Genomic DNA, 54,567 nt, shown 5'->3' with positions numbered 1-54,567 from the left:
TTTTTCAGGGCTTTTTAGCCCCGAACCGCTTGTTTCGGTTCTTTTTCAAGCTCGTTCACACCTTCCGGCGCGAACTCATTTAGTTTACCACGCACACTCGCGTTTGTCAAGCACTTTTTTCTGATCTCTTTCCGCAAGGCTGTCCAGGTTCCCCTCGGTTTCTTCCGGTTTTGGTCAGATTTTCATGCCCTCTCGCAAGGCGCTCAGTTAGAATACCACCCCTGCCCCCGTTTGTCAACACTTTTTTTCACTTTTCTTCTTTTTCTTTTCCCGTCCCGGATTTTTGGACAGCAGCCGCCAAGTCCTCATAGGAGAAGAGCGCATTAAGCACCTCCAGCATGGCATTGGGAGACAGATGTCCCGGCAGCTTCAGCTGCTTCATCAAGGTCTGTCTGCGCTCGGCTGATCCAGCCCCTCCAGACAGCCCCAGCAGCATCAGGTCCGCCTTGGTGATGACTCGTCCACACCGCACCGGCGGAGCATCTTCCTCCAAGAAGGTAGCCCCCGCCCGGCGGAGAGCCTGTTCCAGTACCTGGGGACGCATCCCTTCCACGCCCAGCTTGCCTTCCTTTCCCGGCGTACGCTTCCGTCGTTCCTTACCCAAGATATCAGGTACATAGGCGTGTTTCACCTGTTCCGGCGGAATGCTGCCCTTGAGAAAATTTCGGATGACAAAACCAGCCCCATCCGGATCGGTGAGGATGATAAGGCCCCGCTCCGCCGCCAAACGGCGGAACAGGGCCAGTTTCTCACTGTTTTTAAATACACCGAAGCCGGAGGTCTCCACAATAATGGTATCCACCATCTGAGAGAGGGTATTCTTATCATAACGCCCCTCTACCACAATAGCCTCTTTGATCCGCAGCATACTCAGCTCCAGTGCAGGCAGGCATATCCAACGTGCCAGCCGTCACCCAGGTTTTCCGTGTACAGAACACCGGGCCGGGCACTGCCCCGCCAAGGCTGCTGATGGACGTTCAGACGATCCAGCGGCTGATCAGACAGCCAGGCCCGTGCCGCACCGTTGCAGAGACATACAGTCAGCGCACCATCCTCCAGGCGAACCGCCTCCACCTCCAGGCCATCCAGCGGTTGGGTACTCAATCCCTCCGAGGGCAGTTCCCCCGCCTGGGCCGCCTTCCGCAGAACCTGCAGTTCGTCCCTCCGCACCGCCAGCAGCTTGCGGACCTGCTCACGGATGATCTCCATCTGATTCTTTCTGCGATTGGCGGTCAGGTACCACCCCGCCGCGCCGGCGGCGGCAAGCGCCACGCCAAAGATCGCACGCTTTTTCATGATCATCAGGCTCCTTTCTTTACGGCCAGCTCCATCAGCAGGCCAGTCAACAGTTCTTCTCCATCCGCGCCGGTGGATTTCATGGCCAGATCAACCTCACCACAGCGGATCACCGCCCGGCGGCACCAACCCAGAGAAAACCGCCGGGCTGACTGCATCATCCGTTCCGCCGGATAAGCCGAGCGCAGTCCCCACAGCTCCATCAAATAGCGGCTTCCCTTCCTGTGTTCCAGGGCCAGCCGGGCTGTATAGAGCTGCCGCAGCTGCTTGCCCAGGGCCGCCAGCAGCTTAATGGGAGGCTCCTGCATATGATAGAGGTCCCCCAGCACTGAGGCCGCCTTGTCAAAGTCTCCGGCGGAGATGGCATCGGTCATCTGGAACACCACCGCGTCAAGCTGGGGCGTGGCCACAGCGTCGATATCCTGTCGGGTAACCCGCCGGTGAGAGGCATAAGCGCCGATCTTGCCGATCTCCGAAATTAGAGTGTGCATCAGATCTCCACACAGGAAGATAAGATACTTGGCGTCCTCAGTACCGATATCATGGTCCATGGCCCGGAAACGCCGGGCGATCCAGTCCACCAGGTCCCCCTGCTCCTGCCGGTTGAAGGGCACTACACTGCCCTTCTCCTTGATAACACCGGCCAGCTTGGTACGGGCGTCTGATTTATATTCGATCAGGTCATACACAAAGACCAGGCACACATAGTCGGGCAGATCCTTCAAAATGGCAGTGAGCCCCTCCTTGTCCCCCTTAAAGAGATCGTAATCATTGACTACGATCATGGTACGGGGACTCATCATAGGCAGGCAGTCCACCGTCTGGGCCAGAGCCTTCAAATCAAACTCCTTACCCTGGATCACATGGTAGTTGAAGGCCTCCATTCCCGGAGGCAGCAATTTCTGCTTCATTTGTCCCAGATAGTAGTCACGCAGATAGGCCTCCTCGCCATGAAACACATAGAGGCTACCCAGTGTGCCACTTTTCAGATCCTGTTTCAGCTTCTGATAGGCAGCAGTATCTGGTTTTCCCTTTGGCGGCATGGTATCTTCTCCTTATTCCGCAGTAATGGTAACGGTCCCCGACCAGTCAGTGCGGTAAATCTGGCATCCGTGCTGGGACAGCCGGGCCAGAGTCTCCGCCGCCGGGTGACCGTAAGTATTGTATCCAACTGATATAACAGCCCATTCCGGCTGTATGGCCTGGAGCAATTCGTCCGACGAGGCGTATTTGGAGCCGTGATGGCCTGCCACCAGCAATTCCGTATCCGGCAGATCTCCGTATTTCACCAGCCGCCCCTCCACCGTGGTATCCATATCCCCGGTGACCAGGAAATCAAAGTCCCCCGCGCTGCCCAGCACCGACAGCCCCTCCTCGTTGCTGTCGCCGCTGCCCATGGGCGGATAGATTTTCAGGCTGGACTCGCCCAGCTCCGCGGTGGCCCCGTCGGTGACCAACAGAGTCTCCACTCCACGGGCTCGGGCGGCAGCCTCCACCTCTGCCCGCAGGGCACTGTCCGGCTCCACGTCAGGCAGAATCAGCAGTCCCACATCCATCCGCTCCAGCAGTTGAGGAATTCCGGATGCGTGGTCGTCGTGATAGTGGGTGAGGATCACCAGGTCGATGTGGCTCAGGCCCAGAGACTGAAAGTAATCCGCAGCGGTATTTCCCGCATCGTAGCCGCCGCAGTCAACCAGCGCGGTCTGCCCCCGGGAATAGAGGGCCACGCTGAGCCCCTGACCCACATCCAGCACCGACACAGTAAGCCTCCCGCCGGTGAGGGCGGCGGCCTGGAGGATCAGGGCGCCACACAGGGTGGACGTACTGAGACACAATGGCACCACCCCCCGCCCTCTTGGACCTCGCCAAAGCACCCACAGAAAAATAAGTCCATAAGTCAGAGCCATCCACAGAATCAGATAGATGGAATGGACGGCCACCGAGGCAAAGGGCAGTCCTGCCAGGGCTGCGGTAAGCCACTGGAGATACCACACCGGCAGAGAGACCACCCAGGCCATCACCGTGGCCACGGCAGGCAGCACAAGCCCCACCAGCGCCGTCACCAGCCCACCCAGGAAGGCATCGGACACCGCCCACAGGGAGAGCAGATTGGTAAGAGGTGAAATAAGCGTTACGCTGCCAAAATAGAAGGCCATCAGAGGCGTGGTGAACACAATGGCTCCCAACGTGGTGGCAACAGTGGCGATAATCACCCGGGCCACCCGGCAGCCCAGTTTGAGCCAAAAGTTCTGGGGCTTGCGGGGCAGTCTGCTCTCCCACTTCTCACACAAAGGCCCGGTAAACAGAAAGATACCGGCCACGGCGGCAAAGGACAGCTGGAGGGACACGCTGGCGGCGGCATAGGGATTGACCGCCAGCAGTATCATCAGCACGGTACTGAGGCTGGTAGGCGGATCATTCTCCCGGTCCACCAGCGGGGCAATCAGGAGCAAAGCCTGCATCAACGCCGCCCGCTGGACTGAGGGGGTGTTGCCTGCCACGGCGCTGAAAAAGAAGAGCAGGCAGATACCCACCACTGCCGACAGCCGCCTGCGGCGGCCCAACAATGTGGTAATCAGTCCGGCCAGGAAGGAGACATGGAGGCCGGAGACAGCGATCACATGGGCCAGTCCGGACCGGCGCAGGGCGCTGTACACCGCCTCAGGCAGTTCCGTTTTGTCTCCCGTCAGCAACGCGGTGACCAAAGGCGCGGTACTGTCCGGAAAAGCCCGGTCCACGCTGTCCTTCAGCGCCCCGCTGAACAGGGCGGGCCAACAGCCCACCGGAACCTGCTCCGGCCGTTCCGCCGTCCAGTCCTTCCCGCCACTGCCAATGAGGAGTACCCCTTTGGCATAATAGTAGCTGGTGCTCTCCCCCGCCATAGTGTCTGCCATACGGAAGGAGGCGGTCACTGTCAGCCGGTCACCGGGCCGCAAACCCATGGCCTCTTCCCCATTCAAATAGAGCAAGGTCTTGACCGGACTTCCATCGTCCCCATAGACCTCCGACATAACAGAAGTGCTGTAGCTGTTCTCCTGAGGCCAATCGGTAACCAGAGCCGTAACCGTCGTCTCTGTGCCGTTCAGCCGCAGCGCAGGTACCCGTACCAGAGCGCAGTATACTCCCGTCCAACACAGGCCCGCCGCCAAACCGAAGCAGATCAGCAGCGTCCGCAGACGGGCTTTGCCCCGAAGGAACAGTCCGGCCAGAGCTGCCAAACCACAGCACGCCCCCGCCGGCACCAGTATGGCTTCCGGCAGCAGATAAACCGCCAGAAACACCGCGCCGGAAAAGGCGGCGGCAAACCAGGCCAGCTTACGCATAGGGCATCCCAGCCATGCAGCGAATAGACTGAACATACATGGTCATCACCGTATCCATGATACCAAACTGAACCATACAGCGCAAGACATGACTCCATGCACAGTCACAAAAAATGCAGAACAGCCCCCGCCCTTCTAGGGCAGGGGCTGTCTTTCTATCTGGTTCTTATTTCTTCCGCAGGAAAGAGAACTTGGTCTCGGAGCAGATCACGCCCACAAAGATCAGGGCAAAGCCCACCAGCATCAGGGCGGTAGGCTGCTCGTTGGCAAAGATCATGGAGAAAATTACGCCGAAGGGAGCTTCCAAGGACAGGAGGACCGCCGCGGTGGAGGGGGCGGTGTATTTCTGGCCGATGTTCTGGAAAAGCAGTGCGCCGCAGGAAGCGAAAATCACCAGGTAGGCAAGGCCAAAGATCAGATCGCCGTTGAACACCTCGGGGCTCACCGAAGTTCTGGTAACCAGCACGCCGATCCAGGAAAACACGGCAAAGCTGGCAAACTGGAGGGTGGTCAGGATGAAGATATCCCGGCCCTCGGAGAACTTGGACACCGCCACGATATGGGCGGCAAAGAAGAAGCCGCCGATAAGGGTAAGTACATCACCCATATTGAAAGCGGAGGCGTTATCGCCGGTAACCGACACCAGACCAATGCCAATGATGCACAGCAAGGCGGCAATCACATTGAACTTGTCCGGCCGGCGCTTGGCCACGATCCAGTACAGGAAGGGGACAATGACGCAGTAGACCGCAGTAAGGAAGGCGTTTTTGCCGGGGGTGGTCTGTTCCAGGCCGTAGGTCTGGAAGGCGTAGGCCACAAACAAACAGAAGCCCATCACCGTGCCGCCGACCAGGTAATGGCGGTCCATCACCTTCCATCGTTTGATAAAGACCACCGCCAGCACAAGAGCGGCAAAACTGAATCGAATGGCCAGCAGCCAGAAGGTGGGCAGCACATCCACGCTGCTCTTCATCACTACAAAGGAACTACCCCAAATAATCGTAGCGAGGATAATCAGCGGGGTGGCGAACTTGGCCAGGACACTGCTTTCATTGGTTTGGCTCATGGTTGTACCTCTCCTTTACCTATGGTAAAATAAAATGTAATCCCAACAAAGGGGGGCATCCAAATGAAACCGCTGGATCGGACCTTTTTTGCCCGGGACACCTTGGATGTGGCCCGAGATCTGCTTGGAAAACACCTGGTCCGGATATGGAACGGGGAAACGCTGGTGGGTCGCATTACAGAAACCGAGGCCTATATTGGCCGGTGCGACAAGGCCTGCCACGCCTATGGCTACCGCCGAACCGCCCGGACCGAGACTCTCTTTGCCCCGCCTGGCACCGCATACATCTACCTGATCTACGGGATGTACCACTGTCTCAACTTTGTGACCGAGGCGGAAGGGGAGCCTGCTGCCGTCCTGCTGCGGGGTCTGGAACCGGTGGATGGGTTGGCTCGTATGAGCCTCAACCGCTTCGGCAAAATGCCCGGAGAGCTGACTTCCTATCAAAAGAAGCACTTTCTGGATGGACCGGGCAAGGTGTGCAAGGCCCTGGCTCTTACCCGTGCCCAAAACGGTCTGGACCTGTGCGGCCAGGAGTTGTTTCTCTGTGACGCAGGCGAAACACCCGCTGTCATCCATACCGGCCCCCGCATCGGCATCGATTACGCTGAGGAGGCCGTTCAATTCCCCTGGAGGTTTTATGTATGATCCTGTTTGACTTTGACGGCACCCTGGTGGACTCCAACGGCGTGTGGGAGGAGGTGGACAACACCTTCCTGACCCGCCGGGGGCTGACCCCCACCCAGGAGTACAGCGAGACGGTGGGCCACTCCATCTTCCCTCTGGCTGCCCAGTTCACCATCGATTACTACCACCTGGACACCACGCCTCAGGCCATCATGGACGAGTGGACCCAGCTGGGCCGGGAGGCCTACCTATCTCAGGTCCCCGCCAAACCGGGAGCTCTGGCCTTTCTGGACCAGTGCCGGCGGCAGGGGCAGACCATGGTATTGCTCACCGCCTGCGTGCCCGAATTCTGTCGGGCCGCCCTAAAGCGGCTCAATATGGAGGACTACTTCTCCCACCTTATCTTCGTCCAGGAGCTGGGTATGCTGAAGAAGGACCCGGCCACCTTCGTCCATGTACTGAAAGAGCTGGGAGCCACGCCGGAAGATAGTACCCTCTACGAGGACTCTCCCGGCGCCTGCGCTGCCGCCAAGGACGCGGGGCTGACCGTAGTAGGGGTGTACGACCCTTTTTACGCCCGGTACGAGGGCGAATTGAAGGAGCTGTGCCATCAATACATTTATAGCTTTACGGAATTGCTTCAGCCGTAGCATTTCTCCGGGCCGCCTTCCGGCGGCCCGGTTTTCTTATACCTTGGTCATATACTGGGAGGCAGATTTCAGCATCAGCTTTTTGGTACCCACGCTGTCGAAGGCGATCTCCACCAGGGCGTCGCCGCCCATGGGAGTCACCTTGGTGATCAGGCCCTGACCGAAAGCCTTGTGCCGCACCGTATCGCCCATGCGGAAGGCTCCGCCGGACGGGGCAGCCTGGTTTGCCGCAGGCGCCGCAGCGGGCTGAGCTGTCGGAGCCGTATGGCCCAGGGAGAAGCCGTGGTCGAAAGTGCGGCGCACTGGCGCGGTCTTGCGGGCAGGCCGCTCCCCCTCACCCCGTTCGCCGTAGGGCAGGCGGCCGGACTTCTCCACCAGTTCCGGTGGAATCTCCCCCAAAAAGCGGGAGGGACGGTTGGAATTGGTGCGGCCGAAGAGCATACGCTGGGAGGCACAGGTCATATACAACTTCTCCTTGGCCCGGGTCATAGCCACATAGCATAGCCGCCGCTCTTCCTCCATCTCCTCTGGCTCACCGATGGCACGGATGCCGGGGAAAATACCCTCTTCCACGCCTACCACAAAGACCACCGGGAACTCCAGGCCCTTGGCGGAGTGCATGGTCATCATGACCACGCAGTCCTCGCCGGAGTCGTGGCTGTCAATGTCGGTATAGAGGGCGATCTCATCCAGGAAGCCTGCCAGAGAGGGCTCCTCCACCGCATTGTCCAGGTAATTCTGGATGGAGGTGGCCAGCTCCCGCACGTTCTCCAGTCGGGTGCGATCCTCAATGGTCTTTTTCTGCTCCAGCATGACGGCATAACCGGTGCGTGCCACTACCTCTTCGTAGAAGGCAGGCAGCGGCAGCTCCCGGGACAGTTTCCGCAGATCGTCCATCAGTTCCACAAACTGGCCCAGCTTGGGAGCCGCCTTCTGCAGCTCCGGCCAATCCTTGGCGTGGCTGATGACCTCCCACAGGGACCTGCCCTCAGCCTGGGCAATGTTCTGCGCCCGGTCCACGGTGGTGGCGCCGATACCGCGGGGCGGATTGTTGATAATGCGGGAGAGCCGCAGATCGTCGCCGGGGTTGTTCACGGCGCTCAGGTAGGCCAGCATATCCTTAACCTCGGCACGGTCAAAGAACCGGATGCCGCCGATGATGCGGTAGGGAATACCGTTGCGCTTGAAGGCCTGCTCGATCTGGTTGGACTGGGCATTCATACGGTAGAGCACCGCGTGATCTTTCCAGCTGCGCCCGGCGGAAAAGCCTGCCAGGATCTGAGCCGCCACATACTGGGCCTCGTCGTGCTCATTCATGGCGGTATAGCACTGGATCTTCTCGCCCTCTTCGTGCTGAGTCCACAGTTCCTTGCCCTTGCGGCCCTCGTTGTTCTTGATAACTGCGTTGGAAGCCTCCAGAATGTTCTTGGTGGAGCGGTAGTTCTGCTCCAGCCGGATCACCCGGGCACCCTTATACTGGCTTTCAAAGGAGAGGATGTTCTCAATGGTGGCGCCCCGGAAGCGATAGATGGACTGGTCGTCGTCACCCACCACGCAGATGTTCTCATAACCTCCCGCCAGAGTGGAGGCCAACAGATACTGCAGATTGTTGGTATCCTGATACTCGTCAATGAGGACGTAGCGGAATTTCTTCTGGTAGTAGGTCCGTACCTCCTCAAACCGCTGGAGCAGGCGCACCGTATCCAGGATAATGTCGTCGAAGTCCAGGGCATTGGCTTCCTTCAGCCTCCGCTCATACTCCACATAGATCTTGGCCATCTTCACCAGGCGGAAGTCTCCCGCCTTCTCGCACTGGGCCAGATAGTCCGCCCCGGACAGCATGGCGTCCTTGGCACGGGACAGGTAGCCCAGCACCGTGCGGGCAGAGAAAGTCTTGTCGTCCAGGTTGAAGTCCTTCACAATATCCTTGATGACCCGCTCGGAGTCGGCGGTGTCGTAAATGGTGAAGGAGCTGGTAAAGCCCAGTCGGTCGATGTCCCGCCGCAGGATACGCACGCAGGCGGAGTGGAAGGTGGAGGCCCACACGTCGTTGGCGGCGGGGCCCAGCATCCGCTCCAGCCGCTCTTTCAACTCTCCGGCAGCCTTGTTGGTGAAGGTGATGGCCAGGATGGACCAAGGCACCGCCGGGTCCAGGCGGCACAGCCGCTCCTGCTCTCCTTTCTTCTCCGGATCGGGGCGGGCCACATACTCCTCCAGGAAGGCCAGATCCTCCGGCGTCACCCAGGCAGGCACTTCGTTGGAATCGGAGCCCCGACCGTACTTCATCAGGTTGGCGATGCGGTGGATGAGCACCGTAGTCTTTCCGCTGCCCGCTCCTGCCAGCAGCAGCAGAGGCCCTTCAGTGGCCAGAGCCGCTTTCCGCTGTTCCGGATTCAGATTTCCAAACTCCAGTTCGATGGCCGCCCGCCGGGCCTTGCAAAAGCGCAGTTCCTCTTGGGTATTCAACATATCGTTTTCCTGTCTCCTTGGCAATGGGAGAGCCGCCCACAGGTGGACGGCTCCCTTTTTTGGTATCTCTATTGTATCGAAAAGCGGCGGCCAGGTCAACCACCCCCAGGGGATTCTTTTTACCGTGATGGACTCTTTAAAGTGCTATAACTTTATAGTGCAAAAGTCTTAAGGATGTGATATAATGTGCCTCGCGTGCAATGCATCGGAAGGGAGAGGGTTGGGATGCGCCGTTTTGTTTTTCGTTCCCTCCGGCTGGGGTTTCTGGCCTGTGATCCGGCGCTGGCAGGTCCGGCGGCAGCATTCTACCGACGCAATCGGGCAGCTTTTGCCCCCTTTGATCCGGTCCAGCCCGAGGAATTCTTTACAGCAGAGGGCCAGGCAGAGCGTCTTGCCTTCGACCTGGAGCAGGCGGAGGCGGGCCGCTGTTTCCGCTTCCTGTTGGTCCAGCCCCGGCATCCCGGTAAAATCATCGGGCTGGCTGGTCTCAACGAGATCGTGCGCGGGGCCTTCCAGTCCTGCTTCATCTCCTACAAGCTGGACCACACCCTCTGGGGACAGGGCTACGGCTCGGAAGCCATCGCCGCTCTGACGGAGTGGGGCTTCCGCAATCTGGGGCTCCACCGGGTGGAGGCCAACATCATGCCCCGCAATCTTCCCTCCCGCCGAGCGGCGGCCAGAGCCGGTTTTGAGGAGGAGGGACTGGCCAAACGCTATCTCAAGATCAACGGGGTATGGGAGGACCATATCCACATGGTACGCAGAAACGAAGAGGAGGATCTCTGAATGGAACACAACAAATCCGGCGGTAAGTTTACCAGCTCACTGGGATTTGTCCTGGCAGCGGTAGGCTCCGCCGTTGGCATGGGCAACATCTGGCTTTTCCCCTATCGCATGGGACAGTATGGCGGCGGCGCCTTTCTGATCCCCTATTTCATCTTTGTGGCCCTGTTCAGCTATGTAGGCCTGTCCGGCGAGTTTGCTTTGGGCCGGCTCACCGGCACCGGCGCCATGGGCTCTCTGGATTACGTCATGAAATCCCGGGGCAAGAAGGGCGGCAAGATCCTGGGCATCATTCCCCTTCTGGGGGTGCTGGGCATCGCCATCGGCTACTCGGTGGTGGTGGGCTGGGTCCTGCGGTACACCGCCGGGTCCGTTACCGGCTCCATCCTGGCCGGGGATTCCCAGCGCTTCTTTGACGCCCTGGCGGTCAACTTCGGTTCCGTGCCCTGGCACCTGATCGCGGTGGTCTTTACGGTGGTCATTCTGATTTTCGGCGTGGCCGCCGGCATTGAGAAGCTGAGCAAGTTCATGATGCCCGCTTTCTTCATCCTGTTTCTCATCATTGCCGTCCGGGTGGCCTTTCTCCCCGGTGCGGCGGAGGGCTACCTCTACCTGCTCCGGCCCGACTGGAGCTACCTGCTTAAGCCGGAGACCTGGGTCATGGCTATGGGACAGGCCTTCTTCTCCCTGTCCATCAACGGTGCCGGTATGCTGATCTACGGCAGCTACATGAAGAAGGATGAGAGCATTCTGCGCCACGCGGGCATGACCGCCCTGCTGGATACCCTGGCCGCCCTGCTGGCAGGCTTTGCCATCATCCCCGCCGTCTTTGCCTTCGGCATTGATCCCACCAGCGGCCCCTCCCTTATGTTTGTCACCCTGCCTCAGGTCTTTGGGCAAATGCCCGGCGGCCAGATCTTCGCCCTGCTCTTCTTCGTGTCGGTGTTCTTCGCAGGTATCACCTCTCTGATGAATATGCTGGAGGCCTGCGGCGAGGCTCTCAGCTCCACCGTCAAGCTCTCCCGCCGGGCCGCCGCGCTCATTGTTGGCGTGGTTACCTTCGTGCCCGGCCTGTTCCTGGAGTCCCTGGCCGGCATGGGCGGCTGGATGGACCTGATCACCATCTACGTCTCCCCCTTCGGCGCCCTGCTGGTGGCGGTGTTCATCTACTTCGTACTGCGGGTAGACACCATTAAGGACGAGCTGGCTCTGGGCGGAAAGGGCCGCCCCGGCACGTTCTTCACCGTTACCGCCCGCTTCTATGTGCTGGTGGCGGCAGCTGTGTGGGTGCTGGGCATCTACTACGGCGGCATTGGCTGATCTCATATAAAAAGACAGGCTCGGCTTACAGCCGAGCCTGTCTTTTTATCCGCCTGTGATCCAGTGCTGGAAGCCCTCCCACAGCTCAATGGCCTTGAACTTCACCACATACCCCTCGTCCTCTCCGGTGATGAGGGACACCTGGTCCTGGGTAAAGCCGTCGCTGAGGGCGGTCTGGGCCGCCGTCTCACTGACCGAACCCAGGCACAAGGGGGGAAAGACCACGCACCACCAGTTCTGACCGGCGCCTTCGCCGATCACCACCCGCAGGGCGGTATACTCTCCGGCGGGCAGGGCAAAGTCTGTGTACTGTTTGGTGGGAAACCAGTAGTTGTCCTCCAGGGAGACCGTCACCGGATACTGATACCCCTCCTCCGCCACCTGATCTGCTCCGGCAGCTGCTATGTCGGCCAAATGCTCTGTCAGAACCTCTCTGGTCTCTTCCAAGGTGGCCCCAGGCACAAAATAATCCGACGCCGCGCCCAGCACCCGGTCCCTCACCTTCAGCTTCAGGGCCTGGTCAGCCTCCGAGTCGGAGTTAGCCAGCACATGGAGCCGGATCACCTGATCGGACAGGGCCGCCTGACTCCGGTCCAGCCAGACCCCTGCCAGAGCCGCAATGGCCACACCCAGCAAAAGAGCCAGTTCCCATCGCCGCAGGGTCTTGCTCTGTTTCATAAAAAATCACCGTCCACGTTGGTTTGTCTCCATTGTGGACGGTGATTTTCGATTTTATACCTGTTCCAGCAGATTTTCCACGGTCTGAGCCAGAAATGTCTCTTGGTACTGCTCCTGCAGTGCATCAAAAGCACTTTGTGCCCGTTCCTCGTTGTCAAAAAGTCCAAATACAGTGGGACCGGTGCCGCTCATGGAGGAGCCAAGGGCTCCATGCTGGATCATCACATTTTTAATGGCGTCAATTTCCTGGGCACGGCGGCTGGGCAGAGCGTCCTCAAAGACGTTATACATCCGCCGGGACACCCCGGGCAGGTCGCCGCTCTTCAGCGCCGCGATCAATCCGGCGGTATCAGGCCGCCGGCGAATCCGGCAGCCGTCCAGCGTACGGAACAGCTCCGGCGTGGACACTGAGAAAGCGGGCTTGCACAGCACCACCAGACAGGACGGCAGCGGTGGCAGATCGGTGAGGACCTCTCCCCTGCCCTCGGCCAGGGCGGTGGTTCCCCGGACGCAGTAGGGCACATCAGAGCCCACCAGGGCGCCGATCTCCTCCAGCCGCTCCCAGGACAGGCCCAGGCCCAACAGCTTGTTCAGCCCCCGGAGCACAGCAGCGGCGTCAGCACTGCCCCCCGCCATTCCGGCACACACCGGGATGGTCTTGTCCAACTTGATGGATAGTCCGCCGTGGTCCACCCCTGCCGCTTCGCACAGCCGTAGGGCGGCAGCGGCGGCCAGATTACTCTCGTCCGCCGGCAAAAAGCCCAGGTTACTCTCCATGCGCAGGGGCTGCCCGGTGCCGGTCTCCAGCCGGAGGGTATCGGTAAGGCCCACCATCTGCATCACCATCCGCATATCGTGGTAGCCGTCAGGCCGCTTTCCCAGCACATCCAGGGACAGATTCAGTTTGGCGTAGGCCTTGACCTCCAGGACTGCCATGAGACTCCTCCTTATCGGATCTTGCGCGCCTCCAGATAAAAGCGCTTGTCATGGGCCTCGCCCATAGAGAAGGTCTTGCGGGGCAGGGCCCCGTCGTGGATCACAGTGGGGAACAGCTGGTCCTTCCCCATGGCAGGCAGCAGGAAGGCCAGGTTGCCCGGCCGGGCCGCCAGGGTACGGGCCACATCAGCCCCGTGGATGTAGTCGATACGCCCGCCCTGTTCCTTCACATAGGTATCCAGGAAGGGCTGAAGGGTGCCCACCTCCATCTGCGCAGTGGGGTTGGGCACGGTGACCGCGCCCTGCCCGCCTGCGTGGACATAGCGGAGGACGTGGCCCTCCCCCTCACCCCGGAAAGCGCCGGGGAAGTTCTTTACCAGTGCATCCACCACCTGCTCCGGCTTTACGCCGAAGAGCACCCGGTGGATGGCCTCAAATTCCAGGGCCGGGTCGTGGAGGTTCACCAGTTCGCACAGGGCGAAGCGGGCAGGCAGACGGCTCCACTGCTCTTTGGGAGTCAGTCGCTTCTGACGCTCATAGCACTCCTTGGCTGTGGCCAGGGAGTGGTTGCCGTCACCCACGGCAAAGGCCATGACCTCCTCCGTGCCGTATTTGGCCCGGAAGGCGGCTGGGTCAGCCAGGGTGGATAGTGCGTCGGCCACCAGGGCCATACTCTCTTCATCCAGCAGCCAGCCGGTGATGTGTCCCCCACGCTCCATCAGGTCAAAGTCATACACCTTCTGCATTCTGTCTTTCCGCTGGGCCAGAGGCTCAATGACCGTTTTCTGGGGATCGTCGGTCAGCAGCATAACGTGAGGCAGCTCCAGGGGGGCGTTCTTCCGCACCGCCACCCGGGGCGGAATGCGGGCCATGACGGTACCCTCGGTGGCCCGCACGGCGGCGCCGGAGCCGGGCTCATAGTCGTACTGCTCCAGATCCACCATGCCCACCAGGCCCCGGCGCACCTTCAGGTTGTCCAGCCGCCGCTCCACATAGATGAGGGCGTTGGGGAACTCCTGAAAGCGCTCCTCCCGCAGGTAGCGGGTCATGGTATTGTTGACTTCCATAATATCGGTCTCTACATTGGGACCGTCCAGGCAGCTCTCCGGCAGGATGAGCCGCAGGGCGGAGGGGGCGGAGCCCACATACTCCTCCACCCGCTGCCAGTAGTCCGGCTGGGAGGTATACTGATCGCAGGCCACCACCGACCACTTGCAGTATTCGCAGTCTCGGGGCAGCAGGATATCGGCCGGCCGGAAGGCCAGTCCCTCAAATTGCCGCAGCATATTGCTCACTCACTTCCAGACATGAAGTTTGGGTGGTACTCAGTCCATCGCGTTCCGGATGGCGGCCAGCAGATCGGGGAATTCCTCGTAGGCGGGCAGCTCCGGATGATCGGCCTTGATCTGGTCGGTGCTCTTGAAGAGGAAGCCCGCCTTGCTGGCCTGGATCATGCCCAGGTCGTTGAAACTATCCCCAGCGGCGATGGTGTCGTAGCCGATGGACTGGAGGGCCTTCACCGTGGTCAGCTTGGACTGGGGGCAGCGCATCTGGAAGCCGGTGATGGTACCGTCGTCGGCCACCTCCAGGGTGTTGCACATCAGAGTGGGCCAGCCCAGCTTTTTCATCAGGGGCTGTGCAAACTGCTCAAAGGTATCGCTGAGGATGATCACCTGGCTGAAGGAGCGCAGCTCATCCAGAAATTCCTTGGCCCCGGGCAAGGGATCGATAGTAGCGATGGTATTCTGGATCTCCTTCAGGCCCAGTCCATGCTCTTTCAGAATATTCAGACGGAACTGCATCAGCTTGTTGTAGTCAGGCTCGTCCCGGGTGGTGCGGCGCAGCTCCGGGATACCAGTGGCCTCGGAAAAGGCGATCCAGATCTCAGGGACCAGAACGCCCTCCATATCCAGACAGGTGATGTACATATCCTCTCCTCCTTTTCTTATTCCTGCTCTCTGGCCTGCTTTTTCTTCAGGTTGGTCAGGAAGTTGTCCATACGCGTCAGGGCCTCGGCAATATCCTTCATGGAGGTGGCGTAGCAGCAGCGGACGAAGCCCTCGCCGCCGGGGCCGAAGGCGGAACCGGCGATAACAGCCACCTTCTCCTCCATCAGGAAGCGCTCACAGAACTCGTCAGAGGTCAGACCGGTGCCCCGGATGTCGGGGAACACATAGAAGGCCCCTCTGGGCTCAAAGCAGGGCAGGCCAATGCGGCGCAGACCCTCCACCAGATAGCGGCGGCGGCCGTCGTACTCGTCCCGCATATGCTCGATGTCGCCGTCGCCGTTGCGCATGGCCTCAATGGCGGCGTACTGGCTGACAGTGGGGGCGGACATGATGCCGAACTGGTGGAGTTTCAGCATCTGCTTGATGACCGGGGCGGGCCCGCAAACGTAACCCATCCGCCAGCCGGTCATGGCATGGCTCTTGGAGAAGCCGTTGACCACGATGGTGCGGTCGTACATATCAGGCAGGTTGGCCATGGAGACGTGGTGCTGGCCGTAGGTCAGCTCGGCGTAGATCTCGTCGGAGAGCACCATGATGTTGGTGCCCCGCAGCACCTCGGCAATGGCCTCCAGATCCTCCCGGCCCATGATGCCGCCGGTGGGGTTGGAGGGGAAGGGCAGCACCAGCACCTTGGTGCGGGGGGTGATAGCGGCCTTCAGCTGCTCAGGGGTGAGGCGGAACTCATTCTCCGCCTTCAGCTCCACATAAACCGGGGTACCCCCCGCCATAGAGGCCAGGGGGCCGTAGCAGACAAAGGAGGGAACCGGCACGATGACCTCGTCGCCGGGGTTGAGCAGGCAGCGCAGGGACAGATCAATGGCCTCGCTGCCGCCCACAGTGACGATGATCTGATGGGCAAAGTCATAGTGCAGATCAAACCGGCGGGACAGATAGGCGGCAATCTCCCGCCGCAGCTCCGCCATACCGGCGTTGCCGGTATACTTGGTAAAGCCCTTCTCCAGGGAGTAGATGCCGGCATCCCGGATATGCCAGGGGGTGACGAAGTCGGGCTCGCCGATGCCCAGGGAGATGGCGTCCTTCATCTCCTCCAGAATGTCAAAAAAGCGCCGGATGCCGGAGGGCTTGATATCCTGAATGCGCTTGCTCAGTATCTCGTCGTAGTTCATGAGAAAATCCACTCCTTCGGCTGCTTCTCCTGCTTTTCAAAGATCAGATGCTTTTCCTTATATTTATGCAGGATAAAATGAGTGGCGGTACCGGTCACATCCTCCAGGGTGGACAGACGCTCCCCCACAAACTGGGCCACTTCCTTCAGGGTGCGGCCGGAGATGATGACGGTCAGGTCAAAGGCGCCGCTCATCAGGTAGACGCTCTCCACCTCATCGTACTGGTAGATCCGTTCGGCCACCCGGTCAAAACCCTCGCCCCGCTGAGGGGTCACCTTGACCTCGATGAGGGCTGTGACTGCCTCCCGGTTGGTACGGTCCCAGTCCACGATGGCCTTGTAGCCCAAAATGATTTTTTCCTCCTCGTACCGCTTGATCTCCGCCTTTACGTCCTCCACGGACATATTGGCCATAGATGCCAGCTGCTCGGGGGTCAGAGTGCAGTCTTGTTCCAAAAGCTGGAGCAATTTCATGGCTGTGCTCCCTCCTTCTTAAAATCAGCAATTCATACAGGTCTGTAAAAGGCCTATTATATGATATTATATACGGACGGTTCTGGAAATACAAGAGCACAGATGGAAACTTCGCGGGCCGTCTGTCTTCCATTTCCATGCAAAAAGACAGCCCCGGGGCAAAAAGCCCCGGGGCCTTATGCGCTTGTTACAGCACGCCCTTGCGGACGTTGACCACAAAGTCCTGCACGTTGGTGACGATGGTACGGACCGACAGACTGCCTCTATCCCGCAGCTTGTTCACCGCAAACTCGGAAATATCCACGGAATAGAAATAGACCGGGCGCACCACCCCGTCCACCACCCGGTAGGAGGGAGTCATGTTGCCGGTGGCCACTGTATGGAGGGTGGAGGCCATACAGATCACGGTGGTGGCGTTCCTCACCAGCGCCCGCATGGCATCCTGGCCCTCATACACATTGCCGTACACCTCGGGCAGGGGGCCGTCGTCCCGGACGGAGCCCACCAGTACGAAGGGCACGTTGTGGTTGACGCACTCGTAGATGATGCCGTCTTTCACCTTGCCGGAATGGACGAAGGCGGCGGTGGACCCCGCCAGCCGGACAGCGTTGATGGTGTCAATGTGGTTGTAGTGGCCGTTGGGCATACTCTTCTGGGTGTAAATGTCCTGGCCCAGGGCAGTGCGGAGATAGCCCGCCTCCAGATCGTGGGTAGCCAGGGCGTTGCCCGCCAGCAGGCCGTGGACATAGCCACCCCGCACCAGAGCGGCAAAGGCGTCCCGGGCATCGTGGTCAAAGGCGCAGGCGGGGCCCATGACCCACAAAATGCGCCCGTGGTCCTTCTCATGGCGGAGCAGTTCATAGATGGAGTCGTAATCCATGGAGTAGGCGGTCTCCCTGGAGCGGCCCTGACGGAAGGAGAAGGTCTCCTGCTCCCCTTTTTCCGTCTCAAAGCCATCGGCGTAGATATAGATGCCCTCCGAGGCATCCTCCGTCCGGCCTACTACCACCGGCTCGCCCTCTTTCAGGTTGCGGAACTCTACCACGGCAATCTTGCCATCCCGCAGGACGGCCACGCAGTCCATGCGGCTCTCCTCGGCCAGCAGCCACTCTCCGTTGACCTTGAAGTATTCCGGGAAAATACTGGTGGCGTGGTAGCCTTCGGGCGCCACACCGTCCCGGGGGGCGGGGTGGAAGGTTACGCTGGGGGCGTTCTGGAACATGGGCTGGGTAAAATCAGGGGCATGATACTCAGGCAGTACAAAGCTCATGGGAATCAGAACTCCTTTCCGTCGTTTTGTCACCTCCATTGTATCATGACGGCCCCAAATCCGCAATCTGTTCTTCAGAGATCCTTTTTCATCCGGTTTATTGCACTTTTTTCCAGTCTGGAGACCTGAGCCTGAGAGATGCCCACCTCGGCGGACACCTCCATCTGGGTCTTGCCCTCAAAAAAGCGCATCCGCAGAATCCGCTTCTCCCGATCGGTGAGCCGCTCCATGGCCTCCTTCAGGGCGATGTGCTCCAGCCAGCTCTCATCGGTGTTTTTGGAGTCCTTGACCTGATCCATGACGCAGATGGTATCTCCCCCGTGCTCGTACACCGGCTCGTAGAGGGACACCGGGTCCACGATGGCATCCAGAGCAAATACCACGTCCTCCCGCTTCAGCTCCAGCATCTTGGCGATCTCCTCCATGCTGGGCTCCCGCTGGTGCTCGTTCATGAACTTCTCTTTGGCCTGGAGTACCCGGTAGGCGGTGTCCCGCATGGACCGGGACACCCGAAGGGAGGAATTGTCCCGGAGATAGCGGCGGATTTCCCCAACAATCATCGGCACGATACTACCGTTAGGGAAAATCGTCTATGACTCCGCTCCGTACTGCAAAAAGGTGTAGTAGATCTCCACTTTGGGCCCCTCCACCACGATGCGCTCCACGCAGTCCCGGATCACCGCCTGCCGCTCCTCCGGGGTGAGGTTGGGCCAGCTGTCTTTGATGCCCGCCGCCTGCTCCCGCAGGTCCTCCAGCCGGGCGGCCCGGCGGCAGGTGGCCTGCTCGGTCTCATAGTCCTGCCGCAGAATCTCCAGCTGCCGGCGCACCTCCCGCACCTCGTCCAGCAGCACCGGGTCCTCCCCCTCGGCAAAGAGCTGGTAGAGCCGCCGCAGCTTGCTCTCCAGCTTGTTCATCTCCCCCTCCAGTTGGGTCAGGGGATCGGGGACGGGGTCAATCTCCTCCCCCAGCCGGGCGGACACCTGGAACAGATCGTGAAGCACCTGCTCCTCCAGTTCCTCCGCCCACACCGCCTCAGCCTGGCAGTTGTCGCCCTTCTTCATATGGGGCTTGGAGGGGTCCCGGCCATAGCAGCGCAGCTTATAGCCATTCTTGCCCCAGCGAATGTATCGCATCCGGGCGCCGCAAGCGCCGCAGTACACCAGTCCGGTGAGCAGGTGACCCCCTCCGGCAGCTCGGTGCTTGGTAGCCCGCTCCTTCATCCGGTCCTGAACCAGATAAAACAGCTCCTCGGGCACGATGGGCTGGTGAAGACCCTGGTACTCCTCCCCCTTGTAGGAGATGAGGCCGATGTTGCTCTTGCGGGTGAGGATCTGGGTCACCAGCTTGTCGTATTTCAGCCCCATTCTGTGGGCGATCCGCTGGGCGGACCACCCCTTCAGATAGAGCTCGTACATCTGCCGCACCCGGGGGGCGTCAGCGTTGGGTACCAGGATGCCGGTGCTCCGGTCGTAATCATAGCCGAAGGGCACCCCACCGCCCCCCATCCAGTAGCCCTGCCGCACCCGCTCCACCATGCCCATCCGGGTACGCAGGTAGATGTTTTCCCGCTCCAGCTGGGCAAAGGCGGACAGAATACCGATCATGGCCCGGCCATAGGGGGTGGAGGTGTCAATGCTCTCATTGAGGGAGATAAAATCCACCCCGTGAGGCAGAAACACATCCTCAATGAGGTAGAGGGTATCCTTCTGGCTCCTGGACAGCCGGTCCAGCTTGAACACCACCACCGTGGCCACCTGCCCGCCTCGGGCATCGGCGATGAGCCTGGTCATCTCCGGCCGGTCCAGATTGCTGCCGCTGTAGCCGCCATCGGTGTAACAGCGGTAGTTGTCCCACCCCATGGCCTTACAGTAGGCCTCCAGCCGCTCGGTCTGGGCCTGGATGGAGTAGCCCTCCTCCGCCTGGGCCTCGGTGGACACCCGGATATAGAGGGCCCGCAGGGGCTGGTTTTCCACAAGTTCCGTCATATTTCTCTCCTGATGCTGTGTCATGGGGTCCATTGTACCGGATTGTCCCTATTCGCTGCAATTCCTTTTTCTTCTATCACCGTTTCCGTCCTCTGGCCCTGGCCTGCCGCAGCAGACGGACCAGCACCGGATTTTCCACCTGCTGGGGCGGCAAATCCTTGCCGGACACCGGCTTGCCGTTCACATAGCGTCGCACTTCCATGGTATCGCCTCCGCTCTCAGTGTGCCCGCTTTTGTCCGAAGGCAGACAAAAGGACCTGCCGTTTTCACAGCAGGTCCTTCCATCAACATATTCCGCAGACGGGGCAGCCCGTGCCCCGCTCCACCGGCACACGATCCAGCTCCAGCCGCTTGCCGTCGTAGAGCAACATTTCTCCCGGGATGGGATTGTGCCCCAGCAGCATCTGGAGGGCAACGGTAGCCATCAGGGAGGCCACCGCTCCGGTAACTGCCCCCAGGGCCTGACCACCCTCCTCCGGCGCGGTCCCGGCATAGCAGCATGACAGGCAGGGAGTTTTCCCAAACTCCACCGCCATCACCGAGCCGTACCAGCCCTCCACCCCACCATTGACCAGAGGAATATTATTCTGAGCGCAGGCGGCATTGAGGGCAAGCCGGCCAGGCAGATTGTCCACCGCCGCCACCGCCAGCTGGCAGTCTGCCAGCAGCTCCATTCCAGTTTTCTCGTCCAGCCAGGCCTCCACCCCCTCCACCCGCAGGTCCGGGTTGAAGGCGGACAGCCGCCGGGCGGCCGCCTCCGCCTTGGGGCGGCCCAGGTCGGCCTGGTCAAAGAGGAACTGCCGGTTCAGGTTGCTGAGGGAGACGGTATCCCCGTCCACCACCACCAGCCGCCCCACCCCAGCACCGGCCAGGGCGTAAAGCAGCGGGCCTCCCAGGCCCCCGGCTCCCACCACCAGCACCGAGGAGGCGGCCAGCTTGTGCTGGCCCTCTTCCCCGATCTCCGGGATGGCCAGCTGCCGTCGGTATCGCTCCAGTTCCACAGTACCCTCCTAACCGCCGCCGCACACGGGGATAAACTCCACCACGCTGTCCGGTCCCGTGGGGGTACGGAAGCCCTTCTCCGCCCCAGCGGAGCGTTTGTCCACAATGATGTGGCTCCGCTTGGCCAGCCGGTAGGCCTCAACCCCGCGGCGCTTCTTGATCTGATCCAGCAGCCGGGACACATTGTTCCCGTCCATTGTTTCCTCCCGGCAGCCGGTGAGGTCGGCCAACCGGCCGTGATAGCGCACCAACGCCATATTATCCCCCCTCCGGCAGGGGGATGCCCAGGTGTTTCAGCCGCTTGGCGGTGGGCACGCCGTGGGAATCCCAGCCCCGGACCCTGTAGTACACCGGCAGCATCTTATCCAGAGGCACCACCGTGTCCGGCCGGTCCGGGTCCTGGGGCGTTTTAGTGAGCCGTCCGGGCAGGGCGTCGTCCGCCGCCGTCAGACCCTCCCGCAGGTTGTACAACCGCTCCACATTGTAGCTGCGCTCCCCTACAGTAAAGAATTTTCCGATGGTCATGGGCAGGCCGGTGACCAGAGAGATGGACTTGCTGTGGGGCACCAGCATACAGTTGATGGGCATGATCCAGGGCATGAACTTCCAGATTTGCCCCAGCAGGGGCCGGGCGGACAGCATCACCTTGCCCGCCGCCCGGCAGACAAAGCTGGCAGGTCCAAATTTGAACAGGATACCGGGGATCATGGCCTGCATGGTAAACAGGCAGAACCCGGCGGCGGAGGCCGCCTCCATGCCGTTCTGGAAGAACACCGTCAGCTCCGGCTTGCCCTTTGGGGTCTGGGCGTCCATGCTGATGACCCCCACCGACTCCAACAGAGCCAGATAACCGCCATTCAGGTGGCAGCCGCCCCGGTTAGCGGTGGCGTAGCCCAGGCCCATGCCCACGCTCTTCCGGGGCTCATAGGCGGCCAGCTCCAGCCCCTTGGCGTGGATGGCAAAGTCGGCGCCGCCGTACTTCTCGCTCAAGGCCTTGCTGCCGATGGACAGCTCCCCGGCGGGACCCCGGCGGTAGGCCACGTCCTCCACCACCCGGGGCAGGTCCTCGGGCTGGCCCGGCTTCAGGCCGAAATCTCCCATCCCCTTCTCCTGGAGCTCCATGGCAAAGGCGATGGTGCCCGCCAGGGAGATGGTGTCCATGCCCAGCAGGTCGCACTTGTAGTTGAGTTCATTGATAAGGTCCAGGTCCCGGTTCTCCAGGTTGGGTCCAAAGAGGCCCAGGGTCTCGTACTCCGGCCCCTTGACCTCCTTGCCTTTTACCTTCACCCGCCGCTCGCAGCGGATGGGGCAGCTGACGCAGCTGCTGTTGCGGGTGAGCTTGGTATCCGCCAGGGTCTCACCGCTGACCTCCTCGTAGTGCTCGTACCGGCCCCGGGTAAAGTTGTGGGTGGGCAGCACGCCGGAGGCGTTGGCCTTGCTCACCAGACCCGCCGAGCCGTATCGAGGCAGACTGTCCCCGGTCATGGGGTGCTTTTTCAGCAGCTTGACCCACTTGCGGGTGTGGGCCTCGAAGCCCTCGGGATTGGCCTTCACCACCTCACGGGTGCCGTAGGCAATGACCGCTTTCAGATTCTTGCTGCCCATGACCGCCCCGGCCCCGCAGCGCCCGGCCACTCGCTCGCCGCTGGCGGCGCAGGCAAAGCGCACCCCGTTCTCTCCGGCTGGGCCGATGACCAGCTTGCCGTACCGCTCCGGCAACTCCTCCTGGGTACGCTCGGTGTCCAGGCCCTGGAGTTGGGGGCAGGTCTCAATGCGGATCTTGCCGTCCTCCACCACCACCATGCTCAGCTCCGGGGCCTTCCCGCACAGAATGAGTCCGTCAAAGCCCGCCTTCTTCAGCAGCATCCCGAAGGGCCCGCCGCAGTTGGAGGAGGCGATACCGCCGGTGAGGACGTTTTTAAAGGTCATGTTGAACCGGCTGGAGCTGGGGGCGCCGGTATCGTTTATGGGTCCGGTGTTGACGATAAGCACCGCCTCCGGGCTGAGGGGGTCCAGCCCCGCGGTCGTCAGATCGGTGAGCAGCCGGGCCCCCAGGGCCTTGCCACCCAGATATTGCTCAAACAGCCTGGCAGAGATGGTACACTTCCGCCACCGGCCATTGGTCAGGTCCACTTGGGCATAGACCGGCAGGATCATGCTCCCACCCCTTCCTTCATGGTGATGGCCCCGATGCCGCAGGCCCGGGCGCACAGGCCGCAGCCCACGCATCTGTCCGGAGCGCTCAGCTGGGCAAATACCTCCAGATCCCCCTTCTGCCGGGGCAGGCTGATGGACAGGCAGGAGAAGCCGCAGGCAAGCACGCACATGGAGCAGGCGGTACACAGCTTGGTGTCAATGACCGGTCTGGTCCACTTTTCTTTGGGTACTTTATGGCTGTAGAGGCCGGGCAGGGGCCCCTCGATGGCCCCTCTCGGGCACACCCGGCCGCACACCCCGCACTGGGTACAGCGGACGGGATCAATGGTATGTACCTGCTTGACCGTGCCGGTGATGGCCTCCACCGGACAGTTTTTGGCGCACAGAGTACAGCCCACGCAGTTTTCTGTGATCTGGTACGGCATCCAGACCCCTCCTTCACGCATCATAGAAAAGCCCGCCCCGCAGCCGGGGCGGGCTTGACTGCCTGAACTCAGGCCTCTTCCTTGGCGCACACCGCCTCCATCAGCTTGCGGGCGTGCTCCCGGGTGAAGTACCGGGGCACCGGATAGGTGCCGTGGCACTCCTGGAAGGCCATGTCGATAACCTCCTCGATGGCGGAGGCGGGGAACTTTTCAAACCGGGTGGGAATGCCCATCTGCCGGTTGAGCTTGTAGAGCAGCTTTACGAAGCGGGTGGCTTTGATCTGGTCGCTGTCTCCCGGCATCCCCAGCTTGAGCATCCGGCCCAGCTCGGCAAAGCGCTTATAGCTCACCGGCAGGTAGTAGCGCATGATATGGGGCAGCAGCACCGCATTGGCCAGGCCGTGGGGCACGCCGAACTTGCCGCCGATGGTGTGGGCAAAGGCATGGACGTAGCCCACATAGGTACGGGTAAAGGCCATACCTGCGAAGAAGGAGGCGGTGAGCAGGGCCTCCCGGCCCTCCAGATCGGTCGGGTCCTCCTGGACCTTGGGCAGGTACTGGAAGATAAGCCGGACGGCAATGCGGGCCTGGCGGTCGGTCTCCTCGTCAGCGTAGCCCGCCACATAGGCCTCCAGGGCGTGGGTCAGGGCGTCCAGAGCGGTGTGGGCGGTGGTGTGCTTGGGCAGGCCCACCGTCAGCTCCGGGTCCAGAATGGCAAACATGGGCACCAGCTTGGGGTCCAGCAGCTGCTTTTTGCTGTGGGTGGCGGAGTCCGAGATGATGGCGGCCACGGTGGTCTCGCTGCCGGTACCGGCAGTGGTGGGCACCGCGATAAGGGGCAGGGGCCGGCGGCGCACCTTCAGCATTCCGGCCAGGGCCTCGGCGCTGGTGTGGTTGGCCACGGCGGCAGCCACCGCCTTAGCGGTGTCCATCACCGATCCACCGCCTACTGCCACCACGGCGTCGCAGCCGGAGCAGGCCTTTTTGGCCTCGGCCACAATGGCAAAGGTGGGATCGGGCTGAACCCCGTCATACACAACATGGTCCACGCCCGCACTCCGGATGCTCTCTTCCACCCCATCCAGCAGGCCGGACTGGTGGAGGAAGGAATCAGTGATCACCAGGGTCTTTTTGGCGCCCAGCATTTTCAGCAGGCGGCCTGCCTCTTTGGCACGGCCCGGCCCAATATAGGTCACAGGGGTAGGTTTGCTGACGATTTTGATGACCGGTTTACGCACGGCCACGCTCAGCTTTGACATGGTGGTATTCATAAGATCCTCTCCTCCTGACCGCCCGCGGTCCGCGGTTTGTTTTCTTTATTTTACCACCAACCTACTCAAGAATCAAGATTCTGAAACCTGGAGTTTGAATTCAAGTATTTCTATTTCCCCAAAATGCCTATCATCGGCACGCCATAGGTGGAAAAACGCACGTCCAGATCGGTGTTGAAATTATCAATGGCTTTAATGAGGCCAATGCACCCTACCTGAAACAGATCGTCGGCGTTCTCACCCCGGCCGGAAAACTTCTGAATCACCGACAGCACCAGCCGCAGGTTGCCTGCGATCAGCTGTTCCCGGGCCTCCATGTCCCCCTGCTTCACCCGCCGGAGCAGTTCCATGGTCTCCTCGTTTTTCAGTACCTTCAGCTTTGCCGTGTTGACGCCGCAGATCTCAACCTTTCCCTGCATGGCCCCTGCCTCCTTCTCTGTGTCTGTGTTCAGTATGTCCCCGACGGTTCCTTTCATACGGCGGCCCCGGCGGCAATCTTTTTTATCGTGGGACCGCTTTCGATGGACTTCGGTATCTCTTGTGTTCTGACCTCATTTCCGCTATACTGAACAAAAAGAAGAATCAGGTCAGACAGGAGGATCTCTATGCTCACGCCTATTTTGGAAAGCAGTGCTTCCATGCCCTTATATGAACAGCTCTACCGCCACATCCGAGGGGAGATCGAGGCCGGGCGGTTGGCCGCCGGGGAGCGGCTGCCCTCCAAGCGGGCCCTGGCCGCTCACCTGAAAATCAGCGTGGTAACGGTGGAGGGAGCCTATAATCAGCTGCTGGCGGAGGGTTACCTCCGCTCCCAGCCCAAGCGTGGCTTCTTTGTGCAGGCAGCGGAGGCCACCCCTGCCAGAACCTCCACCGTTCCCCTGCCCCCAACCGAGGAACCCACCCGGCCCACCTTCCGCTACAACTTCTCCACCAGCGCCGTAGACACCGCCCTGTTTCCCTTTGCCACCTGGGCCAAGCTGATGCGGGAGGTGCTGTCTCAGCAGGAGGACACCCTGCTCAACACTCCCCATCCCCAGGGGGTGCCCGAGCTGCGGGAGGCCATTGCCGCCCACCTCTATCGTTTCCGGGGCATCCGGGCGGACCCGGCCCAGATCGTGGTGGGCGCCGGGTCGGAGGTGCTCACCAGCCTGCTGGTCCAGCTGCTGGGCCGGGAGGGCCGCTACGGGGTGGAGAACCCCGGCTACACCAAGACCCACCGCATTCTGGGCAGCTGCGGGGCCCAGGTGGAACCCATCCCCCTGGACGACCAGGGCCTGGTGCTGGAGGAGCTGGACCGGCACAAGGTACAGGTGGTCCACGTCACCCCCTCCCACCATTTTCCTCTGGGCATCATCATGCCGGTGACCCGGCGTCAAGCCCTGCTGCGCTGGGCCGCCCAGCAGCCGGGGCGCTATATCCTGGAGGATGACTACGACAGCGAGTTCCGCTTCTCCGGCCGGCCCATTCCGGCGCTGCAAAGTCTGGACAACGGGGAGCGGGTCATCTACCTCAATACCTTTGCCAAGAGTCTGGCTCCCTCCCTGCGCATCAGTTATATGGTGCTGCCCCCCCACCTGCTGGAGCGGTGGCGGCGGGAGTTCTGGTTCTACTCCTCCACCGTCCCCTCCTTTGAGCAGTACGCCCTGGCCCGGTTCATGGACCGGGGCCACTTTGAGCGTCACCTGAACCGCACCCGCACCCGATACAAAGCCCGGCGGGAGGCCCTGCTGGCCGCCGCCCGGGACACCGGTCTGACCCAGGTGGGTTCCTTTGACGGAGGCGACGCCGGCCTCCACCTGCTGCTGTGGATGGACCGGCGATGGAATGAACAGGAGCTGGCCGCCCGGGCGGCGGAGGTGGGTGTTGGAGTGTCTCCCCTGTCCATCTGCGACCTGACTCCGCCCCCCATAGACCGGCCGCCAGCCCTCATCATGGGCTATACCCGGGTGGCTGCTGAGGACATGGCCCCCGCCCTGTCCCTGCTGAAATCCGCTTGGGGCTTTTGAACAAAAAAGGACGCATTGCCTGTGCAATGCGTCCTTTTTTCGTTAAAATCCGGTGAGTGGAGCGGAACCGTCGTCCTCTCCCTTCTCAATGGCCAATACCTTAGCATCATAGCCGTAGTTGTCGTTGACCTGGATGTGGAAAGTCTCCCCCACCTTGCGGCCCAGCAGGGCCTTGCCCATGGGCGACTCCTTGCTGATGAGCCCGTGGAGGGCGTCCTGCCGCATGGTGGTGACGATCTGGTAGGTCTCAGTGTCCCCCTCGTCCTCCAGAAATACCGTCACCTTATCATAGAGTCCCACCCCGTCGGTCACCGGCTCGTCCGGCAGCACCTTGGCGGTGCGGATCATATTCTCCAGGTAGCGGATGCGGCCCTCGTTCCGGTTTTTCTCCTGCTTGGCGGCCTTGTACTCAAAGTTCTCGCTGAGGTCACCGAAGGCCCGGGCCTCCTTCACCGCCTCCAGCAGCTGGGGGCGCAGCTGGATACGGCGGTAATCCAGCTCCTCCCGCATCATCTGAATGTCCTTTTTAGTCAGTTCGTTGTGCACGTCAGTTCCCCTCTTCCCCAGATGTCTGCCCGGCGTGGGCTCCCTGGCCCTGGGCAATGGCCTGCCTTTCCTTGACCAGCTCACCGTGGAGGGCCACCGAATTCCAGATCCGGTTGGTGGGAGTCAGCACTGCCTTGAGATAGACTGCCGGGATCTTGTTCCGCCGGAAGCCCTGGAGGAACCGGTCCAGCAGGGGGCCGGTGCAGTTGACCAGCACCAGCATCTCGTCCCCAAAGGTCTCTCCGGTCCAGGGCGTCTCCGGTGCGGCGCCGTCCACCAGATCACCCAGAGGCAGGCCATACTCCTCCGGTGTCACAAGCCGGGTCCGCAGACCCAGAGGCAGGCACATCCGCCGGATCTTGGCCCCCTTGGGGGTATCCAAATTATAAAGCAGAATGAGAGGCATATTCATACGCTTCTTCCCCTTTCGTTCTTCTCATTGTACCCACATCCGCCGCCGCCGTCAACCCGCATCTCCCGCCGCCATACATTGGAGAGAAGGGAGATGAGGCCTGTGTACACACCGCCTTCCGGAGAAACCCTGCTTGCTGCCGCCGCGCTGGCCGCCGCCCGGCTGGCTCACAATTGCTCCGCCGAGGAACTTGCTGTTCTGTCCGCTTTTTCTGTACCCTGGGGGACGGCCTGGCTCTGGTGGCCGCCCGCCGGACCATGGATGAGGCTTGTAAATCTTCTGTAAATCCCATTGATAATGCTACGGAAATCGCGTAAACTAGACTTCTAAAGAGAGGTGTATCATCACATGAAATGCGGGATCGTGGATGTGGGTTCCAACACCATCCGCCTGTCCATCTATCATTGGGAGGGGCAGAAGTTCAAGCTCCTCATGAACAAGAAGGAGATGGCCGGCCTGGCCGGCTACATCAAGAACGGCTTGCTCTCCGACAGCGGCATCCTGGTGGCCTGCCGGGTACTGGCGGGCTTCAAGGCTCTGCTGCGCAATTTCGACATTGCCGACCTCTATGTGTTCGGCACTGCCTCCCTGCGCAACATCGTCAACACCGAGGAGGCCCTGGAGACCATCGAGGCGGTGACCGGGATCAAGGTTGAGGTGCTGTCAGGGGCCGACGAGGCCGCCTTTTCCTTCCTGGGGGCCACCGTGGGCGGCGGCGCGCCGGGCTCCGGGATGCTGGCCGACGTGGGGGGCGGCTCCACCGAACTGGTGGCCTACCGGGACGGGGCCATCACGTCGGGCTGCTCTCTGCCCATGGGCTCCCTGTCCCTCTTTACCAAACACGTCTCCGGCCTCTTCCCCACCAGGGAGGAGCGGAAAGCCATCCGCTCCGACGTAAAGGAGGAGCTGCAAAAGGCCAAAACCGCCGGCCTGCAGTGCAGCCACCTGACCGGCGTGGGCGGCACATTCCGGGCCGCCGCCAAGCTGTGCAACGACCTGTCCGGGGCAGATCCGGACAACCGGATCATCCCCGCTGGGGAGATCCATGCCCTGTACAAGGGGCTGAAAAAGGGCGATCAGGATACCCTGCGGCAGATCCTGCGCTCGGTACCCGACCGGGTCCACACCATTCTGCCCGGTTTGGCCATCCTCACCGCCATTCTGGACGCCTACGAGGTATCCACCGTATCGGTCAGCACCTGCGGCGTCCGGGAGGGCTATCTGCTCCGCCGCGTGATGGAGGGAACAAGCCATGACCAATAAAGAGATCGATACACGCTATACCCAGGAACGGGAGCTGTCCTGGCTGCGCTTCAACGAGCGGGTGCTGGAGGAGGCCAAGGACGAGAGCGTCCCTCTCTTCGAGCGGCTGAAATTCGCCGCTATCTTCACCAGCAACCTGGACGAGTTCTTCATGATCCGGGTGGGCTCCATTTACGACATGACCCTGTCCAAGCAGACCCATGTGGACAGCAAGAGCGGCCTCACCCCCACTGAACAGCTTCAGGCCATCTTCAAGACGGTCCCCGGCCTGTACAAGCAGAAGGACAAGATCGTCTCCCAGCTGGAGAAGCGGCTGCGGACCTGCAACATCTGCAACCTGACCCCCGGGGAGCTGGATGGCAAGGAGCGCAAGCAGGTGGAGCGGTGGTTCCGGGACTATGTGCAGCCCATCCTGTCCCCCATGGTGGTGGACAGCCACCACCCCTTCCCTCACCTGCCCTCCAACAGTCTGACCATCGCCCTCACCCTGCGGCTGGGCAACACCCGCTGCTTCGGTCTGGTGCCCATTCCCAAGGCCCTTCCTCCCTACTTCCAGCTGGAGGAACAGGGCTTACGCTACCTGCTCACCGAACAGGTGGTCCTTCACTTTGCCGATCAGCTCTTTGAAACCTATCAGGTGGAGGAGAAGTGCGTCATCTCGGTCACCCGCAACGCCGACATCAGCCCCGAGGATGAGGACTACGATGTGGGTGAGGACTTCCGGGCCCATATGCAGAAGGTGCTGAAGAAGCGGGCCCGGCTGGCTCCCGTACGGCTGGAGATCCAGGGGGAGGCCTCCGCCGAACTGCAGCAGTTTCTCTGCCAGCGGCTCAATCTGACCGCCGGGCAGGTTTTCCGGTCCAAAAGCCCCCTCATTATGGGCTATGTCTACTCCCTGGAAGGCAAGCTGCCCGAGGAGAGCGCCGCCGCCCTGTGTTATCCTCCCTATACCCCCCAGTGGCCCGCCGGTCTGGTCAAGGGCGAAAAGCTGATCCCCCAGATCTTACGGCGGGATATGCTGCTCTTCTATCCCTTCCACTCCATGGAGCCCTTCCTCCAGCTGGTACGGGAGGCCGCCAATGATCCGTCTGTGCTGTCCATCAAGATCACCATCTATCGGCTGGCCTCCACCGCCAAGCTGGTGGAGTATCTGGCGGCAGCGGCGGAAAATGGCAAGGATGTGACGGTACTCATGGAGTTGCGGGCCCGGTTCGACGAGCAGAACAACATTGCCTGGGCCCAGCGGCTGGAGGAGGCGGGCTGTACCATCCTCTACGGCTTTGAGCATTACAAGGTCCACTCCAAGATCTGCCTCATCACCCGCCGGGAGAAGGGCCGCATCCAGTACATCACCCAGATCGGCACCGGCAACTACAATGAAAAGACGGCCAAGCTGTACACCGACTTCTGTCTCATGACCGCCAGCCCCGCCATCGGCGGTGACGGCGCGGCGTTCTTTCAGAATATGGCCACCTCCAACCTCCACGGTGAGTATCACCAGCTGCTGGTGGCCCCTCACAGTCTGAAAAACCGCATCCTGGGCCTGATGGACCGGGAGATCGAGAAGGCCCGTCAGGGCCAGCCCGCCCGCATCTTCTTCAAGGTCAACTCGGTCACCGACCGGGAGCTGATCGACAAGCTGGCTGAAGCCAGCCAGGCCGGCGTACCGGTGACCCTCAACGTGCGGGGCATCTGCTGCCTGCGGCCCGGCGTACCCGGCCTCACCGACCGTATTCGTGTCTTTTCCATCGTGGGCCGCTACCTGGAGCACCCCCGGATCTACGCCTTCGGCGTGGGAGAGGGCACCCGCCTCTACATCGGCTCTGCCGACCTGATGACCCGCAACACCGAGCGCCGGGTGGAGATCGCCTGCCCGGTAGTAGACCCGGACGTGCGCCGTCAGATCCGGCAGTATGTGGAGCTGTTCTGCTCCGATAACGTGAAGGCCCGCAACATGGGTCCCGACGGCAGCTACACGCCGGTGCCCCGCCAGGAGGGCGCCCCCGCTGTCAACGCCCAGGCGGCGCTGATGGAGCAAGCTGTGCGGGAGGCCCGGGCCGTTGCCAATGCCCCGGCTCCCCAGGAGAAGCGAGGGGGATTTTTCCACCGTCTTTTCCACCGGGAGTCCCTCTGAATAGCCTGATTTTTACGCAAGAAAGGCCGCCCTGCCGGGCGGCCTTTCTTGCTATTTGAATTCAGGTATGGAACCGGCGGCGTACCTCTTCCCGGACAGCGGGAATACGCCGGATAATCACCAGGGGGATCACAGTACACACACAGATAGTAAGTACTACCAACGACCAGGAGGGGTCCCACCGGCCAGTAAGCCAGCGGTCGATGAAAAATTCCACACCCAGGAGAAATACCCCCAGGCTGCCGATAAGAATGGCGACAGTACTGATGACCGAGCGGTGGTACACCCGCAGCATCAGGGAGAGCAGCAGCCATACCGCGCCTCCCCACAGGATAATGGGCACCGCCAGCCCCAGATACCAGTCCCGGCCATTCAGGTCCACCGACATCAGGTAGACATACAGGGCCACCGCCGCCACATTGATGACGCTGCGGACCAGCAGAGGCAGTCGTCTGAAGAGGAGGGGCAGCACAATCCACAGCCATAGCATGATGGTGGCCCCAATCACATAGAGAGACCAGGCCCGCCCCGGTTTCAGAAACAGGTTGAGCAGACCGCATCCCACCGCCACACAGGCCAGCATAGCGGTAATGGCCGCCGCCACCGCCCCCTTAGGGATGGGCGGCACCTCTCCCCGCTCGGTGGGAAAGGGCTTGGGAGAAGTGGTGTCGGGCGGACGACCCGGGTCTATCACCTTTGTCTGGCACAGCGGGCAGAACGTGGCAGTGGCGTCCAGTTCCACTCCACAATGAACACAATAGGACATGGTGCTTCCTCCTTATTGGGTACGGTTGCTCTCCACTTTGACATGGACGCCGTCCCGCACCAAAAAGCGGAAAAATTCCCGCTCCGTATCCGTCTCCCTCTGGGTCCCGGCAAAGGTAATTTCCATCTCGTCCCCGTAACTGATGGAGGCACAGTGGACCCGGGGCATGGTAGCCTGCCCTAGAATCACCTCCATCCGACGGATATGGGACTTCATCTCCTCCGGCACCTGGAAGGGCCCGGGGTTGGTATAGGTACCGGAATAGGGCCGCACTCCTGCCATCCAGTACCCGAAAGCGATACCCGGCTTCTTCAGTGCAATGGGTATGATCTGAATGAATTTGTTCCTGGCAAACTTCACATTGCCCGCCAGCTCTGCCTGCATCTGCTGCCGGTTGATGTTCAGCCGCAGATAGTGATGGACCTGGCTGACAATCTCCTCAAAGGTATACTCCCCCAGGCTGGGATCGATGCAGGGCCGGACGGTGAGGATGAAGTTCCGCAGGCTCTCCGTGGGAAACCAGGGCCGCAGGTTGATGGGGATGGCCAGGGCCACCGGCAATTCCTTTTTGGGCCCCTCCCGGTGCTGCTTGTCCACCAGAACCTTCAGCAGCACTGCCGTCAGGTATTCCGTGATAGAGGCCCCGTGCTCCTTGGCCTTCTCTTTCAGCTGCCGTACCGAGCAGAAGCCCATGGTTACATTGAGGGTATAGAAGGGCTCCGGCGTACCGGCGTTGGCATAGGCCTTCTTCAGCGTTGTAAAGCTTCTGGCTTTTACTGTGGCGTACCGGGCGTAGGCATCCTCCAGCTCCTCCGGCCTGGGGGGCTGATCCACATCCAGCACCCCGCAGGTATTGGGAATCTGGTAGCCCAGCTCCCGGAGATAGACCGCCAGCAAGGTCCGCAGCAGGGTCATAGCGCCTCCTCCGTCGCTGATGGCGTGGAAGACTTCCAGGGAAATACGCCGCTCATAGTAGAAAAAGCGCACCAGCCATCCGTCCCCCTGATCAAAACGTATGGGTTGGCACGGATTGGAGATATCCTTCTGTACAAAGGGGCCGGGAGCGTCGTTGAACTCCGAGTAGTACCAGAAGATCCCCGGCTTGATCCGCACCCGGAAGCCGGGGAAGCGGGGCATGGTCTTGTCCACCGCCCGCTGAAGGGCCTCCGGGTCCACCGGCTGATCCATCACGGCGGAAAAGCGATAAACAGCGGAATACCGTTCCTTTTGGATGGCGGAGTAGACCACCGCCGCATTGTCCAGCCGGTACCACTCTTTGTGCTTCTTTTCTCCGCGTTCAGACTGAGCTGCCGCCATGGCTCCCCCCCCCTTTCCTGAAAAAAGGATACCACATTCCTCTGTCGCTCACAAGGGAAAGTGAATCTCTCCACAAAAAAGAGGCCCCGCCCGCCTCTTTTCTTTCATTCTCCCCTGTGGTATAATGCAGTTTATCGAATTACCATGAAATAAGGAGAGACGGCATTATGAGCCACCACAGCAAGCGTCAGGAGCTGGCCGGACAGCGGGCGGAAAAGCAGCGTCTGGCCCCTTTCATGCGCGCACTGAAGGCGATCCACAGCGCCGCCACCCCCGAGGTCATGAACGTGGAAGATCTGGCCCGCCAGCGGAAAAGCCAGGAGCTGCTGGGCCGGCTGGTGGCTCCTATGGGCGGCATGAGCTGGGAACCCTTTTCCCTGGGCGAGATGAACTGTGCCTGGATCAGGCCTCACCGGAGCTATGACCGCAGGAAGGCCATTCTCTATTGTCACGGCGGCGGCTATACCAGCGGCACCCTGGGCTACTCCCGCATCCTAGGCTCCAAGCTGTCCCTGGTCACAGGATTGCAGGTGATGAGCTTTGAGTACCGCCTGGCCCCTGAACACCCCTATCCCGCTGCTGTGGAGGACGCCCTCCAGGCCTGGGACCACCTGATGTATCTGGGCTACGGCGCCCGGGACATCATTGTGGCGGGCGATTCTGCAGGGGGCAACCTGGCACTGGTGCTTACCCACAAGCTGAAAGAGGCGGGCCGTTTGCTTCCCCGGGCACTGCTCCTCTTCTCTCCCTGGACCGATATGACGGCCAGCGGCAAGTCCTATCAGGAGCGGGCTGACATCGACCCCGTGCTCACCCTCAACTATATCTACGCCACCCGGGACGCCTATGCCCGGGGAGAGGACTTGACCGATCCCTGTCTGTCCCCTCTGTTTGCCGATCTCACCGGGTTCCCCCCTACCCTGATCCAAGCTGGCACCAACGAGCTGCTGCTCTCCGACTCGGTGCGCCTGCGCAACCGGATGCTCAAGGCCTCCGTGCCCTGCAAGCTGGAAGTGTGGGACAAGATGTGGCACGTCTTTCAGACCTTCCCTATGAAAAAGGCCAACGAGGCCATGGAACACGCCGCCAGTTTCTTAATGGGTGGACTATAATAAAAACAGGCGCTGCCACCGGCAGCGCCTGTTTCTGTTATCTGGCTTGTTCCGCAGCCTGGAGCACATGGGCCGCCAGCACCGAGGTGGTCACGGCCCCCACGCCGCCGGGCACCGGCGTCACTGCGCCTACGATCTCGTCGGCAGCAGCAAAATCCACGTCGCCCACCAGATTGCCATTCTCATCCACATTGATGCCCACGTCCAGCACCAGCTGTCCGGGGGCCAGGTGGTCCCGGCCTATCATATTGGCCCGTCCGGCGGCGGCGATGAGCACCTCCGCCCGACGGCACTCGGCAGCCAGATCGGCGGTACGGGTATGGCAGAGGGTGACGGTGGCGTTTTTCCCCAGCAGCAGCATAGACAGAGGCTTGCCCACCACCAGGCTTCGGCCCACCACCACCGCCCGCTTACCGGTGAGGTCACAGCCATAGTAGTCCAAAATCTCCATGCAGGCCTGGGCGGTACAGGGCGGATAGCCCGCGCCGCCGCCGGTGAACACCGACGCCAGCGAACCGGCGGTAATACCGTCCACGTCCTTGGCCGGGTCCAGGGCAGCACAGATGGCCGCCTCATCGATCTGCGGCGGCAAGGGCCGGAACAGCAGGCAGCCGTGGATCTCCCGGTCCGCGTTGATCTGCTCAATGACCGCCATCAGGTCCCCGTGGCTGGATTCCTCTGGCAAGGTAAACTGCCTGACACGGATGCCCACTTTTTCGCACCGCTTCAGGGCTCCTCGCTCGTAGGACAGGTCCTCAGGGCGCTCCCCTACCCGCACGATGGCCAGGGTGGGAACGATGCCCTGGACCTTCAGCTGGTTGGCCTTGACGATCAGCCGCTCTGTCAGAGCCTGGGCCACAGGGACCCCCTTCCAATGTTCCGCCATCAGGCAAACCTCCCCAGAACTGCTTCATAAACGCGCTCTGCGATCTTCCAATACCGCTCCACCAGACTGTCCACTTCTTCATTCATAGCCTGAGCATAGGCCCGGTCAGCCATACTCTTGGTGTTGACCTTCACGTTGAGGGCAGCGCCGTACAGGGCACTCCAGCAGAAAACCACCCCGGTGCCTACATCGGAGAGCATCATCACGCTCCCCTTCTCCAGCATCTCACTGTGAAGGTCAATGGCCTCACAGCTCAGGCGCAGGATCTCCATGGGTGTGGCAGCGGCATTCCGGAGGCATTCTTCCATCACCTGCTCCCGGTCGGGGGCATCCTTGGGAATGGCGTAGGCCTTGGACAGGGGCTCGAAGGCCGCAGCGTCAGCGTCCACCAGAGCCAGCAGGCGAGCCCGCAGGTCCTCTGCTTTGGCCATCAGGGCCTTCACGTCCTCCTCCACCTCGGCATACTTCTTCTTGCCTACGGTGTAGTTGCCCACCATGGTACACAGGGCCGCTCCCAGAGCGCCTACCAGGGCGGAGGCGCCGCCGCCGCCAGGAACAGGCGCTTTGGAGGCAAGGGCGTCCAGAAAATCGCCGCAGGTCTGGTTGGCGGTATTCATCGCAATCAACTCCTCATTACAGCGGGCGGGTGTTACCACCCGCCCGCGTTTTCTTTTAGAACAGGCCGGAGATCCGGCCGTTCTCGTCCACGTCCACTTTTTCCGCTGCCGGTACTTTCGGCAGGCCGGGCATGGTCATAATGTCGCCGGTGAGGGCCACCAGGAAGCCGGCGCCGGCAGACACCTTGATGTTGCGCACCGTGACGGTAAAGCCTTCGGGAGCACCCAGCAGGCTCTGGTCGTCAGAGAAGGAATACTGGGTCTTGGCCATGCAGATGGGCAGGCCGCCGAAACCCAGGGCGGTGAGCTCTGCCGCCTGCTTCTTGGCGGCGGGGGTGAGGGCCACACCGTCGCCGTGGTACACCTTCTTCACGATGTCGGCCAGCTTGGCCTCGATGGGCTGATCCAGCTCATAGGCGAAGGCAAAGTGGTTGGGCTCCTCGCACAGGCGGATGACCTCCTGAGCCAGGGCAATGCCGCCCTCGCCGCCCTTGGCCCACACCTCACTGAGGGCCACATTGACACCCAGGGCCTTGCACTTGTCCTCCACCAGCTTCAGCTCGGCCTCGGTGTCGGTGGGGAACCGGTTGATGGCCACCACGCAGGGCAGACCGTACACGGTGGTAATGTTCTCCACATGGCGCAGCAGGTTGGGCAGGCCCTTCTCCAGCGCCTCCAGGTTTTCGTTGTTCAGATCGGCCTTGGCCACGCCGCCGTGATGCTTCAGGGCACGGACAGTGGCCACCACCACCACAGCGGAAGGCTTCAGTCCGGCCAGACGGCACTTGATGTCCAGGAACTTCTCCGCGCCCAGGTCGGCGCCGAAGCCGGCCTCGGTGATGGCGTAGTCTCCCATCTTGAGGGCCACCCGGGTGGCCATGACAGAGTTGCAGCCGTGGGCGATGTTGGCAAAGGGACCGCCGTGGATGAAGGCGGGAGTCCCCTCCAGAGTCTGGACCAGGTTGGGCTTGATGGCGTCCTTCAGCAGGGCGGCCATAGCGCCCTCGGCCTTCAGGTCGTGGGCAGTGATGGGAGCGCCGGAGCGGGAATAGCCCACCACCATGCGGCCCAGCCGGGCCTTCAGGTCGCCCAGCCCGGTGGCCAGACAGAGCACTGCCATGATCTCGGAGGCCACGGTGATATCGAAGCCGTCCTCACGGGGCACACCCTGCATCCGGCCACCCAGACCGCACACGATGTTGCGCAGCTGGCGGTCGTTCATATCCACGCACCGCTTCCAGGTAATGCGTTTGACATCGATGTCCAGCTCATTGCCCTGCTGAATGTGGTTGTCCAGCATGGCGGCCATCAGGTTGTTGGCCGCGCCGATGGCGTGGAAATCGCCGGTAAAGTGGAGGTTGATATCCTCCATGGGCACCACCTGGGCGTAGCCGCCGCCGGCAGCGCCGCCCTTGACGCCGAACACGGGGCCCAGGGAGGGCTCCCGCAGGGCCACTACGGTGTTCTTGCCCAGCCGCCGCATACCGTCGGCCAGACCCACGGTGGTGGTGGTTTTGCCCTCGCCCGCGGGGGTAGGGTTGATAGCGGTGACCAGCACCAGCTTGCCATCGGGCCTGCCTTCCCGATCCGCCAGCAGCTTCAGGTCGATCTTGGCCTTGTACTTGCCGTAGTACTCCAGGTACTCCTCGTCCACCCCGGCCAGGGCGGCGACGTCCCGGATGTGCTTCATTTCACAGGCCTGAGCGATCTCGATATCCGTTTTCATGGACCTTCACTCCTTCATCCTTCCGCTTAGCAACGAAAACGCGCCGGCTCAGCCATCCTTGGCAAACCGGCGTTTCAGTTCATTTCCGCTGTTTCATCTTATAAAATGTACCATTCTTTCCCCGGCTTGTCAACGGAAATGAAAAAAAGCAGACCGACAGGTTTTGTCGGTCTGCTCTGTGTGGCTTTATATCCTTACGATCAAGCGGCCACCACGTTGACAGCGCGCAGCTTGTCAGCGTTCTTGGGATCGGGCTCCACGTCGTAGGTCACCTTCTGACCCTCCTGGAGGGTCTTGAAGCCGTCGCACACGATGGCGGAGAAGTGCACGAACACGTCGTCGCCGCCCTCGTCATTGGAGATGAAGCCGAAGCCCTTGGTCTCGTTGAACCACTTGACAGTACCGTGATACATAATAATGGTACCTCCTGCAAAAAATTTCGCGCTAAATGACAAGAAAACTCACATTTTCGGACATCGTCTGAAGAAGCGACGATGACTACAAAAATGTGAGTTCAGGCCGTACATTTAGACTACCAGAATACTATAACACCGAACTGGGTCCCCGTCAAGAAAAATCCATACCGTTTGGTGCGGAATGGCCCTGCCGTAGCGAAACAACGCCACAGCAGGGCCATCAACAGCAATTTGAATCAGTTTTCAGGGTTCATCAGCAGGTACATGACCGCCTTCTGGGCGTGGAGACGGTTCTCCGCCTCGTCAAAGATCTCACCGGCGTGGGCCTCAAAGACCTCAGCGGTGATCTCCTCGCCCCGGTGGGCAGGCAGGCAGTGCTGCACCATGCAGCCGGGATTGGCCACTGCCATCAGCTCGTCATTGATCTGGTAGATGCCCTTAAAGACAACCCGGCGCTTCTGGGCCTCGCCCTCCTGGCCCATGGAGGCCCACACGTCGGTGAACAGGGCGTCGGCTCCGGCAGCCGCCTCCTTGGGGTCCCGGCACAGGGTGAACTTGCCGCCGCAGCTCTGGGCAAATTCCAGCACCTGGGGATCGGGATCATAGCCCTCGGGGCAGGCCACGGATACCTCCATGCCCACCTTCAGGCCGCCCACAATGAGGGAGTTTGCCATGTTGTTGCCGTCGCCGATGTAGCACAGCTTCAGGCCTTCCAGCCGGGACTTGTGCTCACGGATGGTCATCAGGTCGGCCAGTACCTGACAGGGGTGGGCGAAGTCGGTGAGGCCGTTGATCACGGGGATAGAGGAATACTTGGCCAGAGTCTCCACCTCGGCCTGGCCGAAGGTGCGGATCATGATGCCGTCGCAGTAGCGGCTGAGCACCCGGGCGGTGTCCTCGATGGGCTCGCCCCGGCCAATCTGGCTCTCCTTGCCGGAGAGGAAGAGGGCGTGGCCGCCCAGCTGGAACATACCGGTCTCAAAGGACACACGGGTACGGGTGGAGTTCTTCTCAAAGATCATGGCCAGGGTCTTGCCCTCCAGATAGTGGTGGGTCAGGCCATGCTTCTGGTTGTATTTCATCTGGTCGGCAGTATCCAGAATCTTCACGATATCGGCCTTGGTCAGGTCCAGCAGCTTGAGCAGGTCTTTTTTCATCGTATTCACCTCATTGTTTCGGTTTGCTTACAGCAGGGTCTCCTTCATAATGGCAAGGCCCTTGTCGATCTCCGCCATGGAGATGGTCAGCGGGGGCAGCAGCCGCAGGGCGGAGCCGGCGGTGAGCACCAGCAGGCCGTTGCGGATCAGCCGGGCGGCCAGCACCTTGTTGTTCTCCTCCCCCTTCACCTCCACGCCAATCATCATGCCCAGGCCACGGGTCTCTCCCAGGCTGGACAGGCCCATATGCTCGATACGGGTGCGGATGTAGTGGCCCTTCTCCTTCACCTGGGCCAGAGCGTCCTCGTCCAGGGTGTCCAGCACCACCTGAGCTGCGGCGGCGCAGATGGGGTTGCCGCCGAAGGTGGAGGCGTGGGTACCGGGGCCCAGCACATCCCGGCAGCGCTCGTTGGCCAGGAAACCGCCCATGGGCAGGCCGCCGGCGATGCCCTTTGCGAAGGACACCGCATCAGGGATGATGCCGTACTGCTGGAAGGCAAACAGGGTGCCGGTGCGGCCCACGCCGGTCTGCACCTCATCCACCAGCAGCAGCCAGTCCCGCTCGGCACACAGCACCGCCAGGTCGTGAACATACTCCGGGTCCATGGGAAGCACGCCGCCTTCGCCCTGCACCAGCTCCAGCATGACGGCGCACACGTCGTGGCCTGCCACCTCCTGGAGGGAATCCATATCACCCGCCAGGGCATACCGGAAGCCGTCGTTGAAGGGGAAGAAATACTGGTGGAATACATCCTGGCCGGTGGCGGTCAGGGTGGTAATGGTACGGCCGTGGAAGGAGTTCTTCAGGGTGATGATGGTGCCCCGTCCCTTGCCGTACTTGTCAAAAGAATATTTCCGGGCCAGCTTGATCATGCCCTCGTTGGCCTCGGCGCCCGAGTTGCCAAAGAAGGCGGCCGCCATGCCGGAACGCTCACACAGCTGCTGGGCCAGCTTGGCGTAGGGCTGGGAGTAAAACAGATTGGAGATATGACCCAGCTTCATGGCCTGGTTGGTGATGGCCTCCACCCACTTGGGATTGGCGTAACCAATGGAGTTGACGCCGATACCGGAGGAGAAGTCGATGTACTCCTTCCCCGCCAGGTCGTACAGGGTAGCCCCCTGGCCGTGGTCGATATCCACGTCAAATCGGCCGTAGGTCTGCATCATATACTGGTGGTCCAGTTCCACCAATTCTTTATGGTCCATACTATCACCTCACATCAGCATGGTGCCGATGCCCTCATCGGACAGCAGCTCAATGAGGATGGAGTGGGGGATGCGGCCATCCAAAATGACAGCGTTCTCCACGCCGGAGCGCACCGCCTCCACGCAGCACTCCACCTTGGGGATCATGCCGCCTTTGATGACGCCGTCCTGTACCAGGCCGGGGACCTGGGACAGCCGCACCACCGGCAGCAGGGTGTTGTCGTTTTTGGGGTCCATCATCAGGCCCCGCACATCGGTGAGCAGGATCAGCTTCTCCGCCTTCAGGGCGGTGGCCAGCTTGGCTGCGGCGGTGTCGGCGTTGATGTTATAGGAGTTCTCGCCGTCAATGCCCTGAGCCACGGTGGACACCACCGGGATATAGCCGTCCTTCAGGGCGTCCTCCACCATCTGGGGCTCCACGGCGGTGATCTCACCCACCAGGCCGTATTTCTCGTCCAGCTTTTTGGCCTGGAACATCCCGGCGTCCATGCCGCACAGGCCCACAGCCTTGCCGCCCATCCGGTTCAGGGTGGCCACCAGGTTTTTGTTCACCTTGCCGCACAGCACCTGCTGGACCACTTCCATGGTCTCCTCATCAGTGTAGCGCAGTCCGTCCACAAACTTAGACTCTTTGCCGATCTTGTTCAGCATCTCGGTGATCTCCGGACCGCCGCCGTGGACTACCACCACTCGGATGCCCACCAGGTGGAGCAGGATGATGTCGGAAATGACGGCCTGGCGCAGCTCGTCGGAGATCATGGCGTTGCCGCCGTATTTCACCACCACGGTCTTGCCGTAGTATTTCTGAATGTAGGGCAGGGCCTCGGCCAGTACCTTGGCCCGGTCCACCTCGCTGAATGACATGGGAATCGCCTCCATATTGCCTTTGATCAGGTGCGATAGTCGCCGTTGATCTTAACGTAGTCGTAGGTCAGATCACAGCCCCAGCAGGTGGCCTCATGCTCGCCTTCGTGGAGGTCCACATGGATGACCACCTCGTCCTGGGACAGGATGCTCTTGGCGTTCTCCTCGTCGAAGTCCACCCCGGCGCCCTTCTCACACACCAGGATCTCCCCCACGGCAGAGGAGAACTTCACATCTACAAACTCGGGGCGGAAGGGGGCCTTGGAGTAGCCCATGGCGCACAGCACACGGCCCCAGTTGGCGTCGGAGCCGAACATGGCGGCCTTCACCAGGGAGGAGCCCACCACCGCCTTGGCCAGACGCTCGGCGCTCTCCTCGCTGCGGGCATTGGCCACGGTGCAGGTAATCAGCTTGCTGGCGCCCTCGCCGTCGGCGGCGATGTTGCGGGCCAGCTGTTCAAATACATAGTAGAGGGTCTTGTAGAAGACGGTATAGTTGTCGTCCTTCCACTCCACCAGCTCGTTGCCCGCCATGCCGTTGGCCAGCACCACGCACATATCATTGGTGGAGGTGTCCCCGTCCACCGTCACCCGGTTGAAGGTGCGGGGAACGATCTCATGGATAGCATCGGTGAGCATCTCGTGGGTAATGGCGCAGTCGGTGGTAACAAAACACAGCATGGTGCCCATGTTGGGGTGGATCATGCCGGAGCCCTTGGCAATGGCACCGATGGTCACGGTCTTTCCGCCCACGGAGCAGGTAACAGACAGTTCCTTCTTCACGGTGTCGGTGGTCATAATGGCGTTGGCCGCGGCGTCGGAGCCGTCCTTGGACAGGGCGGCGGCGGCAGCGGGCATTCCCTTGGCAATGGCATCGATGTTCAGCTCCTGACCGATGACGCCGGTGGAAGCCACCACAAAGTCGGAGGCCTTCAGGCCGGTGGCCTGGGCGGCCAGCTGGCACATGGTCTCGGCGTGCTCGTGGCTGTTGGGGGCGCAGGCGTTGGCGTTGCCGGAGTTAGCCACGATAGCCTGGGCCTCGCCGTTCTCCAGGTGGTCCATGGTGACATAGAGGGGAGCGGCCTTCACCCGGTTCATGGTGTACACGGCAGCCGCCACACAGGGCTGCTCAGACACGATGAGGGCCAGGTCCTTCTTGCCCTCCAGCACCTCGGGCATCTTGCTCATGGGGGGCTGATTGCCGTCCCCCTTGCCCTTCTTCACGCCGCAGTGGACACCGGACGCGGTAAAACCCTTGGGGGCGGTCACACCGCCGGGGATCTGTTTCATATCGTTCACTCCTCAAATTGGAATCGCGGGCCGATGTGGGCATCGGCCCCTACAGGAGGGCGAGGGCTTGCCCCCGCCGTTGCGTTTCTCACAGCGCCAGACCGGCTGTCATATCGAAGCCCAGCATCAGGTTCATATTCTGCACTGCCGCGCCTGAAGCGCCCTTGCCCAGGTTGTCGAACCGGGCGGTGACGATGGACTGTCCCTCGTGGCCGCTGACGGTGAGCTCCAGCTTGTCGGTGCCCGCCAGGGTATTGGCCGCCAGATAGGCCGGCTCCTCAGAATAGGGGGCCACCGTCACCAGGGGCTGGCCGGCATAGTAGGCCATCAGAATCAGGCTCAGTTCTTTGGCGGTGGGCTGGCCCACCAGGTAGCGGTTGTGGAGGAAGATGGTGGTAGCCATGCCTTTGTAGTAGTCGTCCACCACGGGGGTAAAGACCGGCGGGGTATCCAGGCCGGAAATCTTCTGCATTTCGGGCAGATGCTTGTGCCGAAGGGTGGTTCCATACACCCTCGGACTGTAAAGTTCTTCCCCTTTCTCCCCCTCCTCATACTGGGCGATCATCTTCTTGCCGCCGCCGGAGTATCCGGTGAGGGAAAAGCAGGTCATAGGGTAGTCCTTGGGCAGGATACGCATGGAGACCAGTGGAGCTGCCGAAGCCAGGAAGCCGGTGGCATGGCAACCCGGATTGGCCACGAATCGGGCATTTCCGATGATTTCCTTCGGATTTTTGTACAATTCCGGGAAACCATATACCCAGCCGGGAGCTGTGCGGTGAGCGGTGGATGCATCGATAACCCGGGTGCGGGAGTTCTCAATGAGACCCACCGACTCCACCGCCGCCGCGTCGGGCAGGCAGAGGAACACCAGGTCGGCCTCGTTGATGAGGTGCTTCCTCTCCGTCAAGTCTTTCCGCTTGTCAGGATCGATCACCAGCAATTCGATGTCGTCCCGGTCCGCCAGCCGCTGATGGATCTGGAGCCCGGTGGTACCCTCCTGGCCGTCGATAAATACCTTGGGCTTACTCATGGGTTCTCTCCTCCACAAAGGCCTTGATGTTGGCGATCTGCTGCTCCACAGCCTCCTTGGCGGGGCCGCCGTAGTTCCCCACGGGGCTGGCCCCGTGGGGGCCCCTATTTTCGTTCCATGCTCGGCGGAAGTGAATTCCGCCTGCGCCAAGGTTTTGCCCTTGGCAAAACGCTTGTACGCGCCACTTGGCGCGGCGGTCTGCGGCGGCACAATTAACCATGGGTTCGCTCCTTCACAAAGTCCTTGATGTTGGCGATCTGCTGCTCCACAGCCTCCTTGGCGGGGCCGCCGTAGACCTTACGTCCGTTGACGCAGGTCTTGAGCTCCAGGGCCTGGTACACATCGGCGTCAAACAGGTTGGAGATAGAGCGGAAGTCCTTCAGAGGCAGGGTATCCAAAGTCTCGCCTGCCTTGATGCACAGGTTGACCAGCCGGCCCACGATCATGTAAGCCTCCCGGAAGGGCATTCCCTTCTTGGTCAGGTAGTCGGCGCAGTCGGTGGCGTTGATGAAGCCGCCGGAGGCCGCGTTTCTCATATTCTTGGGCAGGACGGTGAGGGTGTCCAGCATGGCGGTAAAGACAGGCAGGCACATCTCCACGGTGTCGATGGCGTCGAACACCGGCTCCTTATCCTCCTGCATATCCTTGTTGTAGGCCAGGGGCAGGCCCTTCATAACAGTGAGCAGGGTGATGAGGGAGCCATAAACTCGGCCGGTCTTGCCCCGGACCAGCTCGGCCACGTCGGGGTTTTTCTTCTGGGGCATGATGGAGGAGCCGGTGGAATAGGCGTCGTCCAGCTCCACATACTTAAACTCCCAGGAACACCACAGGATGATCTCCTCGGAAAACCGGGACAGGTGCATCATCATAATGGAGCAGGCGGACAGGAACTCAATGGCAAAGTCACGGTCGGACACCGAGTCCATGGAGTTGTCGGTGGGCTTCTGGAAGCCCAGAGCGGCGGCAGTCTGGAACCGGTCCACCGGATAGGTGGAGGTGGCCAGGGCACCGGCACCCAGGGGGCACTCGTCCATCCGCTCCAGGCAATCCTCCAACCGGGTTACGTCCCGGCGGAGCATATTGGCGTAGGCCATCATGTAGTGGGCGAAGGTGGTGGGTTGAGCCCGCTGCATATGGGTGTAGCCCGGCATGACGGTCTCCAGGTTTGCCTCCGCCTTCTTGATGAGCACCTTCTCCAGATCCAGCACCATGTCGATGATCTTGGGGATCTCCTGCTTGACATACAGCCGGAAATCCACCGCCACCTGGTCGTTACGGGACCGGCCGGTGTGCAGCCGCTTACCGGTATCCCCGATGCGCTGGGTGAGCATGGTCTCAATGTTCATGTGGATGTCCTCGTTCTCCAGAGAGAACTCCACCTGCCCGGCATCGATATCCGCCAGGATGACCTTCAGACCCTCGATGACCTTTTCCGCCTCATGCTCCTCAATGATGCCCTGCTTGCCCAGCATGGTGGCATGGGCAATGGATCCGGCGATATCCTCTTTGTACATCCGGGCGTCAAAGGTGATGGAAGAGTTAAAGTCGTTGACCAGTGTATCGGTCTCTTTCTGGAACCGTCCGGCCCATAATTTCATAATTGATCGCTCCCTATCTGGATTGCGGGCGACCACAGGCCGCCCCTACGGTAATGGTAGGAACGGCCTGCGGCCGCCCGCAGAAAATGTCAAATTACTTATTCAGCTTGCCCTGGTCGCGGAGGGCGAGGACGGTATCAGGCAGGCCCCACAGGTTGATGAAGCCGGTGGCGTCGTTCTGGTTGTAGTCGCTCTCCTGGAAGGTAACGATGTCCTCAGAGTAGAGGGTCTCGGGAGAGGTGACGCCGGAGGTGATGATGTTGCCCTTGTACAGCTTCAGCTTCACCTGGCCGGTAACGTGCTTCTGGGTCTCGGTAGCGAAGGCGGACAGGGCCTCCCGCAGGGGGGTGAACCACTTGCCGTTGTATACCAGGTCGGCAAAGTCCACTGCCAGCTTGCTCTTCATGTGGGCGGTGTCCTTGTCGATGGTGATCATCTCCAGCACCTCGTGGGCCCGGTACAGGATGGCGCCGCCGGGGGTTTCGTACACGCCGCGGTCCTTCATGCCGGTCATCCGGTTCTCCACGATGTCCAGCAGGCCGATGCCGTTCTCGCCGCCCAGCTTGTTCAGCTTGCGGATGATGTCGGAGGCCTTCATCTTCTCGCCGTCCACGGCCACAGGCCAGCCCTTCTCAAAGTCGATGGTCACATAGGTGGGGGCGTCGGGGGCCTTCACGGGGGACACGCCCATCTCCAGGAAGCCGGGCTTGTCGTACTGAGGCTCGCTGGCGGGGTCCTCCAGATCCAGGCCCTCGTGGGACAGGTGCCACAGGTTCTTATCCTTGGAGTAGCTGGTCTCCCGGCTGATCTTCAGAGGCACGTTGTGGGCCTCGGCGTAGTCGATCTCCTCGTTCCGGCTCTTGATGTCCCACTCACGCCAGGGGGCGATGATCTTCATCTCAGGAGCGAAACGCTTGATGGCCAGCTCGAAGCGGATCTGGTCGTTACCCTTGCCGGTGCAGCCGTGGGCGATGGCGTCGGCCCCTTCCTTCTTGGCAATGTCCACCAGGCCCTTGGCGATGACGGGCCGGGCAAAGGCAGTGCCCAGCAGATAGTCCTCGTACTTGGCGCCCATCTGCATGGAGGGGATGATGACGTCGTCCACCATCTCGTCCACCAGGTCCATCACGTACAGCTTGGAAGCGCCGGTCTTGATGGCCTTCTCCTCCAGGCCCTCCAGCTCGTCGTTCTGGCCCACGTCGCCGGCCACGGCGATGATCTCGGGATTACCGTAGTTCTCCTTCAGCCAGGGGATGATGATGGATGTATCCAGACCGCCGGAATAGGCGAGTACCACTTTTTTAATGTCAGCCATGGTAAAAACCTCCGTTTGTTTATGTTGGACACAGTGTACCACAGCCTAAATAAAATTGCAAGTGTTATATCGCATAAATATGCGTATTTTTCCCTTGCTCCTTGGGTATTATTTTGGGTATTGTGTATAATATTCATTTATTTATGAATATTTGTATGATTCCATGCAATATAGCTGTCCGGAATAGGGCGGCAGGCATACCGTCAGCACACCGCCGGTGGGTTTATGCTGTTCTTCCTCCGGCGTAGAACCGCCGAAGCGCTGCCAATCGGTATGGAAAAGCAGCTTTACTCCTGCCGTAGCGGGCAGTTGGTACTGCCGGGCCTGGTCACTCAAGTTAAAGAGGGCAACCAGCCGCTCCCCGTCTCCCTGACGCTGGATGGCAAAAACACAGGGGTCCTCCCGGCCGCAGTCCAGCCAGGCAAAACCCTCAGGCCGATAGTCCCACCGGGACAGGGCGGGGTAGTCCAGATAGATGTGGTTTAGTTTGGCCATGTAGTGGTAGAATGCGTCGTGAATGGGAAAGTCCAGCAGCAGCCAGTCCTGCTCCCGCTTTTCGTCCCACTCCCGGAAATGGCCGATCTCGTTGCCCATGAAGTTAAGCTTCTTTCCCGGATGGACCATCATATAAAGGTATAGCGCCCTGGCCTGGGGGAACTTGCCGTCATAATCACCATACATCTTCTGTAAAATGGTGGCCTTGCCGTGGACCACCTCGTCGTGGGACAGGGGGAGCAGGTAGCGCTCCTGGGGAAAATAGTGCATGGAAAAAGTAAGCTGGTGGCGCCGGGCAGGCCGTTGATCGGGCGGCGTCTGGAAATAGGACAAGGTGTCGTGCATCCACCCCATGTCCCACTTGTAGTCGAAGCCCAGTCCCCCCTGCTCCGCCGGAGCGGTGACCTTGGGGAAGTTGGTGGAGTCCTCCGCCGCCAGAATGCAGCCGGGACACAGGCGCTTCAGCCCCTGGTTCATGGTACGCAGGAAGGCTACGCCGTCCCCGTTCACTCCACGGGCCTCATCCCCCTGCCAGTATAGAATCCGGCTGATGGCGTCCATCCGCAGGCCGTCAAAGTGGAACTCCTCCAGCCAGTACCGGGCGCAGGACTGGAGGAAGGAGCGCACCTCCCCCCGGGAGTGCATGAAATTGTGGCTCCCCCACTCACTGACCTCCACATCCCGGTGGGGGTACTCATAGAGGGCGGTACCATCGTACTTGGCCAGGCCGTAGTCGTCCACCGCGAAATGGGCGGGTACAAAGTCCAAAATGACCCCGATCCCCGCCTGGTGGAGCCGGTCAATGAGCATCATCAGCTCCCTTGCGGTGCCGTACCGGCTGGTGGGAGCGTAAAAGCCGGTGATCTGGTAGCCCCAGCTCTCATCGCAGGGATGCTCGCTGATAGGAAGGAACTCCACATAGTTATAGCCGCACTCCCTCACATAGTCGATGAGAGGCTGGGCTAATTCGTCATAGCGGTACCAGCTCCCGTCCGGTTTCCGCCGCCAGGAGCCCAGGTGAAGCTCGTAGATATTCAGCGGGTCCTCCCGACGGTCGGTCCGTCCCGCCATCCACTTCTCATCCTGGAAGGTATACGTCCCCAGATCCCGCACCACCGAGCAATGGTCCGGCCGCAGCTCCATGCCGTAACCGTAGGGGTCGCAGTGGTCGGTATAGCCCCCATCCCGGCGGTAGATGCGGTACTGATAGCAGTCCCCCGGCTTTACGCCGTCAGCCCGCACCTCATAAAAATTGCCGTCGTGGATTCGCTCCATGGGCAGCTCCCGGCCTCCATGAAGGAGCACCACCCCCGCAGCGGAGGGTGCAAAGGTGCGGAACACCCACTCCTCTCCCGACCGATGGGCCCCCAGATAGCGGTATGCGTCAAAGCACTGTCCGGTATAAAACGCGTAATAATCCATCCTGTGGACTCCTTTTCCTTTGGATGTACTCCGACAAGTTCCTCAAAAACCGCCGGTGCCTGTTACTTCCATCATATCACACCCGGCATTAACTTAACAGAGTAATTTTAACGCTGTTATGTTTCTTTTTTGAAATCGTCCATAAAGATTTTATTTTACACCGGCAGAAAAAAGCGATATAATAAGATGTTATGATAAAACAACTCAACTGTAAGGGGAACCACATGAAAAAACTGCTTGCGCCCCTGTGCGCTTTTGGCCTGCTGCTCTCCGCCTGCGGACAGCCCGCCGCCTCCCAGCCCCAGGATGAAAACACCCTCCATATCGTGGCCACCACCTACCCGGTCTGCCTCTTCACTACCGCAGTGACGGAGGGTGCGGAGGGTGTAGAGGTGAGCCTGCTGGTGAACCAGCAGACCTCCTGTCTCCACGATTACACCCTCACCGTGGCCGACATGAAGGCCATTGAGGGGGCCGACGTCATCGTCATGAACGGCGCCGGACTGGAAGATTTTATGGACGACGCCCTGTCCACCTCCTCCGCTCAGGTCATCGACTGCTCAGAGGGGATGGATCTGCTGCCTGCCCAAGGCCATGAGGGCCATGACCACGACGCCGAATATGATCCCCATATCTGGATGGACGCCACCTATGCCAGTCTCATGTTGAGTCAGATCTCCCAGTCTCTGACCGAATTGGACAGCGCCAACGGGGACCTTTACGCCCAGAATGAAAGCGCCGCACAGACCGCGCTGACGGAGGCGGACCTTAGCTGGCGGGAGGCGCTGGCGCCCTACAAGGGCCGCTCCATTGTCACCTTCCACGACGGCTTCCAATACTTTGCCAACGCCATGGGCCTGACCATCTTTAAGGCCATTGAAGAAGAAGAAGGTTCTACCGCCTCCGCCCAGGAGCTGGCTGAGATCGTGGACGCCATCAAGCTTGCCCAGAAATACGGCCTGGGGACCATGCCCATCTTTACCGAGGTCAATGGTTCTACTGCCTCCGCTGACACCATCGCCCGGGAGGTGGGCTGCCAGGTCTATCAGCTGGATATGATCATGAGCGGCAAAGGCACGGGCATCCAGCCCTATTTGGATGCCATGCAGAAGAACATTGATACCATTGTGGAGGCGTTTGGATGAGCGTACACAAACACGGAACTTCCGGCCCCGGCTGCGCCGGCTCCTGCTGCCTGAAGGTGGCCGACCTGGGGGTCAACTTTGGCAATGAAGAGGTCCTCCACGACGTATCTTTCCACCTCCATTGCGGGGAGATCGTGGCCCTCATCGGCCCTAACGGAGCAGGTAAGAGTTCCCTGTTCCGCACCATTCTGGGGCAGATCCCTCACTCCGGCGTCATTGAGTTTCAGCGAGCCGGCGGCGATAAGACCCGGCCCCTTATCGGCTATGTGCCCCAGTCCCCCAGCTTCGACCGTGGGGACCCGGTAAGCGTATTTGATTTCTTCTCCGCCGCCATCTCCAAGTGGCCGGTATTCCTGCCCTCCCCCAAAAAGCTGCGGGAGCGGGTATCCCAGTGTCTGGCACGGGTCCATGGCGAAGGGCTGCTGGACCGGCGGATGGGCGCCCTGTCCGGCGGCGAGCTTCAGCGGGTGCTGCTGGCTCTGGCGCTGGAACCCCTGCCCCATATCCTGATCCTGGACGAGCCACTCTCCGGTGTGGACGTGGACGGCGAGAAGCAGCTGCTGGATATGCTGGATGAGATCCGCACCCGGTTTGACCTGTCCATTCTGCTGTCCACCCACGACTTTGCCACCCTGGACCAGTACGCCGACAAGGTAATTCTGCTGAAAAGCCAGGTGCTCAAAGTGGGGCCGCCCGACGAGGTCCTGTCCTCTCCCGAATTTCAGGAGGTCTTTCATCTGGCACTGGGGAAAGGGGGGCACACCTGATGGAACTGTGGTATTCCCTGGTGGAGCTGCTCCCCTTCGAGTGGGCGGCCCCCGGCACTATGTACTTCATGAAAAATGCCCTGCTGGCGGTGCTGGTGATCTCTCCCCTGTTCGGCCTGCTGTCCACCATGGTGGTCACCAACCGAATGAGCTTCTTCTCCGACGCTCTGGGCCACTCCGCCTTTACCGGCATCGCCATCGGCACTCTGTGCGGTATGGCCGACCCCATGTGGGCCGCCATTCTGCTGGCCGCCGCCTTTGCCCTGCTCTTTACCTACGTCCAGCGTAAGTCCAACATGGCCAGCGATACGGTGATTGGTGTGTTCTCCTCCACCGCCGTGGCTCTCGGCATCTTTATCGCCACCTTTGACAGCGGCAGCTTTACCAAGTTCAACAGTCTGCTCATCGGTGATATCCTCAGTGTGGAACCGGGAAAGATTGCCCTGCTGGCGGTCATCCTGCTGGTGGTGGTCGTGCTGTGGCTGTGCTCCTTCAACGGACTGATGCTCTCCTCCATCCACCCCACCCTGGCTGACAGCCGGGGCGTCAAGGTGTTCTGGCAGGAGGCCATCTTCTCCATGGCCATTGCCGTGGTGGTCACCGTGTCCATGACCTGGGTGGGCCTGCTGGTCATCAACTCTCTGCTGGTCCTGCCCGCCGCCGCCTCCCGTAATCTGGCCCGCAATATGCGCCAGTTCCATCTGATCTCTATTCTGGCTGCGGTGGTGGCCGGGATCGCTGGACTCATGACCTCCTATGAGCTCAGTTCCTCCGCAGGCGCCTCCATCACTTTGTACCTGGCCCTGTGGTTTGCCATCACCTTCCTGCTGCGGAAAAAGCGGATGTAACGGTTTTCGGCTCCGGAGAGATCCCCCTCTCCGGAGCTTTTGACCAAATCCATCCCCAAACTTGATTAAAGCTTTACCTCCCTCCTCTTGTTCTTTACCAGACTTGCGCGTATACTAAGCACAGATCAAACAACAGACAGGGAGGTGACGCAATATCATGTACAACGATGTGGATGAGCTGATTTTCGGCGGCAATGAGCAGGTCGTTTCCAGCGAGCGATAAGTCCTTTCCACCAACGGACAAGAACCACACCTTCGGGTGTGGATTTTTGCGTTTTATCGGAAAATTTAAGAAATTTTAATGACAGTGTGCCGTAACATATGGTAGCCTATAGGACAGAACACAGAAAGACGAGGCGACGCACTGTGAAGAATTCCCGAAAATGGCTCCCGGCCCTGCTGCTGGTTATCCTCCTGCTGGGCGGCAGCGGACTGCTGCTCTGGAAAACCGGCTTTTTCTCCTCGCTGGGCTCGCTGGACGCCATGCGGGCCTATATCGCCCGTTTTGCACCCTTTTCTCATCTGTTCTATTTTGTGATCCAGCTGCTTGGCGTGGTGGTGGCTCCCATCCCCAGCAATGTTACCGCTCTGGCCGGCGCTCTGCTGTTCGGCACCTGGCCCGCCTTTCTCCTTACTTGGGCAGCAGTTGTTGTGGGATCGGTCGTGGTATTTTGGCTGGCCCGGGTGCTGGGCCAGCGGTTCGTGGATAGGCTGGTCAGTCAGAAGGTGTCGGAAAAATATCTGGACATCATCCGCCGCAAGCGGGATGTGTTTCTTTTCCTGGCCTTCCTCTTTCCCTTTTTCCCCGACGATCTGCTGTGTATCCTGGCCGGTCTCACCGATATCCCCCTGAAGCGGTTCTGCGTTCTGGTGCTGGTTGCCCGGCCCTGGGGCCTGCTGGTGTCCTGTCTGGTGGGCGGCTCAGTGCTGGCCATTCCCTACTGGGCCATGGCCCTGTTGGGCGCTGCGGGACTGTCCGTCTTCCTGATCTGTATGAAATACGGCGACCGCTGGGAGCAGAAGCTGCTGGAGCGCTTTAAGAAATGAAGCGTATCCTATGGTTTCCGCTGTTGGAGGGCTGTCTCTACCTGATCTTTCTCTGGCTGGACCTGTTCCGGCCGGACAGCGGATGGGATATTCCACTCAAATATCTCTCCATCCTGCTATGTTTCTGTTTTGTCCTTTGGGCCGGACAGGGCCGGGACGGTTTGCTGATGAAAATTGCCCTGGGCTTTACCCTGCTGGCCGACCTGTTCCTGCTGGTACTGGACCATTGGTATCTGATAGGGGTAGCCTGCTTCTGCGTCGTGCAGCTGCTCTATTTGACCCGCATCGCCAAACTGCGGCCGGAAAAGCTGCCTCTGCGGCTGACCCTGCGGGGATTGTTGGCTGTTGCCGCCCTGATAACAGCCTGGCGGCTGGGGGCACTGGACGGTCTGACTGCTCTCTCCCTCTTCTATTTCTCTCAGCTTGTTTGCAATGCCCTGGAAAGTCTCAGTCTGGGTATCCCCTTCCGGGGCTTTTCCCTGGGGCTGTTTCTCTTTGTGGGCTGCGATCTCTGCGTGGGGCTGCAAAACCTGTCCGCCTGGTTCCCGGCGGCAGGCGGTCCCCTGGTGGAATTTGCCCGGGTGGGGATGTGGCTGTTCTATCTGCCCTCCCAGGTTTTGATCTCTCTGTCTGTCAAAAGGAAGTGATCCCATGCGGCTGCCCAAAGCAGTTACCGTTCTGGCCGCTCTGCTGCTGGCCCTGCTGATTCTCAGTTTTTCCATCGCGGTCCCCATTCTGTTCCGTCCGTTCTACTACATCCAGATCGATATGCTGGATCTGCCTGAACGTACCGGCTGGTCGGAGGAGACCATCCGGGAGGCCTATGATGAGGTACTGGATTTCTGCGTCTTTGGCAAGCCCTTCGGCACCGGTCAGCTGGCCTGGTCCCAATCCGGCTACAGTCATTTTGCCGATGTACGGGAGCTGTTCCTGCTGGACTTCTGGGTACTGGGCATCAGCGCCGCCGCCTGCCTGCTCCTTTTGATTCTCCGGCTTGGAAAACAATGGGTCTACAAACCGCTGCTGGGGCACGGCCCCGGCTTTTGGGCCGGCGTAACCGCCGGTGGGCTTGTGCTGATACTGGCCGGACTGGCCGCTCTGGATTTTAACCGGGCCTTTGTGATCTTCCACGCCATTTTCTTCCCCGGCAAGGACAACTGGATCTTCGATTCCGCCACCGACCAGATCATCCTGGTTATGCCGGAGGAGTTTTTCTGCAACTGCGCCATCCTTATTGGGGTGGTACTCCTGACCTGCTGTACCGTCCTGATCCTCACCGACCTCCTGCGCAGAAAGAAATAAGGTACAGGCCCGCCGCGTGTAAACGGCGGGCCTTTTGCTCCGCACCAACCGGCTGGGCAAACATAGAATGGAGCGGAAGGGAACTATCCCTCCAATATCTGCTAGGAGGTATTGCAATGCCCGACAAGATGATGCCCGGTCCGGTCCAGGATGCGGCCTGCATCCGGGAGGCCGTATGCATACACACGAAAAAGATCTACGATTCCTGCAAGGATAAGGATTGTATCGAAGATCTGCGTTTCTATCCCACCCAGAGTTCCCAGGCGGCCATTGAGCGCGCCGTCAGCATCAAGGCCGGCAAGGCCGAGCTGCTCTATGTGTACATCGACGTGGAGCCGGTTGGATTCAACCGGGGCTTCTACACCGTTGACGTGCGCTACTTCTACCGGGTCACCGCCGACGCCTTTGTGGGCGCTGCCCGGCCTGTGGAGGTCAGCGGCCTGTGCGTCTTTGACAAGCGGGTGATCCTGTTCGGCAGCGAAGGCACCGCCAAGATCTTCTCCTCTCAGACCTCGCTGGAGGGTCTGGATGAGCAGATGCTCCGCCAGAGCAACCTGCCCACCGCCGTGGTGGAGGTGGTGGACCCCATCGTCCTCAACATGAAGCTGGTGGATGTATGCGAGTGCCATCCCTGCGACTGCGAGCTGTCCGACGTGCCCCCCTGCATCTGCGGCTGCTTCAACAGCGAGCTGTGCTGCGGCAGCCAGGGCAAGCGGATCTATGTCACCCTGGGCCAGTTCTCCATCATCCGGCTGGAGCGGGATTCCCAGCTGCTTATGCCGGTGTATGACTACTGTATGCCCGAGAAGGAGTGCGCCTGCGGCGGCGGCGAGGAGGACCCCTGCGAGATCTTCCGCCATGTGAAGTTCCCCGTCAACGAGTTCTTCCCCCCCAGCAGCACCACCAGAGCGGCGGCCAAAATGGCGTAGAGCATAGTTTTAGGCTCCTTTGACAGATCGTTCTTCTCATTGTAACACGGACGGCCCTAAGGGGTCAATCCTCGGCGGGAACGGG

General features: G+C 60.7%; 52 protein-coding genes and 2 pseudogenes. 15 read left to right on the top strand and 39 right to left on the bottom strand.

Annotation, left to right across the window (positions count from 1 at the left end; translation table 11 throughout):
* Window positions 1-247: 247 nt before the first annotated feature.
* From B5G42_RS13000 to B5G42_RS12980, 5 genes are all read right to left on the bottom strand, one after another.
* The gene (locus B5G42_RS13000) at window positions 248-868 is read right to left on the bottom strand and encodes a toprim domain-containing protein (protein WP_087271197.1); all 621 of its coding nucleotides are present in this window, start codon (window positions 866-868) and stop codon (window positions 248-250) included.
* 2 nt (window positions 869-870) lie between these two features.
* Window positions 871-1,296 (bottom strand): toxin-antitoxin system antitoxin subunit, encoded by a 426-nt coding sequence (locus B5G42_RS12995; protein WP_087271200.1) that lies wholly within the window; start codon window positions 1,294-1,296, stop codon window positions 871-873.
* Window positions 1,297-1,301: 5 nt separating this feature from the next.
* On the bottom strand, window positions 1,302-2,339 hold the full coding sequence (gene holA, locus B5G42_RS12990; RefSeq protein WP_087188679.1) for a DNA polymerase III subunit delta: 1,038 nt from the start codon (window positions 2,337-2,339) through the stop codon (window positions 1,302-1,304).
* A gap of 12 nt (window positions 2,340-2,351) precedes the next feature.
* Window positions 2,352-4,619: a DNA internalization-related competence protein ComEC/Rec2 gene (locus tag B5G42_RS12985; protein WP_087271195.1), complete on the bottom strand. Its 2,268-nt coding sequence runs from the start codon at window positions 4,617-4,619 to the stop codon at window positions 2,352-2,354.
* Window positions 4,620-4,785: 166 nt separating this feature from the next.
* Window positions 4,786-5,685: a DMT family transporter gene (locus B5G42_RS12980; RefSeq protein ID WP_087271192.1), complete on the bottom strand. Its 900-nt coding sequence runs from the start codon at window positions 5,683-5,685 to the stop codon at window positions 4,786-4,788.
* Between the two features lie 63 nt (window positions 5,686-5,748).
* Between B5G42_RS12980 and B5G42_RS12975 the strand changes: the two genes are divergently transcribed.
* Window positions 5,749-6,333 carry a DNA-3-methyladenine glycosylase gene (locus B5G42_RS12975; RefSeq protein ID WP_087188682.1) on the top strand — a complete coding sequence of 195 codons (585 nt, stop codon included), beginning with the start codon at window positions 5,749-5,751 and terminating at the stop codon, window positions 6,331-6,333.
* A complete protein-coding gene (locus B5G42_RS12970) occupies window positions 6,330-6,962 on the top strand; it encodes an HAD family hydrolase (RefSeq protein ID WP_087271189.1) in 633 nt (210 codons plus the stop codon). The genes B5G42_RS12975 and B5G42_RS12970 overlap by 4 nt, the downstream gene beginning before the upstream one ends.
* 36 nt (window positions 6,963-6,998) lie before the next feature.
* On the opposite strand, the gene B5G42_RS12965 is transcribed toward B5G42_RS12970, so the two are convergent.
* Entirely contained in the window at window positions 6,999-9,431 is a 2,433-nt protein-coding gene (locus B5G42_RS12965) for an ATP-dependent helicase (RefSeq protein WP_087271187.1), read from the bottom strand.
* A 225-nt stretch (window positions 9,432-9,656) separates the two neighbouring features.
* Between B5G42_RS12965 and B5G42_RS12960 the strand changes: the two genes are divergently transcribed.
* A complete protein-coding gene (locus tag B5G42_RS12960) occupies window positions 9,657-10,217 on the top strand; it encodes a GNAT family N-acetyltransferase (RefSeq protein WP_087271183.1) in 561 nt (186 codons plus the stop codon).
* Window positions 10,218-11,534: a sodium-dependent transporter gene (locus B5G42_RS12955; protein WP_087271180.1), complete on the top strand. Its 1,317-nt coding sequence runs from the start codon at window positions 10,218-10,220 to the stop codon at window positions 11,532-11,534.
* Window positions 11,535-11,579: 45 nt separating this feature from the next.
* On the opposite strand, the gene spoIIR is transcribed toward B5G42_RS12955, so the two are convergent.
* The 17 genes and pseudogenes from spoIIR to B5G42_RS18200 form a co-directional block, all read right to left on the bottom strand.
* Window positions 11,580-12,212: a stage II sporulation protein R gene (gene spoIIR / locus B5G42_RS12950; protein WP_087271178.1), complete on the bottom strand. Its 633-nt coding sequence runs from the start codon at window positions 12,210-12,212 to the stop codon at window positions 11,580-11,582.
* A gap of 54 nt (window positions 12,213-12,266) precedes the next feature.
* Window positions 12,267-13,148 carry a 4-(cytidine 5'-diphospho)-2-C-methyl-D-erythritol kinase gene (gene ispE / locus B5G42_RS12945; RefSeq protein ID WP_087271175.1) on the bottom strand — a complete coding sequence of 294 codons (882 nt, stop codon included), beginning with the start codon at window positions 13,146-13,148 and terminating at the stop codon, window positions 12,267-12,269.
* A gap of 11 nt (window positions 13,149-13,159) precedes the next feature.
* Window positions 13,160-14,434 carry a DUF1015 domain-containing protein gene (locus B5G42_RS12940; protein WP_087271172.1) on the bottom strand — a complete coding sequence of 425 codons (1,275 nt, stop codon included), beginning with the start codon at window positions 14,432-14,434 and terminating at the stop codon, window positions 13,160-13,162.
* A gap of 39 nt (window positions 14,435-14,473) precedes the next feature.
* On the bottom strand, window positions 14,474-15,076 hold the full coding sequence (gene thrH, locus B5G42_RS12935; protein ID WP_087271169.1) for a bifunctional phosphoserine phosphatase/homoserine phosphotransferase ThrH: 603 nt from the start codon (window positions 15,074-15,076) through the stop codon (window positions 14,474-14,476).
* Window positions 15,077-15,093: 17 nt separating this feature from the next.
* The gene (locus tag B5G42_RS12930) at window positions 15,094-16,284 is read right to left on the bottom strand and encodes a pyridoxal phosphate-dependent aminotransferase (RefSeq protein ID WP_087271165.1); all 1,191 of its coding nucleotides are present in this window, start codon (window positions 16,282-16,284) and stop codon (window positions 15,094-15,096) included.
* Entirely contained in the window at window positions 16,281-16,757 is a 477-nt protein-coding gene (locus tag B5G42_RS12925) for an Lrp/AsnC family transcriptional regulator (protein ID WP_087271162.1), read from the bottom strand. Before B5G42_RS12925 ends, B5G42_RS12930 begins: the two co-directional genes overlap by 4 nt.
* A 187-nt stretch (window positions 16,758-16,944) precedes the next feature.
* A complete protein-coding gene (locus tag B5G42_RS12920) occupies window positions 16,945-18,027 on the bottom strand; it encodes a hypothetical protein (protein WP_087271160.1) in 1,083 nt (360 codons plus the stop codon).
* 74 nt (window positions 18,028-18,101) lie between these two features.
* Window positions 18,102-18,593: pseudogene (locus tag B5G42_RS12915) on the bottom strand (sigma-70 family RNA polymerase sigma factor); the annotation flags it as partial.
* Window positions 18,594-18,617: 24 nt separating this feature from the next.
* Complete coding sequence (locus B5G42_RS12910) at window positions 18,618-20,012, bottom strand: recombinase family protein (RefSeq protein WP_162611104.1); 1,395 nt, start codon at window positions 20,010-20,012, stop codon at window positions 18,618-18,620.
* Window positions 20,013-20,088: 76 nt separating this feature from the next.
* A complete protein-coding gene (locus B5G42_RS18890; protein ID WP_275532452.1) occupies window positions 20,089-20,214 on the bottom strand; it encodes a hypothetical protein in 126 nt (41 codons plus the stop codon).
* Between the two features lie 82 nt (window positions 20,215-20,296).
* Window positions 20,297-21,013, bottom strand: a complete 717-nt coding sequence (locus tag B5G42_RS12905) for a HesA/MoeB/ThiF family protein (RefSeq protein WP_087271155.1) — start codon at window positions 21,011-21,013, stop codon at window positions 20,297-20,299.
* A gap of 9 nt (window positions 21,014-21,022) precedes the next feature.
* Entirely contained in the window at window positions 21,023-21,271 is a 249-nt protein-coding gene (locus B5G42_RS12900; protein ID WP_087271153.1) for a MoaD/ThiS family protein, read from the bottom strand.
* Window position 21,272: 1 nt separating this feature from the next.
* On the bottom strand, window positions 21,273-23,171 hold the full coding sequence (locus B5G42_RS12895) for an aldehyde ferredoxin oxidoreductase family protein (protein WP_087271150.1): 1,899 nt from the start codon (window positions 23,169-23,171) through the stop codon (window positions 21,273-21,275).
* Window positions 23,168-23,596 (bottom strand): 4Fe-4S binding protein, encoded by a 429-nt coding sequence (locus B5G42_RS12890; protein ID WP_087271147.1) that lies wholly within the window; start codon window positions 23,594-23,596, stop codon window positions 23,168-23,170. Before B5G42_RS12890 ends, B5G42_RS12895 begins: the two co-directional genes overlap by 4 nt.
* Window positions 23,597-23,664: 68 nt before the next feature.
* Window positions 23,665-24,867 carry an iron-containing alcohol dehydrogenase gene (locus tag B5G42_RS12885; protein ID WP_087271144.1) on the bottom strand — a complete coding sequence of 401 codons (1,203 nt, stop codon included), beginning with the start codon at window positions 24,865-24,867 and terminating at the stop codon, window positions 23,665-23,667.
* 113 nt (window positions 24,868-24,980) lie between these two features.
* Window positions 24,981-25,286, bottom strand: a pseudogene (locus tag B5G42_RS12880) (sigma-70 family RNA polymerase sigma factor); the annotation flags it as partial.
* Between the two features lie 53 nt (window positions 25,287-25,339).
* The gene (locus B5G42_RS18200) at window positions 25,340-25,507 is read right to left on the bottom strand and encodes a hypothetical protein (protein ID WP_162611103.1); all 168 of its coding nucleotides are present in this window, start codon (window positions 25,505-25,507) and stop codon (window positions 25,340-25,342) included.
* Between B5G42_RS18200 and B5G42_RS12875 the strand changes: the two genes are divergently transcribed.
* Window positions 25,506-26,873: a PLP-dependent aminotransferase family protein gene (locus B5G42_RS12875; protein ID WP_242961223.1), complete on the top strand. Its 1,368-nt coding sequence runs from the start codon at window positions 25,506-25,508 to the stop codon at window positions 26,871-26,873. The genes B5G42_RS18200 and B5G42_RS12875 overlap by 2 nt on opposite strands.
* 42 nt (window positions 26,874-26,915) lie before the next feature.
* Here the strand turns inward: B5G42_RS12875 and B5G42_RS12870 are convergent, their stop codons facing one another.
* Both B5G42_RS12870 and B5G42_RS12865 read right to left on the bottom strand, forming a co-directional pair.
* Window positions 26,916-27,419, bottom strand: a complete 504-nt coding sequence (locus B5G42_RS12870) for a GreA/GreB family elongation factor (protein ID WP_087188701.1) — start codon at window positions 27,417-27,419, stop codon at window positions 26,916-26,918.
* Between the two features lies 1 nt (window position 27,420).
* Window positions 27,421-27,831, bottom strand: a complete 411-nt coding sequence (locus tag B5G42_RS12865; RefSeq protein WP_087271138.1) for a DUF3783 domain-containing protein — start codon at window positions 27,829-27,831, stop codon at window positions 27,421-27,423.
* Window positions 27,832-28,179: 348 nt separating this feature from the next.
* On the opposite strand from B5G42_RS12865, the gene B5G42_RS12860 reads away from it, so the two are divergent.
* Together B5G42_RS12860 and ppk1 are read left to right on the top strand one after the other, a co-directional pair.
* The gene (locus B5G42_RS12860; RefSeq protein ID WP_087271135.1) at window positions 28,180-29,094 is read left to right on the top strand and encodes a hypothetical protein; all 915 of its coding nucleotides are present in this window, start codon (window positions 28,180-28,182) and stop codon (window positions 29,092-29,094) included.
* Window positions 29,084-31,228: a polyphosphate kinase 1 gene (gene ppk1, locus B5G42_RS12855; RefSeq protein ID WP_087271133.1), complete on the top strand. Its 2,145-nt coding sequence runs from the start codon at window positions 29,084-29,086 to the stop codon at window positions 31,226-31,228. Before B5G42_RS12860 ends, ppk1 begins: the two co-directional genes overlap by 11 nt.
* A gap of 61 nt (window positions 31,229-31,289) precedes the next feature.
* Here ppk1 and B5G42_RS12850 read toward each other — a convergent pair whose 3' ends face one another.
* Together B5G42_RS12850 and B5G42_RS12845 are read right to left on the bottom strand one after the other, a co-directional pair.
* The gene (locus B5G42_RS12850; RefSeq protein ID WP_087271130.1) at window positions 31,290-31,994 is read right to left on the bottom strand and encodes a DUF6320 domain-containing protein; all 705 of its coding nucleotides are present in this window, start codon (window positions 31,992-31,994) and stop codon (window positions 31,290-31,292) included.
* A 12-nt stretch (window positions 31,995-32,006) separates the two neighbouring features.
* Window positions 32,007-33,311: a hypothetical protein gene (locus B5G42_RS12845; RefSeq protein ID WP_087271127.1), complete on the bottom strand. Its 1,305-nt coding sequence runs from the start codon at window positions 33,309-33,311 to the stop codon at window positions 32,007-32,009.
* A gap of 167 nt (window positions 33,312-33,478) precedes the next feature.
* Between B5G42_RS12845 and B5G42_RS12840 the strand changes: the two genes are divergently transcribed.
* Window positions 33,479-34,423 carry an alpha/beta hydrolase gene (locus B5G42_RS12840; protein WP_087271124.1) on the top strand — a complete coding sequence of 315 codons (945 nt, stop codon included), beginning with the start codon at window positions 33,479-33,481 and terminating at the stop codon, window positions 34,421-34,423.
* Window positions 34,424-34,460: 37 nt separating this feature from the next.
* Here the strand turns inward: B5G42_RS12840 and B5G42_RS12835 are convergent, their stop codons facing one another.
* The 12 genes from B5G42_RS12835 to glgB form a co-directional block, all read right to left on the bottom strand.
* Window positions 34,461-35,309 carry a bifunctional 5,10-methylenetetrahydrofolate dehydrogenase/5,10-methenyltetrahydrofolate cyclohydrolase gene (locus tag B5G42_RS12835; RefSeq protein WP_087271121.1) on the bottom strand — a complete coding sequence of 283 codons (849 nt, stop codon included), beginning with the start codon at window positions 35,307-35,309 and terminating at the stop codon, window positions 34,461-34,463.
* Window positions 35,309-35,926: a cyclodeaminase/cyclohydrolase family protein gene (locus B5G42_RS12830; RefSeq protein ID WP_087188709.1), complete on the bottom strand. Its 618-nt coding sequence runs from the start codon at window positions 35,924-35,926 to the stop codon at window positions 35,309-35,311. Before B5G42_RS12830 ends, B5G42_RS12835 begins: the two co-directional genes overlap by 1 nt.
* Window positions 35,927-35,981: 55 nt before the next feature.
* Complete coding sequence (locus B5G42_RS12825; RefSeq protein WP_087271117.1) at window positions 35,982-37,652, bottom strand: formate--tetrahydrofolate ligase; 1,671 nt, start codon at window positions 37,650-37,652, stop codon at window positions 35,982-35,984.
* Between the two features lie 200 nt (window positions 37,653-37,852).
* Window positions 37,853-38,065, bottom strand: a complete 213-nt coding sequence (locus B5G42_RS12820; RefSeq protein ID WP_009259878.1) for a cold-shock protein — start codon at window positions 38,063-38,065, stop codon at window positions 37,853-37,855.
* A 239-nt stretch (window positions 38,066-38,304) separates the two neighbouring features.
* Window positions 38,305-39,225, bottom strand: coding sequence for an ornithine carbamoyltransferase (argF, locus tag B5G42_RS12815; RefSeq protein WP_087271114.1), 921 nt, complete (start codon window positions 39,223-39,225; stop codon window positions 38,305-38,307).
* A gap of 27 nt (window positions 39,226-39,252) precedes the next feature.
* Window positions 39,253-40,431 carry an aspartate aminotransferase family protein gene (locus B5G42_RS12810; RefSeq protein ID WP_087271111.1) on the bottom strand — a complete coding sequence of 393 codons (1,179 nt, stop codon included), beginning with the start codon at window positions 40,429-40,431 and terminating at the stop codon, window positions 39,253-39,255.
* A gap of 9 nt (window positions 40,432-40,440) precedes the next feature.
* Window positions 40,441-41,295 carry an acetylglutamate kinase gene (gene argB / locus B5G42_RS12805; protein ID WP_164475025.1) on the bottom strand — a complete coding sequence of 285 codons (855 nt, stop codon included), beginning with the start codon at window positions 41,293-41,295 and terminating at the stop codon, window positions 40,441-40,443.
* 26 nt (window positions 41,296-41,321) lie between these two features.
* Complete coding sequence (gene argJ / locus B5G42_RS12800) at window positions 41,322-42,584, bottom strand: bifunctional glutamate N-acetyltransferase/amino-acid acetyltransferase ArgJ (protein WP_087271105.1); 1,263 nt, start codon at window positions 42,582-42,584, stop codon at window positions 41,322-41,324.
* Between the two features lie 88 nt (window positions 42,585-42,672).
* On the bottom strand, window positions 42,673-43,614 hold the full coding sequence (gene argC, locus B5G42_RS12795; RefSeq protein ID WP_087271103.1) for an N-acetyl-gamma-glutamyl-phosphate reductase: 942 nt from the start codon (window positions 43,612-43,614) through the stop codon (window positions 42,673-42,675).
* Between the two features lie 212 nt (window positions 43,615-43,826).
* Window positions 43,827-45,212: an argininosuccinate lyase gene (argH, locus tag B5G42_RS12790; protein ID WP_087271101.1), complete on the bottom strand. Its 1,386-nt coding sequence runs from the start codon at window positions 45,210-45,212 to the stop codon at window positions 43,827-43,829.
* Between the two features lie 94 nt (window positions 45,213-45,306).
* On the bottom strand, window positions 45,307-46,527 hold the full coding sequence (locus B5G42_RS12785; RefSeq protein ID WP_087188717.1) for an argininosuccinate synthase: 1,221 nt from the start codon (window positions 46,525-46,527) through the stop codon (window positions 45,307-45,309).
* 141 nt (window positions 46,528-46,668) lie between these two features.
* Window positions 46,669-48,444, bottom strand: coding sequence for a 1,4-alpha-glucan branching protein GlgB (glgB, locus tag B5G42_RS12780; protein ID WP_087271097.1), 1,776 nt, complete (start codon window positions 48,442-48,444; stop codon window positions 46,669-46,671).
* A gap of 224 nt (window positions 48,445-48,668) precedes the next feature.
* Here glgB and B5G42_RS12775 point away from each other — a divergent pair, with 224 nt between their 5' ends.
* The 7 genes from B5G42_RS12775 to B5G42_RS12745 all read left to right on the top strand — a co-directional run bounded on the left by B5G42_RS12775 (window position 48,669) and on the right by B5G42_RS12745 (window position 54,482).
* Window positions 48,669-49,589 carry a metal ABC transporter substrate-binding protein gene (locus tag B5G42_RS12775; RefSeq protein WP_087271094.1) on the top strand — a complete coding sequence of 307 codons (921 nt, stop codon included), beginning with the start codon at window positions 48,669-48,671 and terminating at the stop codon, window positions 49,587-49,589.
* Complete coding sequence (locus tag B5G42_RS12770; RefSeq protein ID WP_087271092.1) at window positions 49,586-50,356, top strand: metal ABC transporter ATP-binding protein; 771 nt, start codon at window positions 49,586-49,588, stop codon at window positions 50,354-50,356. Before B5G42_RS12775 ends, B5G42_RS12770 begins: the two co-directional genes overlap by 4 nt.
* Window positions 50,356-51,204: a metal ABC transporter permease gene (locus B5G42_RS12765; protein ID WP_087271090.1), complete on the top strand. Its 849-nt coding sequence runs from the start codon at window positions 50,356-50,358 to the stop codon at window positions 51,202-51,204. The genes B5G42_RS12770 and B5G42_RS12765 overlap by 1 nt, the downstream gene beginning before the upstream one ends.
* Before the next feature lie 366 nt (window positions 51,205-51,570).
* Window positions 51,571-52,251 (top strand): TVP38/TMEM64 family protein, encoded by a 681-nt coding sequence (locus B5G42_RS12760; RefSeq protein WP_242961222.1) that lies wholly within the window; start codon window positions 51,571-51,573, stop codon window positions 52,249-52,251.
* Complete coding sequence (locus B5G42_RS12755; protein ID WP_087271085.1) at window positions 52,248-52,898, top strand: lysoplasmalogenase family protein; 651 nt, start codon at window positions 52,248-52,250, stop codon at window positions 52,896-52,898. The genes B5G42_RS12760 and B5G42_RS12755 overlap by 4 nt, the downstream gene beginning before the upstream one ends.
* A gap of 4 nt (window positions 52,899-52,902) precedes the next feature.
* Window positions 52,903-53,553 carry a TIGR01906 family membrane protein gene (locus B5G42_RS12750; protein ID WP_087271081.1) on the top strand — a complete coding sequence of 217 codons (651 nt, stop codon included), beginning with the start codon at window positions 52,903-52,905 and terminating at the stop codon, window positions 53,551-53,553.
* A gap of 116 nt (window positions 53,554-53,669) precedes the next feature.
* On the top strand, window positions 53,670-54,482 hold the full coding sequence (locus B5G42_RS12745) for a hypothetical protein (RefSeq protein WP_087271079.1): 813 nt from the start codon (window positions 53,670-53,672) through the stop codon (window positions 54,480-54,482).
* Window positions 54,483-54,567 lie beyond the last annotated feature (85 nt).

The organism is Flavonifractor sp. An91 (assembly GCF_002159225.1).
Classification (GTDB): Bacteria; Bacillota; Clostridia; order Oscillospirales; family Oscillospiraceae; genus Flavonifractor; species Flavonifractor avicola.
Note: the sequence above shows the minus strand (reverse complement) of the source record. Positions and strands in the feature narration are given on the sequence as shown.

Coding starts and splice junctions, on each gene's coding strand:
- B5G42_RS12835 (WP_087271121.1), bottom strand. CDS start 35,309: ATGGCGGAACATTGGAAGGGGGTCCCTGTGGCCCAGGCTCTGACAGAG.
- B5G42_RS12995 (WP_087271200.1), bottom strand. CDS start 1,296: ATGAAAAAGCGTGCGATCTTTGGCGTGGCGCTTGCCGCCGCCGGCGCG.
- B5G42_RS12930 (WP_087271165.1), bottom strand. CDS start 16,284: ATGAACTACGACGAGATACTGAGCAAGCGCATTCAGGATATCAAGCCC.
- B5G42_RS12745 (WP_087271079.1), top strand. CDS start 53,670: ATGCCCGACAAGATGATGCCCGGTCCGGTCCAGGATGCGGCCTGCATC.
- B5G42_RS12920 (WP_087271160.1), bottom strand. CDS start 18,027: ATGAGCTTTGTACTGCCTGAGTATCATGCCCCTGATTTTACCCAGCCC.
- B5G42_RS12750 (WP_087271081.1), top strand. CDS start 52,903: ATGCGGCTGCCCAAAGCAGTTACCGTTCTGGCCGCTCTGCTGCTGGCC.
- argH (WP_087271101.1), bottom strand. CDS start 45,212: ATGAAATTATGGGCCGGACGGTTCCAGAAAGAGACCGATACACTGGTC.
- B5G42_RS12875 (WP_242961223.1), top strand. CDS start 25,506: ATGCCCTTATATGAACAGCTCTACCGCCACATCCGAGGGGAGATCGAG.
- B5G42_RS12845 (WP_087271127.1), bottom strand. CDS start 33,311: ATGGCGGCAGCTCAGTCTGAACGCGGAGAAAAGAAGCACAAAGAGTGG.
- B5G42_RS13000 (WP_087271197.1), bottom strand. CDS start 868: ATGCTGCGGATCAAAGAGGCTATTGTGGTAGAGGGGCGTTATGATAAG.
- B5G42_RS12850 (WP_087271130.1), bottom strand. CDS start 31,994: ATGTCCTATTGTGTTCATTGTGGAGTGGAACTGGACGCCACTGCCACG.
- B5G42_RS12970 (WP_087271189.1), top strand. CDS start 6,330: ATGATCCTGTTTGACTTTGACGGCACCCTGGTGGACTCCAACGGCGTG.
- ppk1 (WP_087271133.1), top strand. CDS start 29,084: ATGACCAATAAAGAGATCGATACACGCTATACCCAGGAACGGGAGCTG.
- B5G42_RS12755 (WP_087271085.1), top strand. CDS start 52,248: ATGAAGCGTATCCTATGGTTTCCGCTGTTGGAGGGCTGTCTCTACCTG.
- B5G42_RS12885 (WP_087271144.1), bottom strand. CDS start 24,867: ATGAATACCACCATGTCAAAGCTGAGCGTGGCCGTGCGTAAACCGGTC.
- argC (WP_087271103.1), bottom strand. CDS start 43,614: ATGAGTAAGCCCAAGGTATTTATCGACGGCCAGGAGGGTACCACCGGG.
- B5G42_RS12940 (WP_087271172.1), bottom strand. CDS start 14,434: ATGCTGCGGCAATTTGAGGGACTGGCCTTCCGGCCGGCCGATATCCTG.
- B5G42_RS12785 (WP_087188717.1), bottom strand. CDS start 46,527: ATGGCTGACATTAAAAAAGTGGTACTCGCCTATTCCGGCGGTCTGGAT.
- B5G42_RS12765 (WP_087271090.1), top strand. CDS start 50,356: ATGGAACTGTGGTATTCCCTGGTGGAGCTGCTCCCCTTCGAGTGGGCG.
- B5G42_RS12865 (WP_087271138.1), bottom strand. CDS start 27,831: ATGAATATGCCTCTCATTCTGCTTTATAATTTGGATACCCCCAAGGGG.
- B5G42_RS12955 (WP_087271180.1), top strand. CDS start 10,218: ATGGAACACAACAAATCCGGCGGTAAGTTTACCAGCTCACTGGGATTT.
- argB (WP_164475025.1), bottom strand. CDS start 41,295: ATGTCATTCAGCGAGGTGGACCGGGCCAAGGTACTGGCCGAGGCCCTG.
- B5G42_RS12890 (WP_087271147.1), bottom strand. CDS start 23,596: ATGCCGTACCAGATCACAGAAAACTGCGTGGGCTGTACTCTGTGCGCC.
- B5G42_RS12965 (WP_087271187.1), bottom strand. CDS start 9,431: ATGTTGAATACCCAAGAGGAACTGCGCTTTTGCAAGGCCCGGCGGGCG.
- B5G42_RS18200 (WP_162611103.1), bottom strand. CDS start 25,507: ATGGAAGCACTGCTTTCCAAAATAGGCGTGAGCATAGAGATCCTCCTG.
- B5G42_RS12825 (WP_087271117.1), bottom strand. CDS start 37,652: ATGAAAACGGATATCGAGATCGCTCAGGCCTGTGAAATGAAGCACATC.
- B5G42_RS12910 (WP_162611104.1), bottom strand. CDS start 20,012: ATGACGGAACTTGTGGAAAACCAGCCCCTGCGGGCCCTCTATATCCGG.
- spoIIR (WP_087271178.1), bottom strand. CDS start 12,212: ATGAAACAGAGCAAGACCCTGCGGCGATGGGAACTGGCTCTTTTGCTG.
- glgB (WP_087271097.1), bottom strand. CDS start 48,444: ATGGATTATTACGCGTTTTATACCGGACAGTGCTTTGACGCATACCGC.
- B5G42_RS12840 (WP_087271124.1), top strand. CDS start 33,479: ATGAGCCACCACAGCAAGCGTCAGGAGCTGGCCGGACAGCGGGCGGAA.
- B5G42_RS18890 (WP_275532452.1), bottom strand. CDS start 20,214: ATGGAAGTGCGACGCTATGTGAACGGCAAGCCGGTGTCCGGCAAGGAT.
- holA (WP_087188679.1), bottom strand. CDS start 2,339: ATGCCGCCAAAGGGAAAACCAGATACTGCTGCCTATCAGAAGCTGAAA.
- B5G42_RS12860 (WP_087271135.1), top strand. CDS start 28,180: ATGAAATGCGGGATCGTGGATGTGGGTTCCAACACCATCCGCCTGTCC.
- B5G42_RS12830 (WP_087188709.1), bottom strand. CDS start 35,926: ATGAATACCGCCAACCAGACCTGCGGCGATTTTCTGGACGCCCTTGCC.
- B5G42_RS12960 (WP_087271183.1), top strand. CDS start 9,657: ATGCGCCGTTTTGTTTTTCGTTCCCTCCGGCTGGGGTTTCTGGCCTGT.
- B5G42_RS12925 (WP_087271162.1), bottom strand. CDS start 16,757: ATGAAATTGCTCCAGCTTTTGGAACAAGACTGCACTCTGACCCCCGAG.
- B5G42_RS12895 (WP_087271150.1), bottom strand. CDS start 23,171: ATGATCCTGCCGGTCTATGCCCAAGTGGACCTGACCAATGGCCGGTGG.
- B5G42_RS12985 (WP_087271195.1), bottom strand. CDS start 4,619: ATGCGTAAGCTGGCCTGGTTTGCCGCCGCCTTTTCCGGCGCGGTGTTT.
- B5G42_RS12775 (WP_087271094.1), top strand. CDS start 48,669: ATGAAAAAACTGCTTGCGCCCCTGTGCGCTTTTGGCCTGCTGCTCTCC.
- argJ (WP_087271105.1), bottom strand. CDS start 42,584: ATGAAACAGATCCCCGGCGGTGTGACCGCCCCCAAGGGTTTTACCGCG.
- argF (WP_087271114.1), bottom strand. CDS start 39,225: ATGAAAAAAGACCTGCTCAAGCTGCTGGACCTGACCAAGGCCGATATC.
- B5G42_RS12820 (WP_009259878.1), bottom strand. CDS start 38,065: ATGTATCACGGTACTGTCAAGTGGTTCAACGAGACCAAGGGCTTCGGC.
- B5G42_RS12900 (WP_087271153.1), bottom strand. CDS start 21,271: ATGGCGTTGGTGCGCTATCACGGCCGGTTGGCCGACCTCACCGGCTGC.
- thrH (WP_087271169.1), bottom strand. CDS start 15,076: ATGTACATCACCTGTCTGGATATGGAGGGCGTTCTGGTCCCTGAGATC.
- B5G42_RS12810 (WP_087271111.1), bottom strand. CDS start 40,431: ATGGACCATAAAGAATTGGTGGAACTGGACCACCAGTATATGATGCAG.
- ispE (WP_087271175.1), bottom strand. CDS start 13,148: ATGGCAGTCCTGGAGGTCAAGGCCTACGCCAAACTGAATCTGTCCCTG.
- B5G42_RS12980 (WP_087271192.1), bottom strand. CDS start 5,685: ATGAGCCAAACCAATGAAAGCAGTGTCCTGGCCAAGTTCGCCACCCCG.
- B5G42_RS12770 (WP_087271092.1), top strand. CDS start 49,586: ATGAGCGTACACAAACACGGAACTTCCGGCCCCGGCTGCGCCGGCTCC.
- B5G42_RS12975 (WP_087188682.1), top strand. CDS start 5,749: ATGAAACCGCTGGATCGGACCTTTTTTGCCCGGGACACCTTGGATGTG.